The sequence below is a fragment of the Paenisporosarcina sp. genome (genome assembly GCF_057785155.1).
In genome coordinates, this window is the sequence record NZ_JBYNRN010000017.1 from 1 (window position 1) to 57,671 (window position 57,671).

General features: G+C 37.1%; 56 protein-coding genes and 1 other annotated feature. Of the genes, 39 read left to right on the forward strand and 17 right to left on the reverse strand.

Translation table 11 applies throughout. From position 1 onward, the window contains the following. Positions 1-746 (forward strand): ABC transporter substrate-binding protein (locus AC3EA5_RS07090; protein ID WP_488607697.1); only part of this gene is annotated, 746 nt, incomplete at its 5' end. A 734-nt stretch (positions 747-1,480) separates the two neighbouring features. Here the strand turns inward: AC3EA5_RS07090 and trpS are convergent. Both trpS and AC3EA5_RS07100 read right to left on the reverse strand, forming a co-directional pair. Further along, positions 1,481-2,467: a tryptophan--tRNA ligase gene (gene trpS, locus AC3EA5_RS07095; RefSeq protein WP_488607698.1), complete on the reverse strand. Its 987-nt coding sequence runs from the start codon at positions 2,465-2,467 to the stop codon at positions 1,481-1,483. A 45-nt stretch (positions 2,468-2,512) separates the two neighbouring features. Next, positions 2,513-2,735 (reverse strand) — a binding site (T-box leader). 57 nt (positions 2,736-2,792) lie between these two features. Then, entirely contained in the window at positions 2,793-3,146 is a 354-nt protein-coding gene (locus AC3EA5_RS07100; protein ID WP_488607699.1) for a DUF3899 domain-containing protein, read from the reverse strand. Between the two features lie 234 nt (positions 3,147-3,380). Between AC3EA5_RS07100 and AC3EA5_RS07105 the strand changes: the two genes are divergently transcribed. The 11 genes from AC3EA5_RS07105 (at position 3,381) to pepF (ending at position 18,080) form a co-directional block, all read left to right on the forward strand. After that, the gene (locus AC3EA5_RS07105) at positions 3,381-5,090 is read left to right on the forward strand and encodes a peptide ABC transporter substrate-binding protein (RefSeq protein ID WP_488607700.1); all 1,710 of its coding nucleotides are present in this window, start codon (positions 3,381-3,383) and stop codon (positions 5,088-5,090) included. Positions 5,091-5,294: 204 nt separating this feature from the next. Further along, positions 5,295-6,227: an oligopeptide ABC transporter permease gene (opp3b, locus tag AC3EA5_RS07110; RefSeq protein ID WP_488607701.1), complete on the forward strand. Its 933-nt coding sequence runs from the start codon at positions 5,295-5,297 to the stop codon at positions 6,225-6,227. After that, positions 6,227-7,252, forward strand: coding sequence for an oligopeptide ABC transporter permease (opp3C, locus tag AC3EA5_RS07115; protein WP_488607702.1), 1,026 nt, complete (start codon positions 6,227-6,229; stop codon positions 7,250-7,252). Before opp3b ends, opp3C begins: the two co-directional genes overlap by 1 nt. A 16-nt stretch (positions 7,253-7,268) precedes the next feature. Then, entirely contained in the window at positions 7,269-8,324 is a 1,056-nt protein-coding gene (locus AC3EA5_RS07120) for an ABC transporter ATP-binding protein (RefSeq protein ID WP_394188689.1), read from the forward strand. Further along, positions 8,324-9,265, forward strand: coding sequence for an ABC transporter ATP-binding protein (locus tag AC3EA5_RS07125; RefSeq protein WP_488607703.1), 942 nt, complete (start codon positions 8,324-8,326; stop codon positions 9,263-9,265). Before AC3EA5_RS07120 ends, AC3EA5_RS07125 begins: the two co-directional genes overlap by 1 nt. Before the next feature lie 1,378 nt (positions 9,266-10,643). Beyond that, the gene (locus AC3EA5_RS07130) at positions 10,644-11,720 is read left to right on the forward strand and encodes a ThiF family adenylyltransferase (protein ID WP_488607704.1); all 1,077 of its coding nucleotides are present in this window, start codon (positions 10,644-10,646) and stop codon (positions 11,718-11,720) included. A 277-nt stretch (positions 11,721-11,997) separates the two neighbouring features. Continuing rightward, positions 11,998-13,212: a putative glycoside hydrolase gene (locus tag AC3EA5_RS07135; protein ID WP_488607705.1), complete on the forward strand. Its 1,215-nt coding sequence runs from the start codon at positions 11,998-12,000 to the stop codon at positions 13,210-13,212. 410 nt (positions 13,213-13,622) lie between these two features. Further along, complete coding sequence (gene spxA / locus AC3EA5_RS07140; RefSeq protein ID WP_162920212.1) at positions 13,623-14,018, forward strand: transcriptional regulator SpxA; 396 nt, start codon at positions 13,623-13,625, stop codon at positions 14,016-14,018. Positions 14,019-14,278: 260 nt separating this feature from the next. After that, on the forward strand, positions 14,279-14,947 hold the full coding sequence (mecA, locus tag AC3EA5_RS07145) for an adaptor protein MecA (protein ID WP_488607706.1): 669 nt from the start codon (positions 14,279-14,281) through the stop codon (positions 14,945-14,947). A gap of 154 nt (positions 14,948-15,101) precedes the next feature. Continuing rightward, entirely contained in the window at positions 15,102-16,208 is a 1,107-nt protein-coding gene (locus tag AC3EA5_RS07150; RefSeq protein ID WP_488607707.1) for a competence protein CoiA, read from the forward strand. A gap of 54 nt (positions 16,209-16,262) precedes the next feature. Beyond that, positions 16,263-18,080 carry an oligoendopeptidase F gene (gene pepF / locus AC3EA5_RS07155; RefSeq protein WP_488607708.1) on the forward strand — a complete coding sequence of 606 codons (1,818 nt, stop codon included), beginning with the start codon at positions 16,263-16,265 and terminating at the stop codon, positions 18,078-18,080. A gap of 446 nt (positions 18,081-18,526) precedes the next feature. On the opposite strand, the gene AC3EA5_RS07160 is transcribed toward pepF, so the two are convergent. From AC3EA5_RS07160 to AC3EA5_RS07175, 4 genes are all read right to left on the reverse strand, one after another. Continuing rightward, complete coding sequence (locus AC3EA5_RS07160; protein ID WP_488607709.1) at positions 18,527-19,330, reverse strand: ClpXP adapter SpxH family protein; 804 nt, start codon at positions 19,328-19,330, stop codon at positions 18,527-18,529. Beyond that, entirely contained in the window at positions 19,327-19,725 is a 399-nt protein-coding gene (locus AC3EA5_RS07165) for a globin domain-containing protein (RefSeq protein WP_394188683.1), read from the reverse strand. Before AC3EA5_RS07165 ends, AC3EA5_RS07160 begins: the two co-directional genes overlap by 4 nt. A gap of 385 nt (positions 19,726-20,110) precedes the next feature. Next, positions 20,111-20,752 carry a lytic transglycosylase domain-containing protein gene (locus AC3EA5_RS07170; protein ID WP_488607746.1) on the reverse strand — a complete coding sequence of 214 codons (642 nt, stop codon included), beginning with the start codon at positions 20,750-20,752 and terminating at the stop codon, positions 20,111-20,113. A 5-nt stretch (positions 20,753-20,757) separates the two neighbouring features. Beyond that, the gene (locus AC3EA5_RS07175; protein ID WP_488607710.1) at positions 20,758-21,336 is read right to left on the reverse strand and encodes a CYTH domain-containing protein; all 579 of its coding nucleotides are present in this window, start codon (positions 21,334-21,336) and stop codon (positions 20,758-20,760) included. A 106-nt stretch (positions 21,337-21,442) separates the two neighbouring features. Here AC3EA5_RS07175 and AC3EA5_RS07180 point away from each other — a divergent pair, with 106 nt between their 5' ends. The 4 genes from AC3EA5_RS07180 to AC3EA5_RS07195 are packed head-to-tail and all read left to right on the forward strand — an operon-like array spanning position 21,443 to position 24,202. Continuing rightward, entirely contained in the window at positions 21,443-21,829 is a 387-nt protein-coding gene (locus tag AC3EA5_RS07180; RefSeq protein WP_488607711.1) for a UPF0738 family protein, read from the forward strand. 30 nt (positions 21,830-21,859) lie between these two features. Next, positions 21,860-22,537 carry a GTP diphosphokinase gene (gene yjbM, locus AC3EA5_RS07185; RefSeq protein ID WP_394188680.1) on the forward strand — a complete coding sequence of 226 codons (678 nt, stop codon included), beginning with the start codon at positions 21,860-21,862 and terminating at the stop codon, positions 22,535-22,537. Further along, complete coding sequence (locus AC3EA5_RS07190) at positions 22,534-23,331, forward strand: NAD kinase (protein WP_394188679.1); 798 nt, start codon at positions 22,534-22,536, stop codon at positions 23,329-23,331. Before yjbM ends, AC3EA5_RS07190 begins: the two co-directional genes overlap by 4 nt. Continuing rightward, positions 23,324-24,202: an RluA family pseudouridine synthase gene (locus AC3EA5_RS07195; protein WP_488607747.1), complete on the forward strand. Its 879-nt coding sequence runs from the start codon at positions 23,324-23,326 to the stop codon at positions 24,200-24,202. The genes AC3EA5_RS07190 and AC3EA5_RS07195 overlap by 8 nt, the downstream gene beginning before the upstream one ends. Here the strand turns inward: AC3EA5_RS07195 and prpE are convergent. Beyond that, a complete protein-coding gene (gene prpE / locus AC3EA5_RS07200) occupies positions 24,196-24,942 on the reverse strand; it encodes a bis(5'-nucleosyl)-tetraphosphatase PrpE (protein ID WP_488607712.1) in 747 nt (248 codons plus the stop codon). The genes AC3EA5_RS07195 and prpE overlap by 7 nt on opposite strands. A gap of 151 nt (positions 24,943-25,093) precedes the next feature. On the opposite strand from prpE, the gene mgtE reads away from it, so the two are divergent. The 4 genes from mgtE to AC3EA5_RS07220 all read left to right on the forward strand — a co-directional run bounded on the left by mgtE (position 25,094) and on the right by AC3EA5_RS07220 (position 29,349). Continuing rightward, complete coding sequence (gene mgtE / locus AC3EA5_RS07205) at positions 25,094-26,431, forward strand: magnesium transporter (protein WP_488607748.1); 1,338 nt, start codon at positions 25,094-25,096, stop codon at positions 26,429-26,431. Between the two features lie 381 nt (positions 26,432-26,812). Then, entirely contained in the window at positions 26,813-27,583 is a 771-nt protein-coding gene (gene fabI, locus AC3EA5_RS07210; RefSeq protein WP_488607713.1) for an enoyl-ACP reductase FabI, read from the forward strand. Between the two features lie 43 nt (positions 27,584-27,626). Next, complete coding sequence (locus AC3EA5_RS07215) at positions 27,627-28,007, forward strand: hypothetical protein (RefSeq protein ID WP_488607714.1); 381 nt, start codon at positions 27,627-27,629, stop codon at positions 28,005-28,007. A gap of 388 nt (positions 28,008-28,395) precedes the next feature. Beyond that, positions 28,396-29,349: a nuclease-related domain-containing protein gene (locus AC3EA5_RS07220; protein ID WP_488607715.1), complete on the forward strand. Its 954-nt coding sequence runs from the start codon at positions 28,396-28,398 to the stop codon at positions 29,347-29,349. Positions 29,350-29,582: 233 nt separating this feature from the next. On the opposite strand, the gene AC3EA5_RS07225 is transcribed toward AC3EA5_RS07220, so the two are convergent. Together AC3EA5_RS07225 and AC3EA5_RS07230 are read right to left on the reverse strand one after the other, a co-directional pair. Beyond that, positions 29,583-29,771, reverse strand: coding sequence for a hypothetical protein (locus AC3EA5_RS07225; RefSeq protein ID WP_488607716.1), 189 nt, complete (start codon positions 29,769-29,771; stop codon positions 29,583-29,585). A 291-nt stretch (positions 29,772-30,062) separates the two neighbouring features. Next, a complete protein-coding gene (locus AC3EA5_RS07230; RefSeq protein WP_394188675.1) occupies positions 30,063-30,587 on the reverse strand; it encodes a CotY/CotZ family spore coat protein in 525 nt (174 codons plus the stop codon). Between the two features lie 129 nt (positions 30,588-30,716). Here AC3EA5_RS07230 and AC3EA5_RS07235 point away from each other — a divergent pair, with 129 nt between their 5' ends. From AC3EA5_RS07235 to AC3EA5_RS07265, 7 genes are all read left to right on the forward strand, one after another. Further along, the gene (locus AC3EA5_RS07235; protein ID WP_488607717.1) at positions 30,717-31,124 is read left to right on the forward strand and encodes a YhcN/YlaJ family sporulation lipoprotein; all 408 of its coding nucleotides are present in this window, start codon (positions 30,717-30,719) and stop codon (positions 31,122-31,124) included. Further along, a complete protein-coding gene (gene spoVAC, locus AC3EA5_RS07240; RefSeq protein WP_488607718.1) occupies positions 31,124-31,582 on the forward strand; it encodes a stage V sporulation protein AC in 459 nt (152 codons plus the stop codon). Before AC3EA5_RS07235 ends, spoVAC begins: the two co-directional genes overlap by 1 nt. Then, positions 31,579-32,580, forward strand: a complete 1,002-nt coding sequence (locus AC3EA5_RS07245; protein ID WP_488607749.1) for a stage V sporulation protein AD — start codon at positions 31,579-31,581, stop codon at positions 32,578-32,580. Before spoVAC ends, AC3EA5_RS07245 begins: the two co-directional genes overlap by 4 nt. Before the next feature lie 9 nt (positions 32,581-32,589). Further along, positions 32,590-32,952 carry a stage V sporulation protein AE gene (gene spoVAE / locus AC3EA5_RS07250; protein ID WP_394188671.1) on the forward strand — a complete coding sequence of 121 codons (363 nt, stop codon included), beginning with the start codon at positions 32,590-32,592 and terminating at the stop codon, positions 32,950-32,952. A gap of 70 nt (positions 32,953-33,022) precedes the next feature. Next, positions 33,023-33,136, forward strand: a complete 114-nt coding sequence (locus tag AC3EA5_RS07255) for a YjcZ family sporulation protein (protein WP_394188670.1) — start codon at positions 33,023-33,025, stop codon at positions 33,134-33,136. Positions 33,137-33,147: 11 nt separating this feature from the next. Further along, entirely contained in the window at positions 33,148-33,405 is a 258-nt protein-coding gene (locus AC3EA5_RS07260; RefSeq protein ID WP_394188669.1) for a stage VI sporulation protein F, read from the forward strand. 70 nt (positions 33,406-33,475) lie between these two features. Further along, a complete protein-coding gene (locus AC3EA5_RS07265; RefSeq protein ID WP_488607719.1) occupies positions 33,476-33,781 on the forward strand; it encodes a hypothetical protein in 306 nt (101 codons plus the stop codon). 196 nt (positions 33,782-33,977) lie between these two features. On the opposite strand, the gene AC3EA5_RS07270 is transcribed toward AC3EA5_RS07265, so the two are convergent. From AC3EA5_RS07270 to AC3EA5_RS07280, 3 genes are all read right to left on the reverse strand, one after another. After that, a complete protein-coding gene (locus tag AC3EA5_RS07270) occupies positions 33,978-34,409 on the reverse strand; it encodes a GNAT family N-acetyltransferase (protein ID WP_488607720.1) in 432 nt (143 codons plus the stop codon). Continuing rightward, positions 34,410-34,928, reverse strand: coding sequence for a YjcG family protein (locus AC3EA5_RS07275; RefSeq protein WP_488607750.1), 519 nt, complete (start codon positions 34,926-34,928; stop codon positions 34,410-34,412). It lies immediately after the preceding gene. An 81-nt stretch (positions 34,929-35,009) separates the two neighbouring features. Continuing rightward, positions 35,010-35,732, reverse strand: coding sequence for an alpha/beta hydrolase (locus AC3EA5_RS07280; protein WP_394188666.1), 723 nt, complete (start codon positions 35,730-35,732; stop codon positions 35,010-35,012). A 110-nt stretch (positions 35,733-35,842) separates the two neighbouring features. On the opposite strand from AC3EA5_RS07280, the gene AC3EA5_RS07285 reads away from it, so the two are divergent. The 7 genes from AC3EA5_RS07285 (at position 35,843) to AC3EA5_RS07315 (ending at position 41,899) form a co-directional block, all read left to right on the forward strand. Further along, positions 35,843-36,427, forward strand: a complete 585-nt coding sequence (locus AC3EA5_RS07285; RefSeq protein WP_394188665.1) for a phosphatidylglycerophosphatase A family protein — start codon at positions 35,843-35,845, stop codon at positions 36,425-36,427. A gap of 110 nt (positions 36,428-36,537) precedes the next feature. After that, positions 36,538-37,485 carry a TAXI family TRAP transporter solute-binding subunit gene (locus AC3EA5_RS07290; RefSeq protein ID WP_394188664.1) on the forward strand — a complete coding sequence of 316 codons (948 nt, stop codon included), beginning with the start codon at positions 36,538-36,540 and terminating at the stop codon, positions 37,483-37,485. Between the two features lie 133 nt (positions 37,486-37,618). Then, positions 37,619-38,131 carry a DUF1850 domain-containing protein gene (locus AC3EA5_RS07295; RefSeq protein ID WP_488607721.1) on the forward strand — a complete coding sequence of 171 codons (513 nt, stop codon included), beginning with the start codon at positions 37,619-37,621 and terminating at the stop codon, positions 38,129-38,131. Beyond that, positions 38,124-40,154 (forward strand): TRAP transporter permease, encoded by a 2,031-nt coding sequence (locus AC3EA5_RS07300; protein ID WP_488607722.1) that lies wholly within the window; start codon positions 38,124-38,126, stop codon positions 40,152-40,154. Before AC3EA5_RS07295 ends, AC3EA5_RS07300 begins: the two co-directional genes overlap by 8 nt. Positions 40,155-40,308: 154 nt before the next feature. Further along, complete coding sequence (locus AC3EA5_RS07305) at positions 40,309-40,680, forward strand: hypothetical protein (protein WP_394188661.1); 372 nt, start codon at positions 40,309-40,311, stop codon at positions 40,678-40,680. 209 nt (positions 40,681-40,889) lie between these two features. Then, positions 40,890-41,132, forward strand: a complete 243-nt coding sequence (locus AC3EA5_RS07310) for a hypothetical protein (RefSeq protein WP_488607723.1) — start codon at positions 40,890-40,892, stop codon at positions 41,130-41,132. A gap of 641 nt (positions 41,133-41,773) precedes the next feature. Next, a complete protein-coding gene (locus AC3EA5_RS07315; RefSeq protein ID WP_394188659.1) occupies positions 41,774-41,899 on the forward strand; it encodes a hypothetical protein in 126 nt (41 codons plus the stop codon). A gap of 26 nt (positions 41,900-41,925) precedes the next feature. Here the strand turns inward: AC3EA5_RS07315 and AC3EA5_RS07320 are convergent, their stop codons facing one another. Together AC3EA5_RS07320 and AC3EA5_RS07325 are read right to left on the reverse strand one after the other, a co-directional pair. Then, positions 41,926-42,093, reverse strand: coding sequence for a hypothetical protein (locus AC3EA5_RS07320; RefSeq protein WP_488607724.1), 168 nt, complete (start codon positions 42,091-42,093; stop codon positions 41,926-41,928). Between the two features lie 120 nt (positions 42,094-42,213). Beyond that, positions 42,214-42,384 (reverse strand): hypothetical protein, encoded by a 171-nt coding sequence (locus AC3EA5_RS07325; protein ID WP_488607725.1) that lies wholly within the window; start codon positions 42,382-42,384, stop codon positions 42,214-42,216. A gap of 263 nt (positions 42,385-42,647) precedes the next feature. Here AC3EA5_RS07325 and AC3EA5_RS07330 point away from each other — a divergent pair, with 263 nt between their 5' ends. From AC3EA5_RS07330 to AC3EA5_RS07340, 3 genes are all read left to right on the forward strand, one after another. Then, complete coding sequence (locus AC3EA5_RS07330) at positions 42,648-42,842, forward strand: hypothetical protein (protein ID WP_488607726.1); 195 nt, start codon at positions 42,648-42,650, stop codon at positions 42,840-42,842. 152 nt (positions 42,843-42,994) lie between these two features. Then, positions 42,995-43,855, forward strand: coding sequence for an SDR family NAD(P)-dependent oxidoreductase (locus AC3EA5_RS07335; protein ID WP_488607727.1), 861 nt, complete (start codon positions 42,995-42,997; stop codon positions 43,853-43,855). Beyond that, entirely contained in the window at positions 43,842-45,374 is a 1,533-nt protein-coding gene (locus AC3EA5_RS07340; protein ID WP_488607728.1) for an AMP-binding protein, read from the forward strand. Before AC3EA5_RS07335 ends, AC3EA5_RS07340 begins: the two co-directional genes overlap by 14 nt. A 1,578-nt stretch (positions 45,375-46,952) precedes the next feature. Here AC3EA5_RS07340 and AC3EA5_RS07345 read toward each other — a convergent pair. From AC3EA5_RS07345 to AC3EA5_RS07355, 3 genes are all read right to left on the reverse strand, one after another. Then, positions 46,953-47,135: a hypothetical protein gene (locus AC3EA5_RS07345; protein WP_394188652.1), complete on the reverse strand. Its 183-nt coding sequence runs from the start codon at positions 47,133-47,135 to the stop codon at positions 46,953-46,955. Between the two features lie 108 nt (positions 47,136-47,243). Further along, positions 47,244-47,405, reverse strand: a complete 162-nt coding sequence (locus AC3EA5_RS07350) for a hypothetical protein (RefSeq protein ID WP_488607729.1) — start codon at positions 47,403-47,405, stop codon at positions 47,244-47,246. A gap of 1,658 nt (positions 47,406-49,063) precedes the next feature. Further along, positions 49,064-49,888 (reverse strand): MBL fold metallo-hydrolase, encoded by an 825-nt coding sequence (locus AC3EA5_RS07355; RefSeq protein WP_488607751.1) that lies wholly within the window; start codon positions 49,886-49,888, stop codon positions 49,064-49,066. Positions 49,889-51,449: 1,561 nt separating this feature from the next. On the opposite strand from AC3EA5_RS07355, the gene gltB reads away from it, so the two are divergent. Together gltB and AC3EA5_RS07365 are read left to right on the forward strand one after the other, a co-directional pair. Next, positions 51,450-56,036 carry a glutamate synthase large subunit gene (gene gltB, locus AC3EA5_RS07360; protein WP_488607730.1) on the forward strand — a complete coding sequence of 1,529 codons (4,587 nt, stop codon included), beginning with the start codon at positions 51,450-51,452 and terminating at the stop codon, positions 56,034-56,036. Positions 56,037-56,058: 22 nt separating this feature from the next. Further along, positions 56,059-57,546 (forward strand): glutamate synthase subunit beta, encoded by a 1,488-nt coding sequence (locus AC3EA5_RS07365; RefSeq protein ID WP_488607731.1) that lies wholly within the window; start codon positions 56,059-56,061, stop codon positions 57,544-57,546. Positions 57,547-57,671 lie beyond the last annotated feature (125 nt).

A 57,671-nucleotide genomic window follows, 5' to 3' on the forward strand; every position in this document is an offset into this window, starting at 1 on the left:
AACTTCGTCAAGCTATGGGTTATGCAATCGACGTAGAACAAGTTTCTGAAGTGTATTACAACAACTTACGTGAGCGTGCAACTTCACTAATTCCACCAGTATTCGCATCATTCTATGATGATACATTAGAAGGATACACATATGACGTTGATAAAGCGAATGCATTATTAGACGAAGCTGGATACAAAGATGTTGATGGCGACGGACTACGTGAAAACAAAGATGGAAAACCGCTTGAAATTAAATTTGCTACAATGTCAGGTGGAGATATCGCTGAAGATATCGCATCATTCTACTTGCAAAACTGGAAAGATGTTGGTTTAAATGTAACTCTTGCAACAGGTCGTACAATCGAATTCAACAGCTTCTATGATAAAGTTCAAGCTGACGATCCAGAAATCGATATCTTCATGGCTGCATGGGGTACAGGTACTAACCCATCACCATCAGGTCTTTACTCAAAAACTGCACAATATAACTTCAGCCGTTACACTTCTGAGAAGTTAGAAGAGCTTTTAGCTGCTATCGACTCTCCTGAAGCATTCGATTCTGAATACCGTGCAGGTAAATTCCGCGAATGGCAAGAATATATGTCTGAAAATGTTCCGATCATTCCAACTCAATACCGTTTAGAACTTCGTCCAGTTAACCATGCTGTGAAGTACTATGATATTGACTACTCTGGTAACTTTGATTGGAATCAAGTTGAATTAATTTCTGAAGATCCAGTTAAATCTTCTAAATAAATTCTTAATAGAGAATCCCCACAACTTTGCGAAAGCTGAGTTGTGGGGATTTTTGATTGAGTAAAAATAGTGAGTGTAGTTGAGGCAGGTTGTTGATTTCCATTTCTGCGGACGCTTTCCGCGGGCAAGACTTCAGCCGCTTCCCTCGCGATGCTCAGTCCAGGGTCTTCAGTTCTTGCTGATTCCGCTGGAAAGATTCGTACCAAAGAATTTGGTGCGAATTTTTGCGACGAAGCTAGCGCAGCGATACAGGAGCAGATGTTTTACGCCGCATCCATTTCAATCAACTGTAATCAGTGAAAATGAAATTGTTTTTAACAATATTATTTCAAAAATTTATTGAAAGGTCTTCTTGTGAACAAGAATAATAACATTTTGAAAGTGAAAGATTGCCGCTTGAAAGTGAAAGCTCATCTACAAATACACGAATTAAGGATTTCCCATTAGAATTTAAAATCCCCACAACTAAGAGGAGTTGTGGGGATTTCGTATAAACAAAAAACCAATATTGTATGAAGGTATTGAAGCAATCATATGCTAGTACAAAAGGATGCGGTACTTGGCTAAATGGATGGCTTTTGTTGGTTGTTATATTCTCGTCGTGATTAGTTGCTCGCATGTGCTGTTTTATATGAACTACCGATCCCTTGGGTACTCATGGGAAAGTGTCTGGCTATTTATCTTCCAGACACCCGATTTTTTCGTATTCGTTTGTTCTTTTGTACTTTTAGCGATTATCGTTTTCTTCCCAAGCCCATCGCGTTCTCCATTTTTTTAAGAGTTTTCAACGCCATGGCATTTGCTTTTCTTGCACCTTCATCTAATATGTCATCCAATTGTTCTGAAAGTAGAAGAGTTTCGTAACGTTCTTGAATGGGTGTTAGGTGATCAATAACACTCTTAGCAACTGATGCTTTAAAATCTCCATATCCAACACCTTCGTATTGAGCAACTAAATCTTCAATTGACGTTCCTGTTAAAGCTGATTCAATGATTAACAGATTTGATACTCCTGGTTTATTCTCAACATCAAAAGCAACAATACCTTCAGAATCCGTAACTGCACTTTTAATTTTCTTTTCAATTTCTTTAGGCGTATCTAATAAAGTGATGGTTGATTTTTTATTCGGATCCGATTTACTCATTTTCTTTAACGGATCTTGAAGTGATTTAATTCGAGCACCGTTTTTCGGTAAGCGAATCTCTGGAATGGTTAAAATGTCGTTATAGCGTTTGTTAAAACGTTCTGCTAGATCACGTGTTAACTCAACGTGTTGTTTTTGATCGTCCCCAACTGGAACAATATCCGTTTGGTAAAGAAGAATGTCAGCTGCCATAAGAGGAGGGTAGGTTAATAATGAAGCCGATACACCATCTTTTCCTGCACTCTTATCTTTAAACTGAGTCATTCGCTCAAGTTCACCAATATAAGAAATACATTGCATAATCCATCCTGCTTGGGCATGTGCAGGGACTTCAGATTGAATGAATAGCGTTGCTTTTTGCGGGTCAATGCCAACTGCTAAATAAAGAGCCGCAAGAGAACGGATTGATTCTCTGAGCTTTAATCGATCTTGAGGTACAGTAATGGCATGTTGGTCAACAATACAAAATAAGCAATCGTACTCGTCTTGTAATGTTGTGAATTGACGGAATGCACCGATGTAGTTACCTAACGTAACAACACCCGTTGGTTGGACACCTGAAAAAATTTTTTTCATGTTTAAATTCCTCCTTAAATATAAAAAAAAACATCAATCTCCCTAAAAAGGGACGAATGATGTGTGAATCCGTGGTACCACCCAGATTGTCAAAGTTTCTTGACCTCTTTAACTTCGTAACGTGAAGGGGACGTATTCGACTACACTTATACAAGTTCGCCGAATATGCTCTGAAGTCCATTCGATTTGAAGGGAAGACCTGTTTTCACCAACCACAGATTCTCTAAACTGCCCGTTCAAATGTACTACTCTTCGTCTTTGCAATTAACGTATATTTTGATAGTTATTATATTATAGAAGAAACTCCAAAATCAAGTGAAAAAAATTACAAGAAATAAATTGCTAAAGCCACTAACATACAAAGTAAAATGGACCCACCTAGTTGGAAAAATGGGATATAAGGAAAATCTAAAATATCTGATGGCGATCGCATCGATTCCGTTTCTTTTTGATAACGTTTTGGAGTAAATGCTTTTCTCATACTCATTGTAAAGATATCAAAAAATCCATTTGAAACAACATAAATAATTAGTCCAATAAAAACAAGTAATCCTCCAACGAAAAACGATGAATTAATATATGGAGTTAAACCGACCTTTTGGTAGTGCAGAAACATGATTGTCACAATCAATATTTGCAAAACAACAAATATTACGAACTTCTTTTTCAAGTTATACACCTCAATCCTTTTAATATTGTATTAGAATTGATAGAAAAAATCAAAAATTTCCACAAGGAATTAAATATTCACAATTCTTAAAAAACCCTTTTATGCCAAGGGTTCTGTTATCTTTCTGTAATCTTTCTGTTACATAAGTGTAAATAATATTCAAAAAAAGACTGTACAGATTTTTTAGATTATGTATAATAAACATTGTACCAATTTTTCAGAAAATTTAAGGGGGTCAACTTTGTGAAGAAGAGCAAGTTAGTTTGGCTATTAAGCCTAATGTTAGTACTTAGTGTTTTCTTAGCTGCATGTGGCGGCGACGATAACAAGAACGAACCAGCTGCACCATCTGATAAAGGTGAGGACAATGGTTCAGAAGATGTAACTGAAGTAGATGAGGAGCAAATTCTTAATCTTATCGCAACTGCAGAGATTCCAACAATGGATTCTTCACTTGTAACAGATTCAGTAGGATTTGATCTTTTAAACAACGTAGCTGAAGGTTTATACCGTTTGAACCAAGAAAATGTAGCTGTTCCAGCTATGGCTGAAGCAGAACCTACAATTTCTGAAGATGGATTAGTTTACACATTCAAGATCCGTGATGCTAAATGGTCTAACGGCGATGCTGTAACTGCTGGTGATTTCGAGTTCGCATGGAAACGTGCAATGAACCCTGACACTGCTTCTGAGTACGGTCCATACATGATGGCTGGCGTACTTAAAAATGCAACAGAAATTTCTGAAGGTTCAGTTGACTTTAACGAATTAGGTGTTAAAGCTCTTGACGAAAAAACTTTAGAAGTAACTTTAGAAAAACCAGTTCCTTACTTCCTTTCTTTAATGGCTTTCGGAACTTACTTACCACTTAATGAAAAATTCGTTACTGAACAAGGTGACGCTTATGCTACAAACTCAGACGCTTTGATTTCTAATGGACCTTTCACTCTTACTGAGTGGGATGGAACAGGATCTTCTTGGTCATTAGTTAAAAATGATCAATACTGGGATGCAGAAAATGTAAAACTTACTCAAATTAACTACGACGTAGTTAAAGAAACTGCAACTGCTGTTAACCTTTACAAAACTGGTGAAGTTGACCGCACAGGTCTTTCAGGTGAGTTTGCTGCACAATATGCAAATGATCCAGAATTATTAAAAGAAAAAGATTCAGTAGTATTCTACTTCAAATTCAACCAAGAGCGTAATGGTAAGCCATCACCTCTTGCTAACAAAAATATTCGTGAAGCAATCTCTAAATCTTACAACAAAGAAGATTTAGTAAATGTAGTATTAAATAACGGTTCTGTAGCTGCTAACTACTTAGTACCTGCTGAATTCACTTTCGATGAAAACGCTAACGATTTCCGTGATATTAACGGCGACTTAGGTGGCTACAATCCAGAAGAAGCGAAAGCTGCTTGGGAAAAAGGTTTAGCTGAGCTAGGTGTTACTGAATTATCACTTGAATTACTTGGTGGAGACTCAGATCTTTCTAAGAAAATGGACGAGTACTTCAAATCACAAATGGAAGGTACTCTTGAAGGGTTAACTCTTAACCTTAAACAAGTACCATTCGCTGTACGTTTAGACCTTGATACTGCTCAAGATTACGATATTCAAAGTGCTGGATGGGGTCCTGACTTCCAAGATCCATACACATTCATGAACTTGTTCGTGACTGATGGTGGTAACAACATGATGTCTTACTCAAATCCTAAATATGATGAGTTAATCACTGCTGCAGCTGGTGAATTAGCTACTGATGCAGAAGCTCGTTGGAATGCAATGGCTGAAGCTGAGAAAATTCTTATCGCTGAAGATTATGGTATTTCACCTAACTACCAACGTGGTACTATGCAACTTGTAAAACCATACGTAAAAGGTGTTGTATCTCACCAATTCGGTGGAGACTATAGCTACAAGTGGGCTTTCATCGAAGGCAAAGAATAATTTTTTAATCTTTTAAAAATCTCATAGTTAGAGAGTATATGGATTCCAATAGGGCCCATATACTCTCTTTTTAAATGAGTGTGAATTCACAAAAAATTTCCTGTTTTCAAAAATTAATGTTGCAAATAACTAGTTTAATCTGTTTATATAGATAATAGACTTAAAGTATATTTAAAATGTTTTTATTTTTTAGGAGGTGCGAAGATGACAAAGTATATTATTAAACGAGTGTTTTACATGTTTATTACTCTTTTCCTGATTGCGACAGCTACATTTTTCTTAATGAAAACGCTACCAGGTTCCCCTATTAGCTCCGCTGAAAAACTATCCCCTGCGCAACTAGCATTAGTTGAAGCGAAATATGGTTTAGACAAACCCGTTCCAGTTCAGTATGGAATTTATATGCTTAATCTTGTGCAAGGTGATTTGGGGAATTCGTTTACCTTTAAAGGTGCCGATGTAACCGATCTAATTATTAAACGTTTAGGACCATCCATGCAATTGGGTGCTCAAGCGATGTTCTTCGGTGTGACAGTCGGTATCATATTAGGTATGATCGCCGCACTTAAACAGAATAGTTTCTGGGATTATGGAAGTACGATCGTATCCATCCTCGGAATATCCATTCCATCGTTCGTATTTGCTGCGATGTTACAATACTGGTTAGCAGTACGATTTGACCTCTTCCCGGTTGCGTTATGGAATGAAGGGTTTAAATCCAGTGTGTTACCGTCTTTAGCTTTAGCGATGGGTCCGCTAGCAATCTCAGCGCGTTTCATTCGTACAGAAATGATTGAAGTTTTGAGCTCTGATTACATTACTTTAGCTAAGTCTAAGGGAGCTAACGGTTATGAAGTTGCATTCAAGCATGCATTCCGTAATGCTATGATTCCTCTTGTAACTGTAATGGGACCATTAGCTGCTGGATTACTGACTGGTTCACTTGTAATCGAAAAAATCTTTGCGATTCCTGGAATTGGTGAACAATTTGTACGCTCAATTGAGGTAAGTGACTATTCAATCATAATGGGAACTACTTTGTTCTTCTCGGTATTCCTTATTGGTATTATTTTATTAGTAGATATTCTTTACGGTATTATTGATCCACGTATTCGTTTATCAGGAGGAGATAGTTAATGACACAAAATCTTGATAAGCTACCTGAAGGCTCTTTTGAAAGAGTTACGATAGATAAAAGTCAAGCTGAAAGAATTTCAAAACCAAGTTTAAGTTTTTGGCAAGATGCTTGGTTGCGTATCCGAAAAAACAAAGCTGCGATCATTAGTATGGTCATTTTAGTATTCATTATTTTAATGGCGTTTATCGGACCAATGATTAGTCCGCATGATGGGGAAGTACAGACAATTACTCATTCAAATCTGCCTCCAAAGGTACCTGGTTTTGAAAATCTAGGAATATTAGATGGTCATGGACTTCTTGCTGGAGAAGAAGTAGATTTATATGAATTAAAGAATGTTGATCCTGATGTTTATTATTGGATTGGTACAGATGGTTTAGGACGAGACATGTTCTCTCGTGTATGGTCTGGTACTCAAATTTCTTTATTCATCGCGTTTATGGCTGCTTTAATTGATATGGTGATTGGTGTTGCATATGGAGGCATATCTGCTTATTACGGCGGACGTGTTGACGATATAATGCAACGTGTTGTTGAGATTTTAATCGGTATTCCTAACTTAATTATCGTTATTTTAATGATTATGGTTATGGAACCAGGTGTTACTGCGATTATTATTGCCATCAGTTTAACCGGTTGGATTGGGATGTCGCGAATTGTTCGTGGTCAAGTCTTTAGATTTAAAAACCAAGAATTCGTTTTGGCATCTCGCACATTAGGCGCAAGTAACAATCGAATCATACTAAAACATTTACTTCCTAATATTTTAGGAATTATTATCATCAATACAATGTTCACAATACCAGGTGCCATTTTCTTCGAGGCATTCCTAAGTTATATTGGACTAGGTTTACAAGCACCAGCTGCATCATTAGGTACATTAATCAATGATGGTATACAGTTGCTTGAATTCCAGCCACACATCTTGTTCTTCCCAGCATTAGTTTTGAGTGTATTAATGATTGCATTTAACTTACTGGGTGACGGATTACGTGATGCATTTGATCCGAAAATGAAAGACTAATAGGGGGGAAGCGACTATGGAAAAAATCTTAGAAGTAAAAGACCTTCAGCTTTCCTTCCATACTTTTGCAGGTGAAGTTAAAGCCATCCGTGGTGTAAACTTCGACTTGCTAAAAGGGGAAACGTTAGCGATTGTTGGAGAATCGGGTTCAGGTAAATCCGTTACTACAAAAGCAATTATGCGTCTTTTACCAGAATCAAGTTCAGAGTTTAAGAGTGGCGAGATTTTATTTAACGGTAAAGATTTAACAAAACTTTCAGATAAACAAATGCAAAAAATTCGTGGGAAAGACATCTCGATGATTTTCCAAGATCCAATGACTTCTTTAAATCCAACAATGACAATTGGTAGACAAATTACTGAGCCATTGTTAAAACACCAAGGTGTTGGTAAAACAGAAGCTCGTAAAATTGCAATTGACCTACTTCGTATGGTTGGGATGCCTAAACCTGAATTGCGTATTAAGCAATACCCTCACCAATTCTCTGGTGGACAGCGCCAACGTATTGTTATTGCAATTGCGCTTGCATGTAACCCACAAATTTTGATTGCGGATGAGCCTACAACTGCACTTGATGTAACTATCCAAGCTCAAATTTTGGAATTAATGAAAGACTTGCAGAAGAAAATTGATACATCAATTATCTTCATTACACATGATTTAGGTGTAGTTGCAAATGTAGCTGACCGTGTAGCAGTTATGTATGGTGGACGCATTGTAGAAATGGGTACAGTAGATGAAATTTTCTATAACCCACAACATCCTTATACTTGGGGATTATTAAGTTCTATGCCATCACTAGATACAGAGGATGCTAAACTATATGCAATTCCAGGTACACCACCGGACTTGTTAGATCCTCCTAAAGGGGATGCATTTGCTATTCGAAGTGAATATGCGCTAGCAATTGATATCGAACAAGCACCGCCTGTATTCCAAGTGAGCGATACTCATTTCGCATCTACTTGGTTATTGCACCCAGATGCACCACAAGTTGAACCACCAGCAGCTATCATTGAACGTATGAAAAAGTTCCCTGGTAGTCGCTACTATGAAGGAGGTGCGCACTGATGGCTGAAAAATTGCTTGAAATTAAAAATTTAAAACAATATTTCAATCAAGGCAAACCAAACGAAGTGCGTGCGGTTGACGATATTAGTTTTGATATTTACCGCGGTGAAACGCTTGGTTTAGTTGGGGAGTCAGGTTGTGGAAAATCTACAACTGGACGTTCAATTATTCGTCTGTACAATGCAACTGACGGTGAAGTGTTATTCGACGGCGTTGACGTGCATGGTAAAAAATCTAAAAGTGATTTGAAGATTTTTAACCGTAAAATGCAAATGATTTTCCAAGATCCATACGCATCTTTAAATCCACGTATGAAAGTTTTGGATATTATTGCAGAAGGTTTGGATATTCACGGTATTACGAAATCTGCTAAAGAACGTAAAGATCGTGTTCATGAATTATTAGAAACAGTAGGTTTAAATAAAGAGCACGCTAACCGTTATCCACATGAGTTCTCAGGAGGACAACGTCAACGTCTTGGTATTGCTCGTGCATTAGCAGTAGATCCAGAATTCATCATTGCGGATGAGCCGATCTCTGCACTTGACGTGTCAATCCAAGCTCAAGTAGTTAACTTACTTAAAGAATTACAAGAAGAAAAAGGTTTAACGTATTTGTTTATTGCCCATGATTTATCGATGGTTAAATACATTTCAGACCGCATTGGCGTAATGTACTTCGGTAAATTAGTAGAGCTTGCACCAGCTGAAGAGCTTTACAACAATCCGTTACATCCTTATACTCAATCGTTATTATCAGCAATTCCACTTCCAGATCCAAACTATGAGCGTACACGCGTACGTAAATCGTATGATCCAACGTCTCATAACTATACTGACGGAGAAGAAATTGCAATGCGAGAAGTAACGCCTGGACACTTTGTATTCTGTTCAGAACGTGAGTTTGAATCTTTAAAACTAACTTCTGCATCGCGAGTATAAGGTAGGAATTGTTTTCTAACAACTTAAAATCATGAAATTCCTTATTTTAATAAAGTTCTGTTAACCCAAAAATGACTCCGATATTGTTTCGGAGTCATTTTTGTGTGTTTGGCAGCGCATTTCTCTAATGGGTGGAAGTCCCTAACTTGTTGTAATGAATTGTTGACTGGTAGTGCGGGTGGCGTGAGATTTTGTGCAGAGAATCAAAATAATTCTCCATAATAAATGTGGCGCATGAAAAAAGCACGTCATCATCCATATCTTATATACTTGAATTGTCGAGAAACAAGTAAGAATAGAGATGCGTGCAAATGAATTTTAACATGTTTTTGCCGGGTTTTGAAGATGTTCTAGTTAATAAAATGGAAAAGATTGAGGACAGGATCGCTTGTAAGACAGATATTAATCAAAAAGTCATTGTTCATATGCTATGCCCGTCTGTCCATGTAAGATAAGCAATTGCGCTTAAAAATCTCCATGTATTAAACAGAAGCCGCTGAAGTTGATAGCCAAAGAACTGGAACCGAAAGAAAAGTAGGTTTTTAGGGCTGAGTACGAGTTTCTAAAGATGGTCAGTGTAACCCTATTCAACCAGCTAATGAATTCGGAAGGAATGGATACATGAATGAACTTTTTCGAAAAAGCAAGGCTTTCGTGTGGAGAAATATCTGGTAAGAAACGCAAATGGTATAACTAAATGAACAAAGTTTGGTCATCCTTTAATTATCCATGATGTGAAGAGAAACGGGTGTTCTCAAGGAGTGGATAACGTAACGATTAAAGAATATTAAAATGTTTGGAACACAACTTAAGAGTGCTCTAAGAATCTTTAAGAGAAAAACGTTCTGAGCTAAATCATATCGAAAAGTCTATACTGCAAAAGATGATGGAACAAAACGACCATTATTCATTCCAACCGTGTATGACCGAGTTCTACAGGCTGAAGTCAAAAGAAAACTAGATGGAATCCTTGAACAGTGACCTTATGCTATAACACTCACGTACAGACCTTTGAGAGGTGAATGAATTTATTCATGCTTACTCTATTTTTTTGTAAATTTTATTCTTCAATTTCTATTCTACTTGGTATATTCTCATTTTTGTTAGTATCTTCGGATATTATAAATTAGTTAATTGAAGTAAATATATTAAATATAGAGGTTTCAAAAACTATTATTATAATAAAAATATTTTGACTTTTCCATAATTTATGATATTATTAAAGAGTATTCCATTTAAGGGGGTGAAAATATGAAAAAAGTTACTGGAGAGCCTATTAAAATGGCATGGTGTGAGAACGATGTTTATACTGTTCGATAATTAAAAACGAATACTGCCCGCCATTGGTGGGCTTTATTTTTTTGGGAGGAGATTTAGTATGTTATTAAAGTTCAAACCATATGTAAGAGTTCTATTAAATGAAGCAGATTTTAAAGTCATCATTTCTAGGCCTTTGGAAGATGGAGATGTTGGGAATATTTTTGAATTAACATCTTTGGGACGAGATATTATAAAATTACTAATTGAAACAAACTCAATTGAGGATATAAGAGATAAATTGAAAATCACTTCTCAAAGTGAATTAAATGAAATGAGCGAGATTATAGATTTATTACTAGAGGAGAGATACATAGGTGTAGAGAGAGAAAACCTCTCTAAACAATATCGAGATTTAGAAAGTATTTACGGACGAGTTATACCAATATGGGGGGAAATTGAAACGGAAAATCAAAACCGTTATCAAATCCAAAAAAACATAATGAATAAAAAAGTAGGTATAATTGGTTGTGGAACTATTGGAATGGGGATTATTTCAAAGTTGATTACGAGTGGGGTTAGTAAATTTATTATAGTGGATGATGATATTATTTCAAGGACAAATTTGACCCGCCAATCTTCATTTCTTTTAAAGGATATTGGCAAATCCAAAGTTGATGTTGCAAAACAGTATATTTGTGATAGGATAGAAAATCCTCAGGTAACAATTTATAAAAAAAGAATTAATAATTTACAGGATCTGTCTATCTTTAACGACGTAGATATTTTAGTGGTCGCAAGTGATGAATACGGTGTTGATGAACTTGTTCAGGAATATGGAAACAAAACTAAAATTGCATTGTCTTTTTCTGGTGGATACACTGGTAGTACTGGTAAAATTTTCCCGATTGTAATTCCGGGTAAAACACATGATTATAATTGTGCACATGAATACTTATCTAATGTAGTAAGACTAGAAAGAAAAGATTTTAAGGATATAAATAAAAAATTCACTGTAAGTTCTATTAATTCAATTGCAGATTTTATTGTTAGTATTTCTTCTTTTGAAATATTGAAATACTTAACCGGTGTTATGCAACCGTATTTAATCAATAGAATATTATTTTTTAATTTTGCTAATTATACTATTGACGAGATAAATATTGATTCTAAGAATTGCAATTGTATTACCATGTAAGAGTTAATATGCTGGTAAGTTGAATGATTGAATCATATTTAAAATACGGATTACACTTCATACAAGAAAATATAATATGAAAAGCACCGATTCCCGTTATTTTCCGGTCGTGTTGGATGATTGAGGCATGAAAATGGATATAAGAATAATTTGAAAGCACTCTTCCCACTAAGAGGGCTTTTTATATTGCATTAGAATCTATTTAATATGACAAATAGACCATTTTAATTATAGATAAAATTGTTAAAATAGAAGTAGAAAGGGTGTTCATATTAGAATGAAAGCAATGAAATGGTTAGGCATAAGCGCACTGGTAGCAACTAGTCTTTTAACTACATCACAAGCAACTTTTGCAGAAGAAAAAAAGGCGACTTCAGCAGATTTTACCGAACGTACATATGGATTTGTAGCAGTAGATGAGGAAATGGTTTCAGCATCGACACTTTTTACATATGATTCAGGTTTAACTTTTACATACCCAGATGCCATTCGCGGTGTTTATGTAACGGGACATAGTGCAGGCGGGGCACGATTCAATGATTTATTAAAATTAATGGATACTACTGATTTAAATGCCATGGTAATCGACATTAAAGACGATTTTGGTGATCTAACATATGTTCCAGCAGAAGATTCACCTTTAGCAGCATTGAATATTGGCAATAAATACATGAAAAACCCTCGTGAAGTATTAGAAGTATTAGAGGAAAAACAAATTTACCCAATTGCACGTGTTGTTGTTTTTAAAGATACTGCATTAGCAGAAGCTAAACCAGAACTTTCATTTGTTGAAGGATCTAGCGTTTGGAAGAATGGTAGAAAAGAAGCTTTTGTTAATCCATTCATGAAAGAAGTGTGGGATTATAATGTTCAAATTGCGATTGAAGCAGCTAAAATGGGGTTCCAAGAAATCCAATTTGATTATGTACGCTTCCCAGAAGGTTTTGAAACACGTTCAGACGTTTTGAAATACGGTAAAGGTGATTACGCGACATCGAAGGAAGATGATGTACAACAACGTGTAAATGCAGTTACGGACTTTGTAGCGTATGCACGTGAGCAATTAAAGCCGTATGGTGTCAAAGTATCGGTTGATATCTTTGGATACTCTGCCACACTACCTGAAGCGCCCGGTATTGGACAAAACTTTAGCAAAATTTCTTCAAATGTCGATGTCATTTCATCCATGATTTATCCAAGTCACTGGACGTCTTATTTCGGTATTAAAAAACCTGATTTAGAACCGTATCGTCTTGTACAAGAATATGCAAAAGCTGAGAATGCAACGTTAGCAAAACTTGAAAACCCTCCAATATCTCGACCTTGGATACAAGATTTCACTGCTTCTTATTTAGGGGCTGGTAATTATTTGAGATATGGCAAAGCTGAAGTAGAAGCTCAAATTAAAGCATTAAATGAAGCTGGCATTAATGAATATTTACTTTGGAATGCTGGCAATCGTTATACGCCTGGCGTTGACTATACTCCATAATGTGAAAAAGATTCCTTTTCAGAATATGAAATGGAATCTTTTTTATGTAGAAATGAAACCTTTTGAGGTGCTCGTACGTATTATTAGTAGAGAAGAATAAGTTGTATTTTCATTTTCAAATTCTAATTGAGAATGAAAAAAAGTTAAAATTTTACGTTTATTACGGAGTCACTGCGGGTATATTAATAGTGTAAGATTTAATAAGATATATGCGAACACAGTCTTTATCTACATATTATTGCAGAATTGTGACGGATATTTAAATTACTTGACTTTTTGTTGAGAATCTATATTCAATTGGTCAAAAATGGTGTATAATAATTTTTAGCAACCTATATTAAATTCATTCTAATTAAACCTAGATTAAACTTATAGTTTTTGTTACACATTTGAAAGGAAGTGTTCCTATGATGGTTACATTGTTTACTTCACCTAGCTGTACATCATGTCGTAAAGCGAAAGCATGGTTAGAAGAACATGACATTCCTTATACTGAGCGCAACATCTTTTCTGAACCGCTAAGTATTAGCGAAATCAAAGAAATTTTACGTATGACTGAAGACGGGACAGATGAAATTATCTCAACTCGTTCTAAAATATTCCAAAAACTAAATGTTGATGTGGAAAGTTTACCACTACAACGTCTATATGAATTAATTCAAGAACATCCGGGGTTATTAAGACGTCCAATCATCCTTGATGAAAAGCGTCTACAAGTTGGGTATAACGAAGATGAAATTCGTCGTTTTTTACCTCGAAAAGTTCGAGCTTATCAATTACTTGAAGCTCAACGCATGGTTAACTAAATTCGACTGAAAAATGACTGATCAATCCCTTCGTAAATTTATGAAGGTGAGTTGACGGTCATTTTCTGTTATATCCCTTGCTTTCCTTGGTTTTGTCTACTACAATGCTAATACATTGTAAAATATGATGAGTGAAAGCATATCCTTTTCATTTTCGCAAAGCCCATCATACAATAGAGATAGACACTGTTCATTATGGCTTGAAGTGTTGCTAGAAAAAGGGGCTTTCCCTTGAATGTAATTGAAGGGAGATGTGTAAAATGGATATCGAACGCATAAATGAAAACACAGTAAAATTCTACATTTCATACATCGACATCGAAAAAAGAGGCTTCAGCCGTGATGAAATTTGGTTTAATCGCGATAAAAGTGAAGAACTTTTTTGGGAAATGATGGATGAAATTAATGATGAATCTGATTTTGAAATAGAAGGTCCTTTATGGATACAAGTCCATGCTATGGATAAAGGTCTTGAAGTGACAGTTACTCGTGCTCAGATAAACAAGGACGGGAAACGTGTAGAGTCACCATACGATGTGGATGATAAAGGTCATTTTTTCTCGAATATGAGTGAAAGTTCTACAGATGAACCATCGTTTGATGAGTATGGAGATATATTTGCTGCCGACGAAGGAATCGTAGGCGAATATACATTCTATGTTAAAGATTTTGAAGATTTAATTCCGTTAGCTAAACGTGTAAAACTTCCTGAAGCTGTTAACAGTTCATTGTTTGTATTAGATAATCACTACTATTTAAATATTGGTGTGAATGAAGAAGAGATGAATGAAAAAGAAATGATTAATCTCGTCAGTATTCTTTCTGAATATGTTTCATTATCAACAGTTACGATACACAGATTACAGGAATACGGCAAAGAAATAATGGCCGATCATGTATTTGAACAAGTTAATCAGCACTTTAATTAATCCTCCCAGTTTGGGAGGATTTTCTTTCGTTAGCCATTAAAGGAAAATTTTCATTTGATTTACTTTCTGAAAATTCGTATAATTATTTTCAGGAGGTGTTTATATATTAACTGCACTTAATGACAAAAAAGAAATCTTTACAATCACCACTCATGTGCCGACTGAAACCCTAATTCAGTTACGTAAAACGATGACATTCTTCTGTCCCCAATGCGAAAACCCCGTTCGTTTAAAAATTGGACAAGTCATGATTCCCCATTTCGCGCATATTGTATTAAGCGACTGTCTTACTTCCTTTTCAGAAAGAGAATCTCCCATTCATTTAAAAGGCAAATTGCAATTAGCTGAGTTCTTTGAAGAAAAGAGTTTGGAAATCTTCGTAGAAAGCTATTTGCCTGAAATTTGCCAAAGACCCGATGTACTTGTTAAAAGCACACACCAATCATACGCTATTGAATTCCAATGCTGTACAATTCCCATTGAAGTTCGAGATTTAAGATCTAGAGGCTATTTGAAATTAAATATAGAACCCGTATGGATACTTCGTTCATTTGAATATCCTGAGGTTCCTCCAAACGGAATCGTCATTATTCAACTAACTCATTTCCGGCAAGCCTTTATTCAGTACGATGATTTTGGAGATGCGAGTATTATCGCGTATGATCCGAACGCTGAACAATTTATTTACTATTCACATCTCATTCATTTACAAGGGACTCGTTTTATTGCCAAAATAGGAATGCTACCGAGGCGTTTGCAGAGCTTTCCATTTAGGCAATTTAAACCTTTAACAAGTGTAGAAGGAAAGGTGTATTGGGACATTTTCCAACGGTATCGAAAGCGCTTTTTAACGAACGCTGTATTAATAAGTAAGAAAGGTGTGAAGGATCCTTTTTTAAGAATTTGTTATGTTAATCAATTACAACCTATTGAATTACCACTTTTTGTTGGCGTTCCTTTAGGAACAGACAAGCATTTAAATGGCAGACATGCTGAATGGCAACTCGCATTTATTCATATGTGCATGGAACAGCAAATTCAATTTCATGATATTTCAAATGAACAAATTGAGGTCTTTTTGCTGCAGAACTTGAGAGAAAATAATTATAAGTTGGCAAGAGAACTATGCTTGTCTTATATTCATATCTTGAAACAATTAGGTTTAAGAGTAGATTCATCACTTCTTAAACAAAAAATTCCTGAGGAGAGATTATTGGAAATCTTTCTCCAGCTTATAGTTGCAAAACGTACTGAATATTGAGAAAATAAAGAAGTTGTTTCATTAGTTGAACGCTGAAATAGGGGGAAAATAATAATGTCTACTAATACAAAGAACAAAATATTAACACGTGAAGAAGTTCCAGTTGAATTAACATGGAAACTCGAAGATATTTTTGCAACGGATACAGATTGGGAAAATGAATTTAACGAAGTAAGCACTCTTGCAGAGAAGGCTTCATCGTTCCAAGGGACTCTATCTAATGGTGCAGAAGCTTTATTCCAAGCATTTACCTACCAAGATGAAATATTAGAACGTATTAACCGTTTATATGCGTATTCACATATGCGTGGAGACCAAGATACAGCTAATAGCCATTATCAAGCGATGGATAGCCGAATTAAAAAGTTGTATGTAAAAGTGTCAACTGGGTTATCGTTTATGACACCTGAAATTTTGTCATTGGATGAAGCTGAATTGACTAAATACTTAGATGAGCATGAAGGCTTACAATTATATAAACAAGTATTAAAAGAAATTAACGAAATGCGACCGCATGTTTTACCAGCAGAGCAGGAAGCTTTACTAGCTCAAATGGCAGAAGTAGTGAATTCTTCTTCAGAAACATTCTCAATGTTAAATAATGCTGACTTACAATTCCCAACAATAAAAGATGAAAACGGGGAAGACGTAGAGTTAACGCACGGCCGCTTCAGTCGCTTCTTAGAAAGCGATAACCGACAAGTGCGTAAAGATGCTTTCCACGCTATGTACGAGACATTCGGTAAGTTCCGCAACACTTTCTCGACGACACTAACAGGAAATATTAAGCGAGATAATGTGAATGCGAGAATTCGTAACTTCTCATCTGCTCGTCATGCAGCGATGGCTAACAATCATATTCCTGAGAACGTCTACGATAATTTAGTGAACACGGTGAATAAAAATCTTCATTTGTTACAACGTTATGTGTCATTGCGTAAGAAAGTTTTAGAATTAGATGAGCTTCATATGTACGATTTGTATACACCACTTGTGAAAGAGTCGAAAATGGAAGTACCTTACGAGGAAGCGAAAGATATTATGCTGAAAAGCTTCGCACCACTTGGTGAGGAATATGTATCAATTGCAACAAAAGGACTGGAAAATCGTTGGGTAGATGTTCTTGAGAATAAAGGGAAGCGCTCTGGTGCTTACTCATCAGGAGCATATGGAACAAATCCATATGTCTTAATGAATTGGCAAGATAATGTGAATAACTTATTCACGTTAGCTCATGAATTTGGACATAGCTTGCACAGTTATTACTCACGTGAGAATCAACCATTTGTTTATGGTGACTACTCGATTTTCGTAGCAGAAGTAGCTTCTACATGTAATGAAGCCTTGCTGAATGACCACATGTTGAAAACAATTGATGATCCACAAAAACGTATTTATTTACTAAATTACTGGTTAGAAGGGTTCCGTGGAACGGTATTCCGTCAAACCATGTTTGCTGAATTCGAACACTTAATCCATAAGCTTGATCAAGATGGTGTTGCTTTAAATGCTGATAAGTACACCGAAGTTTATTATGAATTAAATAAAAAGTATTTCGGTGAAGACATGGTTGTAGATGAAGAAATCGGCTTAGAGTGGGCTCGTATTCCTCACTTCTACTACAATTACTACGTGTATCAATATGCGACTGGATACAGTGCTGCTGTAGCGTTAAGCAATCAAATCTTGTCTGAAGGTCAACCTGCAGTTGATCGATACATCAATGAGTTCTTGAAAGCTGGTTGTTCAGATACGCCAATCGAAGTATTGAAAAAAGCTGGCGTAGATATGACATCATCAAGTCCAATCGAAGAAGCATGTAAAGTGTTTGAGCAAAAACTAAATGAATTAGAAAAGCTTTTATTAGGCTAAAACCTCTTAAAAATAAAACCTTCATCCATTAACGGGTGAAGGTTTTATTATATAAAAATAACAATTGCTTTCTGGAAAAGGTATAGATTTACTTGAAAACGTTTACAGTATGGCGATTCTGTGAAAAAGTTTGTGAAGGATTGATTTATTCGTTATGTCATGATATTGTTTAGAGGTGAAATACATCACATACGAACATACACCCCTTTGTTTGAACGTGAACATTTCTCCCATCCCCTTTGTGTTAGGAACCGTCACTCTGTAATAGGAGTAGGCGGTTCTTTTTGTTGTCTGTTTATAGATGCTTTGATTTCATATACCTAGATATGTGCTGACACTGATGTCACTTGGAATAGGTAGAGTCTTACGGAGTGCAATGGACTAATGGTTAAAGAAATAAAAAAAGCACAGTATGTCTTTTGTAATGACATACCATGCTTTGAATTTTATGATTTTTTATATTGCTTAAGTCTCCATTGAACGTTATTTGCAACTGGGATCCGTTCAAGTTCTTGCAAAAGCATCCGCTTTTTAAGTTCGCGTTCTGCTGCATAACTTGTTACACCGTAAATCGCTGCAATTTCATTTGTTGAGAGTGTATTATACCTTTTAAATAAATCCTCTAATGCAGGCGGTTCTTGTGGTACAATCTTTTCTTCTAACATTTCTTCCAAAATACTCTCGTATACTTGATAATCGTAAACACCACAAACTTTTAATCCTTCATCCTCGATTCGTTCATTAAAAAACACAAGGCTCGGGACTTCAGAAACATCCATTTCACGACTAATATACAAATCACATTGAAGTGCTCGAGAAGCTTCTTTCGATTTAATATCTGATTCAAATTCAGCTACATCTAAATTAGCTTTCTCCGCGATATCCATTAACACTTGATAAGTCGCGACATTTTTAGTATCTAAAAATACTTGTTCTTGCAATTGTTGTAGAAAACGGACACCTGCTCGTTTACCTTGCAATTCTGCTGCTTTCACAGCAACAGAAGGTAGTGCTGGATGAGAAAAACCATCCTCCTCCACATGTGAACATCTGCTATTTAATGAAGAAAGTTGAGTACTTAAAACAATTCTAAGTGTAAAATATTGCTCATAATCCACTTGAAGTTTTCTTAAAATCGGCTGTAGATTCCAACAGGATGAGCACATTGGATCTAAGAATGCATACAACTCAATTGGCTTAGTCGAACTCGTAGAAACATACGCGGTAGGCGGAATCTGCAAGTTTGTCACTCGATTTCCTCCTCTTGATTAGGACGGTTCGTCATATGATGAGCCGTTAATACAAGCCTGTGGTAAAAATCATCTCGAATTTTTCCTTCAAGACCGACTTCATCCATCGCAATACTCATACACTCAAGCCAAGCTTGTGCTCGATCTGGTGTAATTGGAAAAGGCATATGTCTAGCACGCATCATAGGATGTCCGTGCTCTTGTGAATAAAGGTTTGGTCCACCTAAATATTGTGTTAAAAACTGTTTTTGCTTACGAGCAGTTTCGGTTAAGTCATCAGGAAAGATAGGCTTAAGTTTTGGGTGTGCCGCGACTTTCTCGTAAAATGCATCAACTAGTTGCGACAATTTTTCCGGACCAATTTCCTCGTAAGGAATAATAGGCTTTCGGGTCATCTTGAGAACTCCTTTGCTTTCGCTGTAATCCTATTCTATCAACGTTCCCTTATTTACTCAAACAAATCGATTTTACGAAGATTGCCAATTTGGAAAGATATTAGGGGGGAAGGGTTTTGGTGTAGCTTCAGCAGTAGCAGAAGCCTCCTTCTTGAAAAGTCTTTTCGTCTTAACAATTTGGCGCAACTCGTGAATATTGTGGCGATTGGGCAACGGAATACAGCGTTTCAAGGTGATAATTTGGCGTTAAGCCTAAATAATCTGGCGTTATTCTCAGTTTTATTGGCGTTAGAGCTTAAATGGGCAAGCATCTGCAGCAGCAGAAGCCTCCTTCTAAAAAAATTCTCCATACAAAAAACCATGACGCAAACGCGTCATGGTCATATTAGGCTTGATAGTAGCCAAGTACTTTTTGGACATAGTTTTGTGTTTCTTTAAATGGTGGGATGCCACCATATTTTTTTACGTTTCCTGGACCTGCGTTGTAGGCTGCTAGGGCTACGTCGATATCGCCGTTAAATTGATCGAGCATTTGGCGTAAGTATTTGGATCCGCCCATGACGTTTTCGGTAGGGTCAAATCGATTGCCTACTCCAAGATAGTTAGCTGTGCCAGGCATAAGTTGCATTAATCCAGATGCTCCTGCATGACTGACTGCGTTTGGATTGAAGTTCGATTCCTGTTTAATAACGGATTCGATTAGTTTTTCTGGCAAGTTATATTTTTCTGCGGCTTTGCGGATAATGTCGGCAATGTCGCCAGTTTGCGTTGTGGATTTATTAACAGTTGAAGTTATCGGTGTCAGTTGCTGCATCATGTTAGAACCACTAAATCCACTACTTAATTGACCGAGTAAATTTTGAGAAACGGAAGTGACTTGAGATGCAGGTGATTGTTCGTTCATCATTTCTTGCATCATTTCGGTGAACATAGAGGATTGACCACCTTGTTCAGCGAATGTTTGGACAGCTCCAAACGATTGTAGTGCATTAATTTCCATTAACATTTTGATCGATTGGAAGTTCAAACTCATCAGCCTTTCTGCCGCAACGCTTCTTTCATAAACCGGGCAATCTTTTTGTCGGTTTGTCGAGTAGGGATATTGTGTTTTTTTAGTAAATCATAAAAATGTGTGCGTCCCGCTTCTAAATCTTCTACTTCGTATTCTACTTCAAAATCTTCCAATTGCATATAGTAAGAATGGTCGAAAACGAGTAAACCACCTTCATATGGAACCTCCGCGCGTGCGGTTCTCAGTGATCCAAAAGCGTTTACTTGATTTGGAAGTTGGGAAAAAGCTTGGTAGAGATGGGTATCGATAAAGCCTTGCGATAGAATTTGATCTCGTTTTTCATTGGAAATCAGTTCGGTTATTTCTAACATCGTGTGGGGGTTGTCCCCTGGTGATTTTAATGTTAATTCATTACGATCACCTACCACGCGGAGTCGAAAACCTTTTTTTGCTTCTTTTAATTGAAAATCGTCTGTGTCGAAGTACGTATTTGTTTGTGAATGAAAATCGGTGTCGCTTAATGAGAATGCATCACGCAATGAATTAAATTCTTCTTCGGTTAATAAATTTTTAAATTCGATTTCTGTTTGACTGCTCATTGTATCAACCACCTTTACTTTATTATCCTTGAAAATTTGCAAACTGCAAGCTGGGCAAAGCTGTGATAAAATATGAGTAAGTATTGTTTGAAAGGAAGAAGTTACTTTGCGTAAAACTTATAATGTTGATAGTGGTGTACAAAATGGTACAGAAATCCGTTTTTTACTACAAGAATTGCCTGAAGAACTTGAGGTGAATGCTGGAGGTCAATTAATTACGGATTCGGACGAAATGGCATTCGTGTATTTAATGGATTCCGCAGAAGGTTATACATATGTGTTATTCCCTAAAACGGTTTGGCCACTTTTAGCGATTTCGTTAACGAGTGAACAAGAACCTGTCTTGGCTTGGGGTGCCAAAGATATTCGTTTAACTAACTTTAGAGAAGAACTAGAAATGCTTATTTTCAATATTGAAGGAAATCATAACTACGGTGAAGAATTTTCAAGTGCCGTTGAAGATCTATTTAAAGAGCATTTAGCAGAACAATAAATGCTTTGTTGATGATGAGGGGGACGGGTCATGGGGCAGTGGGAGCGTTTTTTAGAACCATATAAGCAAGCAGTAGACGAACTTAAGGTGAAACTAAAAGGTATGAGAATGCAATTCGAAATAGAGAATACCAATTCACCCATTGAATTTGTAACGGGGCGCGTCAAACCGCTGGCAAGTATATATGACAAGACCCTTGAAAAAGGGATTTCTTTTGAACCATCTTCGCAACTTGCACATGAACTTCCGGATATTGCGGGACTTCGTATGATGTGTCAGTTTGTCGATGACATTGAAACTGTGGTTGAGCTTTTACGGAGCCGACATGATTTGAAAATTATCGAGGAACGCGATTACATTTCACAGGAAAAACCGAGTGGTTATCGCTCGTATCATATGATTATCGAATACCCAGTACAAACGATTCACGGGGAACGAACGATTTTAGCTGAAATTCAAATTCGTACGTTAGCCATGAATTTTTGGGCATCCATCGAGCACTCATTAAATTATAAATACAAGGGTGTATTTCCTGAGGAAATAAAGAATCGTCTGCAAAGTGCTGCTGAAGCGGCTTTTCGATTAGATGAGGAAATGTCTTTAATTCGCAATGAAATTCAAGAAGCTCAAAAATATTTCAGCGATTACAAGGAAACTGGACCTGCTGATTTCCCGAAAACGAGTGGAGGGAGGACGAAACGCTTATGAAATTTTTCATTCAATCACGCAATGATGACTTATCAAATGAATTGATGGATAGAGCCAAAACGTATTTGTCGGATTTTGGTTTGGAATGGAATGAAGAATCTCCTGACATCGTTCTGTCCATTGGTGGAGATGGCACGCTCCTTCATGCTTTTCATCGCTATCGTGAACAGTTAGCGACGGTTGCTTTCGTAGGTATTCATACGGGGCATTTAGGATTTTACGCGGACTGGAAGCCGGCTGAAATCGAGAAGTTGGTCATTTCAATTGCTAAAAAAGAATTTGAAGTGATTCAATATCCGCTTTTGGAAGCAACGATTCATTATCGCAATGATGACCAAACAAAGTACTTAGCTTTAAATGAAAGCACGATTAAATCGCCAGATGTCACGCTTGTAATGGATGTTGAACTCAATGGCACTCATTTTGAGCGATTCCGTGGAGACGGTTTGTGTATGTCAACACCGTCAGGCAGTACAGCCTACAATAAAGCCTTAGGTGGAGCTGTCATTCACCCGTCGTTAGATGCGATGCAATTGACGGAGATGGCATCCATTAACAACCGAGTGTTTCGTACGGTAGGTGCACCTCTCGTCTTACCTGCACACCATACTTGCGTATTGAAACCAGTAAAAGCACCCGATTTCATGGTCACGGTGGATCATGTTCAGCTTTTACATAAAGATGTCAAATCGATTGAGTATCGTGTGGCAAAAGAAAAAGTGCGTTTCGCCCGTTTTAGACCGTTTCCGTTTTGGACGCGCGTTCACGACTCGTTCATTGACAGCGATGTCTAATCAATTTCAATTACCATTCATTTCGACTAAAGAACAAATACTGCGAGAGGCTTTAGCCGAATGGGATATTTCAAAACGAACACTAACCGCCATCAAATATGAGGGTGGATCATTACTTGTAAATGGACAGGAAAAAACGGTCAGACATATTCTCCAAAAAGGGGATATGGTGACCGTTATTTTTCCGCCTGAAAAGGTCAGTGACGGCCTTTTATTACAAGCAGGGGAACTCGATATTGTGTACGAAGATGACGTGCTATTAGTTGTGAATAAACCCGCTGGACTCGTAACCATTCCTTCGAAAGAACATCCGACAGGGAGTTTAGCGAACATCATCGCATACTATTATGACCAGAACCACATTTCGTCGACTGTTCATATTTTAACTCGTCTAGATCGTGATACGTCAGGTCTAATATGTCTTGTGAAAAATAGGCATATCCATCATTTAATGACCTCTAATCATTTATTGAAAAAAACGTATGAAGCATTTGTTGAAGGTATTGTAGAGATAGATCAGCAATCAATTATTGCGCCAATTAGACGAAAAGGAACGAGTATTATTGAGCGTGAAGTACAAGAGGATGGACATTATGCGCATACGGACGTAACCGTAATGAAGCGTTTCGAGCGATTCACGCATGTTAGCTGCTTATTGCACACAGGCAGAACCCACCAAATTCGCGTGCACTTAGCTCATATTAAGCATCCATTAGTCGGAGATGAACTTTACGGAGGGTCAGTCAAGGATCTGACGCGCTCCGCTCTTCACTGTTCAAGTCTAACCATCAAACATCCTTTAACAAAAGAAGTGATGAAGTTGAAAGCACCGTTGCCAAAAGACATGGACGATTTTTTAGCACTTCAATAATCCCCATAATCGTGGAACTTTTCAGCGATGTACGGCTGTTTAGAAGGGACGGAGACCGTCTCCATCTCGGGATAGCGGAGTGCTGTTAATTTCCCGCCAAATACACAGCCTGTATCAATATTAATCGTCGCGTTTTTCTTGCGAGGTTCTTTTACAGGTGTGTGACCATAGACGATTAAAGCATCTCCATGATACGCTTTAGCCCAGTCTTTTCGAACAGGTCTTCCATCAGGATGTTTTTCTCCACTAATATCTCCGTATAAAACAAAAGTGATGATGTTTTTTTGAATAGGTTGACCAATCATATCTTCGCGAATTCCGGCATGAGCAATGATGAGTTTTTCATTATCTAGTCGATGGTAAAAAGGGAGCTTCTCATAAAACGCGATGAATCGTTTGCGGAATATCTCTTGTTTTGACTTAGTCAATTGTTTGAATTCGGCCACTGTCGTTTCTAAACCATGTGTAATTTGAACATTCGAACCCTTTAAGTAGCGATAGAATTTATTGCAGTGATTTCCCGGGCAATAAAATAACTTTTTTGCATCGTCCATATTGAACAACAATTGCCATACTGCGAGTGACTCTGGACCTCGATCAGCTGCATCGCCTACAAATGCTAAATTTCGACCATCTGGATGAATAAATGTTCCATTTTTTTGTTCATATCCAAGTACTTCAAGTAATTCGAGAAGTTCTTCATAACATCCATGAATATCACCAATGATGTCATATGGCATGTTTTTCACCTCATCACATGAATTAAGTTGCTATGTGTACAGTGTAACCCATAAAATAACTACATATGAATGAAAGTCATTGTCTTTATGTAAGCAATGAAAGGAGGACACGATCATGGCAGAGCAACCATACAACCGAGAAGAAAACGAAATGGACGACGAAAAGTTATTAGCCATACTGATCAATCGTGATTTTGACACATTCCGTGAAGAATTCCTTTCTTTGCACCCGTATGATCAAGCACAATTTTTTGAAAAAATCGATCCTGAAATGAGACAAATCATATTTGAGTACTTGTCGCCTAAAGAAATGGCTGAAATTTTTCAGTCCATCGAATTGGATGATGATGAATACGAACCTTTCCTAAAGGAAATGGAAAACACGTATGCTGCAGATATGTTATCGGAAATGTACGCCGATAACGCAGTAGATGTTCTAAACGAACTTGGCAAAGACCAAGTGGCAAGCTATTTGACGATCATGGATAACGAGTCTGCTCAAGAAATCAAGGACTTGCTGCACTATGAAGAATATACAGCCGGCTCCATCATGACAACAGAATATGTGGTCATTCCTGAAAACTCAACCGCCCGTTCGGCGATGACGATATTGAGAAATGCAGCACCAGAAGCCGAAACCATTTACTACATTTTCGTTGTGAATGAAGAAAATAAACTCACTGGTGTCGTGTCACTTCGTGACTTAATTATTTGCGATGAAGATACGTTAATCCGTTCGATTATGAATGAACGTGTAGTGAGCGTGTCCGTAAGTGAAGACCAAGAAGAAGTGGCTCGAATGATTAAAGATTATAATTTCCTTGCTGTACCAGTTGTTGATTTCCAAAATCACTTGCTTGGGATTATTACAGTCGATGATATTTTGGATGTATTAGAAGAAGAAGCAAATGATGATTACTCGAAACTTGCTGCCGTATCCGAAATGGATACGTTCGATAAAGGTCCATTAACTGCTGCGAAGAAGCGTCTTCCATGGCTTATAATTCTTTTATTCCTAGGAATGATTACCGCGAATTTAATGGGAATCTTTGAAAAAACGCTCGATCAAGTCGCTATTTTAGCTGTCTTTATTCCATTAATTGCAGGGATGGCAGGTAATAGTGGTACACAAGCGCTGGCAGTAGCTGTTCGCGGGATTGCGACAGGTGATATTGAAGAACAGAGTAAGATGAAACTCTTAATTCGTGAAGCGGGAACGGGCCTGATTACTGGTTTAGTTTGTGGAGTTGTTGTAGTGGCAATCGTTTATTTTTGGCAGCACCAATTATTGCTCGGATTATTAGTCGGAGCAGCGATTTTCGGTTCGATATTTGTTGCGACTTTGGCAGGATCTTTTGTGCCTTTATTAATCCACCGCATGAATATCGATCCAGCTGTTGCATCAGGTCCATTTATTACAACACTTAACGATATTATCAGTATTTTGATCTATCTCGGGTTAGCAAGCATGTTCTTAACTCAGCTTTGATGAAAATGCATTTTAATAAAGTTTGTACAAATAAAAACGTTGATTTCCACTGCGGTGGACGCTTTCCGGGGGGCACGTCTTTAGCCGCTTCCCTCGCGGTGCTCAGTCCAGGGTCTAAAGCTCGCGCTGTTCCCCTCGGAGTCGCCACCTCCATTCCAATCAATTATAATGGTTGTAATTATCACTATGAAATTTGCATTTTTCCACATACAAGAGACTTCCAGAATCGTCCGTGGAAAAAGAAATAGGCGACCACTAAATAACAAAAAATAATTTTCATATAAACACCATACTGAGAAAAGTGCAATTGCACTTTTCTTTTTTGTGAGGTAATATTAGTACCAGGTATTAATAATTAGTTATAACTTAGGGGGAACATAGATGTCTTTATCCTTACAAGGAAAAACGTATGTCATTATGGGTGTTGCAAATAAACGAAGTATTGCGTGGGGAATTGCTCAATCACTTGATAAAGCTGGCGCAAATTTAATTTTCACATATGCAGGTGAACGATTTGAAAAACCTGTTCGTGATTTAGTTGGAACACTTGAAGGGAAACATGAACTTGTTTTACCATGTGACATTACGATTGATGAAGATGTCGAAAACTGTTTTTCTACGATTGAAAAAGAAGTTGGGAAAATTGATGGCTTGGCACATTGTATCGCCTTCGCTAAATCTGAAGAATTAGCTGGGAATTTCTCTGACACGTCAAGAGAAGGGTTTTTATTAGCCCATAACATTAGCTCATTTTCATTAACAGTTGTTGCGAAAGCTGCGAAACCTTTAATGACTGAAGGCGGAAGCATTGTAACGTTAACTTACCTTGGTGGGGAAAAAGTCGTGCCTAACTACAACATTATGGGTGTTGCAAAAGCATCACTTGATATGTCAGTTCGTTATTTAGCTGCTGACCTTGGTCAATACAATATCCGTGTAAACGCTATTTCAGCAGGACCAATTCGTACATTGTCTGCAAAAGGTGTAAGCGACTTTAATAGCATATTAAAAACAATCGAAGAGCGTTCACCATTGCGTCGCAATACAACTCCTGAAGAAGTTGGCGACACAGCGTTATTCTTATTTAGCAACTTATCACGCGGTATAACTGGCGAAACCATCCACTGCGACAGCGGATATCACATTCTGTAAACGGTCTGCATAAACTAACTCAAAAAAGGACGTGACTGTATCATTGGAAACTGATCCTCTCCTTTTTGTTAGTGGACCTCCAGTATATCGACATCACAAGAAAACCAAAAAATGGATCGAAGAAAGTACATCCATCTTTCCAGAACGTCAATTAGAAGTAGAAGTGAAAGTAGAATCTGAAGTGAAGACTGAATCGACCATGTGGAAGAGACTAAATTACTTCACTTCGCCATTTGCTCAACACGTTTACCGACCTTTAACTTTTCAAATGAAATACGGTGAGACTCTTCAAGGCCTCGTCGACAAGCTTGATGACGAAAGTGCCACACTTCGACTCGTCGATGGCACCATCATCTCCATAGATATGGACGACATTCAAGAAATTAACTGGCGAGGAAAACCTTTTCCAGTGCGGTTTAGATGATTCGTTGGAAGAAGATACCCAGAGATGGGTGTCTTTTTTTGTTTGGGGTAATGGTGATATTTTGTGTTACATAGCGATTTTATGCTTAACGCCATATTAATTATGGATAACGCCATATTACGTGGTTAAAACGACAAAATCAGTAACTGGAACGACAAATTAATGTCGGGTTGCGACAAATTATCGACCGGTAACGGCAAAAAGTTACTAGTTAAATCGAAAGATTATTTTTCATATTATTTAATAAATAAACATGCTTTATAGTAACAATTTATTGGAAAATAGATCGAAATTCATTTTTGCCCAGAAGTATTGCGGAAAATGAGATTTTCCTGTATATGGTAATGTAAGTGATTTCATGCTACATTCTTTTAAAAGGGGAAAATCAGTGATTATAAAAAAGCGATCTCTACAAATGAATTACTTGAGTCATGCAGCTGTAATAAAAAGAATCGACCCGTTGAATCCTAAGTTTCAACAAATACATAATAATTTCATGAGAGCTAAATCAGGTGTTTGGGGAGAAGAAAGTATCGATTATTATCTCTCGAATTATCATCACCCATATCCCCATTTAATTTTGCAAGATGTTCATTTGTTCGCAAATTCCTATTTTCAGATTGATAATTTATTTATAACGCAATTTTTTATTTTGGTAATTGAAGTAAAGAATATCAAGGGAAATATCGAATTGACACAGAAACCTTTTGATCTGATTCGAACAAATGACCTTGGAGAACAGATGTCACTAGACAGTCCAGAAGAACAGCTAGAAAAAAATATGATTTGGCTAAATGATTGGCTTGGGAATAAAGGATGGACTATTCCGGTAAAAGGGATTATCGTTTTTACGAATATGGATTCACAAATTAAGGTTAATGAAACTACATATAGCGTTGTTAAAGGAAAACATTTGCCTACTTGGATTAGAAAGATGGAACACACGAAGGAATACTTAACTGTAGATCAGATGAATGAGTTAGCAGAAGAAATAAATACAAACCATAAAAATTACAAACATAAATCGATTTTAGAAAGATATCAGTTGACGAAGGATGAAATTATCACAGGCGTGCAATGTCCAGAGTGTTTTGAATTTGGAATGAAAAAACATCGCAGACATTGGTCATGTTCAAATAATCATCAATCAGTCGATGCACATTTAAAGACTTTGGATGACTATTTTTATATTTTCGGAATGAGTATTACGAATAAAGAATGTAGACGATTTTTACAAATTGAGAATGTACATGTCTCGAAAAGATTATTGACTTCAATGGATTTACATATTAGTGGAAAAACAAAAAGACGTGAATATGTCAAAACATATAGGGGAAATTAAATAATGATTAAAAAACATTTCAGTAGATATGAAATGTTTTTTTATTTGTTTTATAGTCTGCTTCTGTCTCTGCAGAAGCCTCCAAATATCGTCAAACGCCAAATAATCATCAAGTAACGCCAAATTAATGGTAAGTTGCGCCATATTATCACTCCGTACCGCCATATTCCGCTCACCAAACGCCAAATTGTCAAAGGTTAACGCCAAATTATTAAGTAGCTAACCAAAATCTTTCAAGAAGGAAGCTTCTGCCTCTGCAGAAGTCTCCAAATAGCGTCTAACGCCAAATAATCATCAGGTAACGCCAAATTAATGGTAAGTAGCGCCATATTATCACTCCTTACCGCCATATTCCACTCACCAAACGCCATAATATCAAAGGTTAACGCCAAATTATTCAGTAGTAAACCAAGATCTTTCAAGAAGGAAGCTTCTGCCTCTGCAGAAGCCTCCAAATATCGTCTAACGCCAAATAATCATCAGGTAACGCCAAAATAAAGGTGTGTTGCGCCATATTATCACTCCGTATCGCCATATTCCGCTCACCAAACGCCATATTATCAAAGGTTACCGCCAAATTATTCAGCAGCTAACCAAGATCTTTCGAGAAGGAAGCTTCTGCTACGGCAGAAGCATCATATTTAAAATCAGAAGAGCCCAATCTCATAATAGAGATTGGGCTTATTAGACACTGCAAGCTTGAAGTACTTATTTTATTCGCATACCCCTAAAAATACGTCTGCTACACACTCAATGCCGCAGAAGCAATTTAAGTCAACTGTGATACAGCTATCAGAAGGTCGGAAATTACGAACCTTACAAATTTGGCTGAGTTTCAGTTTAGTACCGCATTCATCTAGAAGATTTACTTCGTGGTTATGTCGATCAAGTGGCTCTAGTACTCGAAGAGTTGCACAGCAACCATCAAATACGTCCTCGACACGGAAAAATACGGAGAAGCAATCACAGTCATGATAATCGTTATCGCGGAAGAATGCTTTAAAAGGTGTACCTTCTTTCGTCAAAAGCATGAATACGCGAGTATCAGCTTGGTGACGTGAAGGACTTACAAGACCACCTAGTGGTTCTAAAAAGCAATTCGTAGGGCAAACCGGACAATCATTTTCGACTACAGCATCTTGAATGTCTTTAATCGCGCGTACGACGTCACAAATGCAGCGACCTGTGGTGATTCCAGCTACGGTAGATGTTGATTCCAAGTTACGTCCACATCCCATTTTGTTTTCACCTCGCTTTCTTTCAAAGTCTTTATAATTTATGTCGATGTTGATAAAGAAACAGGGCTATTCGACCTTTATTACATAAACTTTCTTTTTCAACTCATACTAAGAAAAAAGGTGATTAACATGAAAAAAATAGGCTGGTTGATTTTAGCTGTGTCGCTGCTCTTAAGCGGATGTTCAGATGATCCACAGATTGATTTGCTTCATGCCAAGCAGGATGAACAAGAGTTAGAAACTTTACGGTTCATATTAGAAGACGAGGAGAAAATGAGTGAATCTGTTGGGGTGTTTTTCGATCATCAAGTCATTGTGGCTGTTCAAGTGCACCCGCTATCTAAATTTAGAAAAGAAAAAATCGAGAAGCGAATTTCTGATGAATTGAAGAAAAAATTTCCGGATCACGAGATCTTTGTTTCGAGTGATTTAAAAATCATGTGGGAATTAAAAGACTTAGTCGACCAGAACCCATCTGAAGAAACGTTGAAAAAAACGTTGGCCGACATCCAGTCATTAGCTAAGGAGGCAACATAATGGATGCGAAGTCATATCAACCGATTGTAGACCAAATTGCACCAAAACGTCCTGTCTTGAGAAATTGTATGACAGCCTTTTTAACAGGCGGTATTATTTGTGCTATCGGTCAGCTCATTTCGTATGTGTATATGTACTTTTTCGATTTTACCGAACGGACAGCAAGCAACCCAACTGTCGCTACATTGGTGTTTATTGCCATGTTATTAACAGGTTTCGGACTTTATAAAAAAATAGGTCAATTTGGCGGTGCAGGATCTGCAGTTCCGGTTACAGGGTTTGGGAATGCAGTGATTTCAGCAGCGATTGAACATAAGTCGGAAGGATTTATTTTAGGCGTTGGTGGCAATATGTTTAAATTAGCTGGCGCTGTTATTGTGTATGGCGTATTTTCTGCCTTTGTCGTTGCTTTGATTAAGACGATTTTAGTGTCGATGGGAGTGCTAGAGTGGTCATGAAATCACGCCTTCTAACTTTTCAATCAAGACCAACGATTCTTTCAACTGCTGTTACGGCAGGTCCTCTGGAAAAACAAAGTGTATTCCATTCTTCTTTTGATGTCATTTATGATGACGAACGGACACATTTAAAGACAAATGAACAAGGAAATGCACAATTAATAGAAGATACATGTTTACTTGCCGTTCGAAAAGCGGGACTGGAAATAGCGGATATCGATGTTTTACTTAGTGGAGATTTAGTAAACCAGATGACGCCGACTAATTTTGCAGCGAGGGAACTTGCTGTCCCTTTTATGGGGATGTTTTCTGCTTGTGCGACTTCCGTTTCCTCTTTAATAACTGGAAGTGTTTTAATCGAATCTAACCTTGTAGAAAACGTATTATTTGGATCTTCGAGTCAGCATAATGCGGTTGAACGTCAATTCCGCTATCCAATTGAATATGGTGCACAAAAGCCTCCAACAGGTCAATGGACGGTTACGGCAGGTGGGTTCGGTGTTTTGTCTCACTCAAAAAGCAATCTTCCGTATGTTCATTCAGCAACAATAGGACAAGTCGTTGACTGTGAATGCACAGACCCGCTAGATATGGGAAGTGCGATGGCACCTGCAGCATTTGATACAATTCAAACTCATTTAAATGAAAACGGAAATGACGTGCCTTATGATCTCATTATGACAGGGGATTTAGGGAAAACGGGCTTTGCAATTTTACAAGAACTTTTGAAAAAAAGTGGACTTAATTCTTATCCAGTCAAAGTATACCGTGATGCAGGAGCTGAATTTTATGGTAATAAATCAGAGTTCCGTTCAGGTGCAAGTGGAGCTGGATGTTCTGCTTCCGTGTATTTTGGTCCGATTTATAGTGATTTATTAGCCAAAAAATTAAAAAAAGTACTGTTAGTTGCAACAGGAGCTTTGCTGTCGCCGCTCTCTTTCCAACAAGGAGAGACGATTCCATGCATTGCACATGCTGTTGAACTTTGCATAGATTGAGGTGTAGGGATGATACTTTCAACCATTATCGCGTTTGTAGTTGGTGGACTTGTTTGTGTAGTAGGTCAATTGTTATTTGACGTAGCAAAGTTAACACCTGCACATACGTTAAGCCTGTTAGTTGTTGTAGGATCCGTTCTGGATGGGTTTGGATTATACGAACCGTTTATCGATTTTGCTGGTGCAGGGGCAACGGTTCCCATCATGTCTTTTGGTAACTCATTAACCCATGGTGCATTACAAGAGGCGGAGAAGCATGGCATAATCGGTGTTTTAACAGGAATGTTCGAAGTAACAAGTTCAGGAATTAGTGCCGCTATTCTTTTTGGGGTCATTGGTGCACTACTATTTAAGTCAAAAGGAAACATCTAATAAGGAATTTGCCCTCCTCATTCCTATTTGTTCGCATATTCTAGGTCGAATAGGAAAGGGGGGAAATAACATGTACGGATGCTGTAATCCTTATGATGACTACAAGTCTAATAACGGGTCTACGTTTGTTTTAATCGTCGTACTTTTCATCCTATTAATCATAGTTGGTAAAAGTTTTTGTTAGGAGGGAATCGTATGCATGATTCATTTTTTAAGAAAATCGAACAAAAAACGGGCGTTTCAATGGATGAAGTTTTCACTTTAGCCAACGCTATTCAGTTCGCTGACTTTTCAGATGAAAAACAGGTAAAGAAAATTGTCCGCAAAGTTTCTAAACTAGCGGGAAAACCACTAACTAAAGAGTTTGAACAACAGATTGTTGAGTCTGTTATTCAAAAAGGAAACAAAATTGATTTGAATGAAATCTCTTCAATGATAAACAAAAATAATTAATTTTGGTTTTGACGGACATAAAAGCGGGTAAAGTATCGTATAACATGGTAACAGAAGGAGGATGACGACGATGGGTTACATCTTACCAATTCAACCAATTCAATCTCAACAATACGCAAATAGATTGCAAATGAGCAATTATGACTTTGCTCATATTAATGCCGTTCAACCAATTAAAATGAAATCGATATTTGAAGATCAATTGGAAGAGCGTTCAAAACAACTTGAAGAGGAAGATGAATCAATATCTGTCTCATCGCATTCTTTCCGACAAGCTGTACCATATAAGGGATTCATTCAACCGAACCCTGTCAATCTATCTCCTGAAATCGCTAAAGTTAGCGGTAAAGGAAATCAAATTAACGCATATATTTAGTCGCTCATAACGTTTTCTCATTTTAATGAGAAAGCGTTTTTTTTTTTTTGAAGATTGTAGAAAACATATTAAGTTGACTACTAATGACAAACAAAGTTGTCACCAGTTTCATGAAAACAAACACAAACACTTGATTTCCTGGAACTTAAAAGAAGCGCACACATTCAAACTCAAAATGTGTGCGCTTCTTATTTGGTTAATTTAATACTTTCTCCATCGTTCGATGAGGAATACCAGCATCTAAAAATTCAGGTGAAGTAATTTTATAATTTAACTTTTCATAAAATGGAATGGCATAGGATTGTGCATTCAATTTTACAGTTGAAAGTCCAGCTTGTAATGCATATTCTTCCATCTTCTCCATCATCAAGTTTCCAAGATGTTTTCCTCGATAGTCTGGTAAGATGCAAACCCGTTCTACTTTGGCAATGCCAGTTTCAGGTTCACGTATGCGACCTGCTCCAATAGGTTGAGAACCATCATAAGCTATAAAATGAGTGGCATAAGAATCATGTTCATCAAGTTCTAGATGGACAGGAACATTTTGTTCTTCCACGAATACGAGTTGTCTTACGTGAAAAGCATCATTACGTTCTTGTTCGGTTTCTACTCTTTTTGATGAAATCAATTAATTTCCAGCTCCAGACAAACGGAATGTTTCATATACCGTCCAAGAACCATCTTCTAATTGATACAACAAATGTAAACGGTCAATGATTTCTTCATGATCTACACCAACCATTTTTAATTGACCAAAAATGTCATCGTGTTCACCTGATGCCATTTTTTGAGCAATGGTAATATGCGGAACAAAAGCATATTCAGCTTGAGCTCCTAAAACATCTGAGTGCAAATCTTTATGAAGTTCAAGAAGTTCTGGAGTAGGTTCTACTTTAAAGTAAATGGCGTTTGTAACTGGTGAGAACGAACTCACACGGGACGTCTGTAAAGAAAAGGGTTTATGACGTTTTACAACTTCTCCGATTTGAGTTGATAGTGTTTCAATTTCTTCATCACTCGCTTCAAATACGCCTTTGACAGTCATATGTGGTGTGATAAGTGAATAATGTGGGTCATAACGTTTACGGTATGAGTTAGCTAAATCTTGTAGTTTTTTCGATGGGAATGCAACGACTCCGTATTTCATCATCAAAAACCTCCTTCTTAGTTGAATGAATACATACTTATATTATAGCAAAGATTTCGGAATTGGCATTCAATTAACTTATTAGTGACCAAAATTCATTTGAAGTGCACGTTTCATATCCGGTTGCCAATGTTTCCAAGTATGGTCTCCGTTAAATTCGTCATAGAAGACTGAAAAACCTCTTTCTACCATCAATGAATTCAAAACACGATTCGGTTTTAGGAAGTTTTCCACTTCTCCACGAGTCGTTTTCACTTCATCTTCCTTTAAGCCGATGATGTGATAAACCGAGAAAGCATGAGGGGCACGAGCATGTTCAACCTTTTCTAAAACCGCTTCATTTACTAATGGTGAATGAAGAATGACTTTCCCAAAAATATTTGGATATTTGACTGCCGCTAATAAAGAAACAGTTGCAGCTAAAGAGTCTCCAATTAAAGCTCGTCCCATACCAATTTGGTAAGTTGGATATGTGGCATCTAAATAGGGAACGAGTTCATGAGCTAAAAATCGTAAATAAGCATCATGCTGTTCGCCGTCTGGATGATATTTTTTTAGACGATCTTCGACGCTCTTATAAGGAACGCCAACGACAATAATATTTTCGATTTCGTTATTTTCAAGTAATTCATCAGCTACACGAGGAATTCGTCCTAATTGAAAATAGTCTTTGCCGTCTGAGGCAATTAAAACTGTATATTTATAAAGAGGTGAATAGTTAGAGGGTATGTAAATAAGTAGTTGCATATCTTCTTGTAAAGCTTCACTAAATAGTGTGATATCTTGGATTGTTCCTTTTGACATATGACGAAATCCTCCTAGGTATTAACGGTATAGAAATTGTAACATAATGCAGTCGGAAGGTATAATAATGAGTAGGGAAATGAATGTTCTAGAGAAATGGAGATGAAAAGATGGATCAATTACAACCAAGAGTGCATTCGAATGCAGTATATGAAGCTACGAAGGAAGCATTATTAAGACGTGGTGTCACGATTCAGGAAATAGCAAATATCGTTTTTGAGATGCAAATAGCTTATAACATTGGACTAACGATTGAGCATTGTATCGAATCGGTTGAAAGTGTCTTGAAGAAACGAGAAATGCAACATGCCATTTTAGTTGGTGTAGAGTTAGATGAACTGGCTGAGAAAAAAATGTTATCTGCTCCACTACAACAAATCGTTGAAGCCGATGAAGGATTATTTGGAGTAGATGAAACAATCGCCCTCGGATCTGTATTTACATATGGAAGTATAGCCGTCACTACGTTCGGGCATTTGGATAAAAATAAAATTGGTATTATCAAAAAGTTGGATACAAAAATCGGTAATGGAATCCATACATTTTTAGATGATCTGGTAGCGAGTGTAGCTGCTTGTGCTTCTTCTCGTATTGCACATCGAACGCGAGATTTAGAAGAACATAATGAAACATTTGCGGATATTACACCAGAAGAAACTGCACCTGAGACAAAAGTTGAGGGTACAACAACTTAATTTAATGGTAATAAATGTCTTCTGGCTTATCGAACTATTACCTATTATGAGATAATTCATGCTAGAATATAAATTGGAAGACGAATCATATTTAAGGGGGACAACCATTTATGAAGAAGAAAAAAGTAGGAATTCTTGCAGCATTAGGGTTATCTGCGACTCTATTATTAGGAGCATGTAATTCAGGCGGAGATTACAAGTTTATCAGTATCGTTACAGGCGGTACGACTGGTACTTATTATTCACTTGGTGGAACACTGGCAAACATTATTTCTGAAGAAGCTGGTGTGGAAACAACTGCTGAAGTTTCTCAAGCATCTGCAGCTAACATGACAGCGCTTAAAGATGGAAAAGCTGAAATTGCTTTCGTACAAACAGATATCGCTTACTATGCAACTGCTGGCGAATTAATGTTTGAAGGCGATGCAATTGATTCAATCGCAGCTATCGGTGCTCTTTACCCAGAAACAATTCAGTTGGTTACAACTGCTGATACTGGCATTGCATCTTATGAAGATCTTAAAGGTAAAAAAGTATCTGTAGGTGCTCCTGGTTCAGGAACATTCGCTAATGCTGAACAACTTTTAGAAATTCACGGTATGACGATGGATGATATTGATGCTCAAAACTTGGACTTTGGTGAATCTCAAGAAAGTTTGCAATCAGGTCAAATTGATGCTGCTTTCATTACTTCTGGAACGCCAACTGGTGCAGTTGAAAGCTTAAACGCAACGACTGAAGTTGTCATTGTTCCTGTTGAAGATTCAAAAGCTGATGAACTAATTGAAAAGTATCCTTATTACGCTAAAGAAACAATTCCTGCTGGAACATATGGTATGGCTGGTGAAGTACCAACTGTTTCTGTTCTTGCTATGTTAGCTGTAACTAAGGATCTTCCTGAAGATCTAGTTTATGATATTACTAAAGCAATTTACGAAAATACGGATCAAATTCAACATCCTAAAGGTGCATTTATCAAAGCTGAAACAGCGTTAGATGGGATCGATATCGATGTACATCCAGGTGCTCAAAAGTACTTTGATGAAGTAAATAAATAAGATTCAAATAAGACGATGAAGCAATTGCTTCATCGTTCTTTCTTCTAGAAAGTATTTGAACAAGAAGAAAATGTCTCACTCATGTCCTAAAATTGGACAAGGTGGGTTTTTCTCATGAAATGAGGTTATTCCAATGAAAAAGAGCAAATTAATAATTGGAGTAATTATTTTCTTGACTACCCTATTCATTTTGCTGGTTCCATATCGTTGGAGCTTTGTATTCTTCGAGCAACGGACAACAAATCCTGTTGCCTATCTTCCTCTAAATGATGAGAAGACCTTTCACATTCGCTATACCCATTCAATTCATTTATCAGATGTCTTCGAAACGTATAAAATAACAAATGACCATCAAATCCAAATTTTCTCTCTTGAATATGAGGATTTTGCAATCGGAATGCCCTCAGGTGCTGGTGAAGGAGAGAAATTTTTTGAATTAGATGGGAAGTATTACATAACCAACATGTCACAAGAATTTCCATCTATTAGTATGTTGGTAGGGGATATTAATAAAGACCTTGCTTTTAAGTACGATAACAACGAATATAATTTAAAGGACTACTTAATAAGAGGTGAGTCGTATACATTCCAAGTTGCGCGCTTATCCCTATTGGACCAACTGAGAGGAGCGAGGATTCGTGAGTGATAAAACAAAACATCCAGAAAAAGATGAACAGTTCGAACAGTTAACTGACGAACAACAACGTGAAATATTAGAGAAGTATGATCCGGAATCGAATACACGAGATTTAAAAGGCATTATGTTGAAAGTTGTATTCTTTGGATTACTAGCTTTTTCTTTATTCCAAGTGTACACAGCCATTTTTGGCCAATACACAGCCTATATTCAGCGGTCCATCCATTTAGGCTTTGCCTTATCATTAATTTTCTTGCTGTTCCCGGCAATTAAAAAAGGCGATCGAAGCAAACGAAACCGGATTCCTTTTTATGATTACATTTTATCGATTTTATCCATTGGAGTCGGTTTATACTGGCCAATTATGTACAACGACTTAGTATTCCGAGTAGGTAATGTAACTACAACAGATTTAATTGTCGGTGTATTAGCGATTTTGCTTGTTTTAGAAGCAACTCGAAGAGCGGTTGGTCTACCAATCACGATTATCTCTTCTGTATTTATTCTTTACACGTTCTTTGGTCGTTATTTCCCAGGTTTCTTGGCTCACCGTGGTCAAGATTTAGAAAGTGTTGTTCAACTGATGTTCTTTACAACGGATGGTATTCTAGGTACTCCGTTAAGCGTATCTGCAACGTTCATATTCGTATTCTTGTTATTTGGAGCGTTTTTAGTAAAGACCGGTGTGGGTCAATATTTTAATGATTTAGCCGTTGCTTTTGCAGGACATTTAATTGGTGGACCTGCTAAAGTAGCCATTTTCTCCAGTGCATTGCAAGGAACAATCTCAGGAAGTTCTGTAGCGAACGTAGTTACATCAGGATCATATACGATTCCAATGATGAAAAAACTTGGCTATAAAAAAGAATTTGCCGGTGGGGTAGAAGCAGCTGCTTCTACTGGTGGTCAAATTATGCCTCCAATCATGGGTGCAGCAGCATTCTTAATGGTTGAATTCATTGGTGGGATTGAATATTGGGATATTGCAAAAGCAGCAGCAATCCCTGCATTGCTTTATTTCACAGGAATTTGGATTATGACTCACTTTGAAGCCAAACGAGTTGGATTAAGAGGGTTAAAACCAGAAGAAATGCCAAACCGCAAAGAAGTCTTAAAGAAAATTTATTTACTGCTTCCGATAGTGGGAATTATCGTTATGTTATTTAACAATATTCCTACGATGCAAGCAGCCTTGTACGGTATTTTATTAACGATAATTGTAAGTTCATTCAATAAAGAAACACGTCTTGGATTTAAAGATATTATCGAAGCATTAGTAGATGGAGCCCGCACAGCACTTGCTGTTGCAGCCGCAACTGCAGCTGCAGGTATTATCGTAGGTGTTGTCGTAAAAACAGGACTAGGATTAAGTTTAGCTAATGGACTTGTTTCTGCATCTGGAGGAAACGTATTGCTAACGCTATTCTTTACGATGTTAGCTGCGATTGTTTTAGGTATGGGATCACCAACTACAGCTAACTACGTGATTACGTCGACCATAGCAGCGCCAGCCATTATTACATTATTAATGCTGGATTCACCTGAAGGTGCCGTGGTACCTATCGCTGTTGCATTGTCAGCTCATTTATTCGTATTCTATTTTGGTATTATTGCCGATATTACACCACCAGTTGCATTAGCAGCATTTGCAGCATCGGGTGTTTCTGGCGGCGATCCAATCAAAACAGGTGTAACTTCTGCAAAACTCGCGATTGCCGCATTCATTATTCCATATATGTTTGTCCTTTCTCCTGAGTTGTTAATGATTGATACGACCATTCCACAATTGATATGGGTATTAATCACAGCTATATCAGGTATGATTGCAATTGGTGCTGGAATGATTGGTTATTGGTACCGTGATGTGAAGTGGTATGAGCGTATATGGGCGGTTATCGCTGGACTATTGCTTATTTACCCTGAAGGTATTTCAGACACAATTGGTTTAATTATGTTTGTATCAATATTTGCATTACAATATTTCACACGTGATAAAAGTCATGACAAAGTAAAAGCTGCACCAGTATCTTAAAAAGAGAAACCGAATGTAACGGCTAAGTTGCCGATGCATTCGGTTTTTTTCTGAAATAATTTTATTTAGCTACTCAAAATAGTTTTCAAATATGATATGATTTAATTATCAAGTTATCATATTATTACCATTATTAGGTAAAAGGAGATTAAGAATGAATCTACAAGAATTAGCTACGAAAATTAATGCATGTGTAGAAGATGTTGACTTAGTTGCAGCTCGTAAGTATATGGAAGAAAACAAAGAGCTGCTGAAAGATAATAAAAGTTTATTAAAAAGAAATGCCCGAGAATTGTTCGATTTTCTGTTAAATGCTTCTGAATCTAATTCAAAGCCCTTATCTAGAGAAGAGGTAGCAGCAACCAATGCCATCAACCTATACGCTACTAGGTTTGATATTAGAGGCTTAAAGATTGCTGTAAAAAACCATAGTGAGTTGCTTCTTCGAGAGGACATTACTCCTTATTTAAATAAAGACGCGAGAATATTACTAGAAGGCATGGGAGCAATACAAAAAAGTAATTAATACATAATGAACAATTCCTCTCTAGAACAATTAGAGGAATTGTTTTTTTGTACTAAAAAAATGGCTACAGGTTTTTGGATATCAGTCTAAGAAAAAACATAGTTTGCACAATTATTTTTGTGCAGGATATGTTTTTCTAATTGCGTTGGAATGAATAAGAAACACTACGAATACAATAGTACAAAGCTAGTAGGAAAGGAGGGAAAGCGTTGTTTGAAGTTTACAATATCGCCATTATTCCATTGATTCTTGGATTAGTCGAATTGTTTAAACGTGCGGGAGTATCGAATAGATTCTCACCATTTGTAGCTGTCATTTTAGGCGTGTTAGCTGGAATCTTTTATATCACGACAGATATTAAACAAGGGATCATTATCGGACTTATGTTAGGTTTATCTGCAAGTGGATTATATAGTGGATCTAAAAATTTTATGCAAGGAAGCGGGAAATAATCACCTATTATTAGCAATTATTTCTCTATGAGTAAAGAATAAAGGTGGTCGGGTATTTCTTTCGTTTCTCCGCAGGAGACTTTAGAAATAGCCGACCACTTTCCTATTATAAATTCGATATACGCTTATTAAATCTAAATTTTGATGTACAAATTGGTTTTCAATACATATTAAAAAATTTTCAGGTGAAGTAATTAATTCATTTGGATATATCTTATTTGAGAAAAATTTCATGTCGGAAATTATTTACCTTTTCGAATCAAATTCGAAAGAATATATAAGCATTGATTAATTTATATAAGAGCTATTTTTATTTTAGCGGAAGCTGGCGACTCCAGTGGGATTAGCGTGTCTAGGTGAGACCCCGCAGTGAGCATAGCGAATGAGGAGACTCACAGACCGCCCCGCGGAAAGCGTCCAGCTGTAGCGAACCAGGAGAATGTAGCTTATATATTAATTACTGCATTTTTTATGATTTTTGAAATTGATTCATCAGTTTCAAGCATGTAGATTCACGGCAAAATACCCCAAATGAATTGTTCATGTATTTTATTATGAAAAAATGCTCATTCTAGTGTTGTGGACAACCACTTAGGGAATAAGTTAAATGGTAAAGGATTTTATTCAAAGGGGATATGAAGATGAATGACCGATTATTAGAAAGCTTAGGAGAATATTTTGTTTATCACAGCGTTTTAGAACGATGCGGATTAACGTTTGAACAATTTATTGATAAATGGGAAAAAGGAATGTGGCAAGGATTTTAAAATCCCTTGCCAGATTTTTTTTTAATTTAAAACCCGCCGCGTTCATCTACATGGTGATTGTTTTGACCGTCCTTCACATGTAGTTCTTTCTTTTTCTCGTCAGACAAACCGTTCCCAATAGGTTGAGCGTTATTTACTTCATGAATGTTGGTTTGAGTGTGTTTTTCTTTAGACTCATTCGTTTTCTTTTCCATTTCATCTCATCCTTTCAATTATGAATTAAACCATTAATGGTATGTACAACTACCATACTTTCATACACTTTAGATTTAAAAATACCGCTTTGCCTGGAGGCGAAGCGGTTCTGACTTTCACTATTCTTCTTTTTCGTTCTCATGGTTTTGATTCGCATGAAGTTGATTTTGTTCCATTTTTAAACGATCTTGCTCGTTTTCTTGACCTTGATTATTCTGATTGTTTTGTTGCTGATACATCCGTTGATGTTTGTTTTGTTGATTATCATTGTCTTGACCTTTTTGACCCATAATAATTCCTCCTCATTATAAATGGAATTGCTAATGACTATTTTCCCTTTTGACAAAAAATAAAACATTTTTCCAACCAACTGGTATTTTCTGTTTAATTGATGAATTTAATAGTAAGCAGTTTGAACCAATAAATTTTTTCGAAAATGCATACTTTTTTAGAGTTAGGGGTATGTAATAAATAGCCACATCGATTTAACAACTAATGCTAAGTCTTCTTCCTTTTTTACCAGGAATTAAGAAGACTTAACGGGAGGTGTTAAATGAGAAAAGTTCAAGGACTTAAAAGCCTTATGGTCTACCTTGACTCTGTTGACTATCCACAATCTGAAGAACAGCTAAGTGCACTAATACAGAATGGAGCTATACCGCATACTATTCCTATTCGAAATATGATTATTTTTGACTTAGCTCATATCGATTGGTGGGTCGCAGAAAGGCGACAAAATAGTAAATAAAAGAAGCCCTGCTCATTTGAGTGGGGCTTTCTTGAGGTTAAGTTAAGGAAACTTTTACTTTGGAAACTGGATATTTATGCTAGTATATTCATAGTTTCATAATTTTTAATTTTTTAATTAAATAAAATATTTCATGAAAAGTAGGTATCCACTTGTATATATATAGTCTCTTAGAAAGATTTTTATTTACACCTACCTATCTTAATAAAGCGAAGTTATTAGCTGAACTTCATGGTAAAACCGTGTTAATCACTGGTGCAAGTTCAGGCATTGGCGAACAATTAGCGTACGATTTAGCCGATGCACATTGTCATTTGATTTTAGTGGCACGAAGAGAAGAAAAGTTAGTAACAATAAAAAATGAAATTGAAAAATCCGTAGCTAAAGTAAGTGTATATCATGCAGATCTTCGAAATGCGGAACAGCTTAATGGCATATTATCATTTCTTCACCAACTACCTGACGGGATCGATATAATCGTAAGCAATGCAGGATTGTCCATTAAGAGGTCCATTCAAGATTCGTTAGAACGATCCCATGATTTTAACCGAACCATGGCTATTAATTATTTTGCGCCGGTACAATTGTTGTTATCATTAATTCCGATCTTAAAAAAGAAACAGGGACACATCATTAATGTTTCGACTGTAAATGCCTTATTAACGCCAGTTCCTTTTTGGGCAGCTTATCAAGCTTCAAAATCAGCATTTGATGTGTGGTTCCGTTCAGCTGAACCTGAATTAAACGCAATGGGAATCTCAACAACATCTATTTATTTGCCATTAGTCAAAACTCCGATGATTGAGCCAACAGCTGCATATAAAAAAGCACCGGCTATGTCCTCGAAGCATGTCGCCAAAATTATTAGCAAATCCTTTTATAGAAAAAGGAAAAGATACCAACCGTGGTGGCTTATATTTGGTCAAATCGGTTCTCTGTTTTTCAGAAGGGCTTTTGAATTTTTCGTGACACAGAATTTAAGAAAAAGAGGAAATTACCATGAGGATCATTAAACTTCTTCATGTTCTATCTGAAATTAAATTACTCTCACCAGTAGGCGTATTCAGATTACTGTCTGCTTTTTATAAGAGTGGCATTAATCTTATGACTTTATTGAATTTTGCTGGTCGTACATATGGAAACCGAATCGCATTGGTGGATGCCAACGAGACATTGACTTATAAAGAACTTTTATTGGAGTCGGAAAACCTAGCAGTTGCTTTAAAGGAAAACATGCATATAGGCAGTGGTCAAAAAGTAGGATTCCTCTGTCACAATCATGCTTCATTCATTAAATCGATGTTTGCAGTGTCTCGTTTAGGAGCAGATTTGTATTTACTTAACACTGAAATTAGTAGTAGTCAGTTAAGAGGTTTTTTGTCGCAACAAAAGTTAGATGTTTTAATTTTTGATGTTGAACTGACTGCATTAGTTGAGGAAGCAGGTTTTAACAACACGAAAATTTTAAGTACCCACAGTCAATTTCCAGCTATTACTCAGATTCGAAACCATGGTAGCAAAAAAATTCCAAGGACAACAATGAGTAAAATCGTCCTTCAAACGGGTGGAACTACCGGGATATCGAAAGAAGCTGCACATAAACCTTCTATCTTTAACTATCTAAATCCTTTTTTAGCGTTGTTCAATAAATTTAATATGTTAGAACGTCAGACAGCTTATATAGCGACGCCGATTTATCATGGATATGGACTTGGAGTTCTTCTTTTATTCCTAGCATTGGGTAAAAAAATCGTGGTCAGTAAAGGATTCGATTCAAAACGAGCATGTGAAATCGTTCGTACCCATCAAGTAGAAGTGGTAACGGTGGTTCCATTGATGTTACAAAAGATGTTGAATCATTCTGTTGAATGCTTACAGTCACTGAAATGTATCGCTTCAGGCGGCGCAAAGCTTAGTTCGAAACTAATTGAAGAAACACAAAACAAATTAGGTGATGTGTTATTTAATTTATATGGAACTTCAGAAACGGGTTTAAATGTGATTGCCACGCCACATGATTTACGCTATTCTTCAACGACAATTGGCAAAAAAATTAAGGGTGTCCAATTAAAGGTGATAAGTAAAAACATGAAGGAGGTAAGGGGAGGAGAGATCGGCCACTTCTGTATAACGAATGATTGGTCAATCAGAAATAAAAAGAATAGATGGATTCAAACAGGGGATGTAGGATTCTGTGACGAGGAGGGCTACTATTTTTTACTAGGAAGAACAGATGATATGGTCGTTTCAGGTGGAGAGAATGTCTACCCTATTGAAGTGGAGCAGGTATTAATCACACATCATGCAATTGAAGATGTCGCTGTCATTGGAGTGATGGATGAACAATTCGGCCAAAGACTAAAAGCATTCATTCTGCCAATAAAAAACGCGACGATAACAAATGAGGAAATTACAACATGGTTAGGTAGCAGAGTAGCTCGATTCCAAATACCAAAAGAAATTTTAATGGTTCAGGAAATGCCCTATACTTCGCTTGGAAAGATTGATAAGAAATTATTGAAACTAAAATAGAGCGATACAACTAACCTGTCTTGCCTTTATTGCATGTCTTATTTGAAATAAAGAATAGATAAAACAATGAGTCCCATAATAGCTATTAATAATAGAATAAATGTATGCTTAGATTTAGGCTCCGGTTGATACATGCGATATCTTACCTTACGTGAGATCATTGAATACACTCCCATCAAATTCTAATGAAATTATTCCGATTTGTTTAGGAAGATAGGGAGGCAAAATTCTCATTTTGCACACCATTTACCTAATAATAAGAAAAAGCCGATCACCGAAGTGAACGACTTTTTTGGAAGAACCCTTCGTTCCTTAAGGGTTCTCGTGGGTTTGGCACCCAATAATTCCGACTGGGTTCGAACAAACAACCTTCCACCCTAACTAGGTTTTGGCGTATATAACAATCGACATAATTGGATGTCAAAACTAAATGACGAAAACGTTGAATCACGTTTGCTATCGTAGTATAGCATGGGAGTAGATACGAAGCAATGAGATATCTTACAAATGCGATATAAAAATAATACAATACCGAATAAATTGGTTTTAGCAAAGAGATAGGAAAAAATAACCCTGAAACACAAGATGTTGGAAGTGAAGATTAGAACTGACATACAGAATTCATATGGGTATTTCTTTAATGGCTTAGGCTTTATCACACAGGATGGGATCTCTTCCTCTTTTGCCGAAATAATCGAATTCTTTTTCATTTTGCTGTCGATTATTTTTACGATTCATTAATTTGGAGAAATCTTATACTTCAGCAAGATTTTATAACAGATTTTATAGCCTTTTTCTATTTATTAATCTCGCAATATATTTTGCGTTCTTTGAAAATTCTTTGTCTTAAAGCACTTTTTCTTTAAGACAAAGAAGTAAGCATTTATTATTCTTTTATACATGGTCCAGAAGTCCAGCAAGGGTTATCTGCGGCGAAAGCAGCTGATGGAGCAATTGCTAAAAGTGCTATGCAAAAAGCTGACAAAATAATTTTCTTCATAATATACACCTCCTTTTCCTAATATTGTTAATTATTGTATCACGTATGAGGAAATAGTGAAAGTCTATTAATAATAAATTATCCATTAATGTATAAATTTATATTTTTAATATATAAATGTAATAATTGTATGAACTTTTCTCGATTCTTATCTTTAGTAATTAATCCAAGTGTAAGACTACGAGACTAAATAGGGTCTAATCAACTTTACTTATTATTTTTCTGAGTTTTTACTTTTCTAATAAGGCATTTATGTTGGATTTTTCGGTTTTTTAATTGTTTAATAAAACTCGAAAAATTTATTGTACTGACACATTATTAAAATAAAGATAAGCGCAAGCTCTATTTTATGTAATATTTTGGAGTTGAAAATAAAGTTATTTAAAAAAGGAATGTATTGATTTTAGTAGTAAAAATTTTGCATGGTTAAATGATCGTTTCGAAGTTTCTTAGCAATTAAATGTTCCTAAATAAAAAAAGGTATCATCTAGACTAAAGATGATACCTTTTGGAAATGTGCTGTATAATATTAAAAATGTACTAGATAGGGTCTTCCATTATCGACGTATAAAATGCAATCAATGCATTCCATTCCATTCTCCTTGGTTTTTGGATGCTTTTTCTTTTTTGGCCTTTTCTTTTTTTGCTCGATTTGCATTGGCACTGCCAAATTCTTTAGAGAATTCAGAATCTGTTTTGCTGGAGTCAAAACCTTGTTTATTCTTTTGGTCTGCGTCATTTTTCTTAGTCCGTTTCGCCATATTTATCACTCCTTTTTTTTATTATGAGAAGTGTAGGGCGAACTATACATGTTAGCTTTTTGAATCTAATTATCATTTTTTTATTAGTGAAACAAAAACTCTGTAGGATTAATTCAATTTCGTATTTGTTTTATATTCTTGATCAAAAACCAAAGTTACAGCTTCAGTTAGGAAATGAATATCATCTAGTATTTGTTCTCTTATATTATGATTATCGCATTTGTAATAATCGTCGACTAATTTAGTTAATTCATAAGAAATAAGGTTCATAGGAATATTCTCCTTTTTTTAACTCCTAACAATATACATACCCATTTTAATGTTAAATAGTCCTTTTTTAAAAAATAATTCAAAAGAGCTGAACTACTTTATTGTAGAAGGTATGGTAAATAAAGAAAAAGCATCATCTCCGAAGAGATGATGCTTTTTAGAGAAACCCTTGTTTATAAAGGTTTCTTACGGGTTCTAGACCCAAAGAACCCGACTGGGCTCGAACCAGCTACCTCCACCCTGTCAATTTTGTAACCCTAAAATAACCTGGATAAAAGTAGATCATTTAGGTTAAATAAGTCTGATTTAATAAGGTTTTAATGACTGAGTTAATCAATTGAGTTAAATAAGATAAGTACAGAAAATTAATTATGCGGACAAATTGCGGACAAAAAAGTATTCAGGTGGTCTGTATTACTTTTTTGAATGGTACAGTATATAACAGGTCAGTTTAAAAATCCCAACTCATAATCCTTTAAATTGAAAAAACACCATCTCAAAAGAGATGGTTTTTTTTGGAAGAACCCTTCGTTCCTTAAGGATTCTCGTGGGTTTGGCACGCAATAAATTCGACTGATTTCAAAACAATAACTTCAAACTGACAATCTAAATTATTGGATGTCAAAACTATAATACGTTCGGAAACTTATAATTCACTACTGCTATCCTAATAAAGCATAAAGTAATACAAAACAATGTGTAATTATACTCTATAGAATTTAAAGTGTGAGCTAGTGAATTTCAAAACGATAGCCATTTCCAAATACAATGATTAGGTAGCAATAAGCAGGAGAAACCTTGTTGTTAAAAATTTTCAAAGTCTCACCATCTTATTAACTGGTTATCATCACATCTAATCTAAGTTTTACTTTACCTCTAAGTTCTTAGAGATAAAAAAACATTTAAGAGAGTTGTTGTTTAGCATTATATAGGTTGCAATTTTTAAAATTATTCACATTATATTCGAGCCATTTTTCTTTTTCACTCTCTACTGATCGATTTTGCTATTCAAACCAAACAAATGCACATTCACTACAATTACTTTCGACACCAATATTATTGTTCATATCTCTTCGTGTAAATAAGGTTTCTTTCCTACAGTTGTAGCAATAAATTACTTTATCATCACTCTTTATCATAATTTTTTCCCCTCCAATATAAATATTTATTGTCTATAACTTGGTTATTTATTCTTTAACCAAATAGTTTCAATAAATAAATTGGACTGTTAATAACTTTTAGATGTAGTATTCGACAAATAAAGCTGTACTACCCACTCTATTTCTCAAATTAACTCCGAATGCATACACATTTAATTCATAATATACTGCAGCTTAAATTTACCTCAAAAAAAATGCAATCTTTTTAAACACGATTATTGTTACATATCCATAAGTATTCAACATTCGACACCTAAATAATATAAGGGTTAATTGGGTATTTATGTTAAAGTGAATTAGGGTATGTGAATGCGTTCACTTAAACTAACTGAGCAGTTTAGTTGAAGAAGAGAAGATGAGTTTTTATATAGCATTTGAACAATAATACGAAGCATTTATACTAAGAAACGCTCATACATTATCGACTAATTAAAAGCCACCTCATTTCGAATAAATGAGATGGCTACTGTTTATATTTGATTAATGTATTCTATCGAATTATTGTGAATGAATAATTTGGTCATTCACAAATGCTTTTATGAAAAATAATTCATTATCATTAGGGTCCCTTTTGTTTTCTGCCTTAAAGGACACTATCGCATTTTCTAGTGAGGTGGACTTTACAACTTGACTTGCTGTTGTTAACTCTTCCAAATATATATTCATTTCATTTGAATCACAGATAGATTCATGACCAAGTAGAAACATATCTGCATCATATTTTTGAATGTCTTTAATCATAGGCAATAACAATGATTGCTTGTAGTGAAATAAAGAATTTGTGGTTGTACCATATGCACAATCACCTAAAAATACAACTTTCTCATCAGGAATATAAATGATTGTAGAGTCATCTGTATGAGTACTTTTGATACATTCGAGAATGCAAACTTTATTACCTAAATCAATAGTTAATGTATCTTCAAAGATTACATCTGGAGATTTTAGCTTAAAACTGACTCTGTTTGGCATATCAGTTTGTATAATCTTCATACACATAGCACTAATCTGATTAGTGGTCACATACTTTTGTAATGAACTATCGTCATAGGACAAACTTTGCCATTCTTTTATCATTTCGTTTGTTTGACTATTAACTATTACAATTGCATCAAATTCATTCATTCCTAGAAAATGATCCCAATGTGCATGGGTAATAACAACATATTTAACTGGTGGTACATTTAACTTCTCGATTTCTAGTAAAAAGTCCTTAGCATGCTGAGGAGAATTACCAGAATCTATTATTAGACTATATCGGTCACCACATACCAGTCCTAATGTTGGTCGTTCTCTATCATCTTGATTAGATAAATAATAAATAGTATCACTTAATTTATTTTAAGATTTTCTCAATTATTTTTTCACCATTGGACTTGTACCTCCTTGTTTCACCAAGGTAAATTATAACATAATCCGAACTATAATTTAATAAAATTCTGAATATTAATTATATTTACATCAGTTAATTATAGTTCTTAGTTCGAACATACTCTTTATAATAGAAGAGAAGGTGCTTGTTCAACTAACGAGTGCTTGTGCGGCCGAGCCTAGGTCGTATCATATAACGGGTGGGATTCCCGTCGAGTAAGAACTAGCCATTCACTCGTAGCGAGTCTTGGAGGGCTAATGGTAACAGTAGCCTTTAAGCGTAGACAGTTAGGTGGCGGGCCGAAAGCCAAATGGTTGAAGGGATTGAGCTCCAAAATGTTAGTAAACGAGAGGGCTGATGCCTTACCTGCGGCAGAAAGCTACATTTTATCCTTCGCCAAAGGCAAGAAGGATAAAACCTCTCTGGGGTCAGAGACCTTGGCACGTCACACATTGGTATGATACGGCAACTCGGGAGACCCTACCGGTCTTTTCTTTTTTTTTAGAAGAGTATGGTTTACAAGCGATAATAAGCAAGGAAACCAAATGCCGTTGTAGGGAGTCGGATAGCAGCGTAGTACCAATGAAGTTGGGTAATGCCGATGGAGGAAAGGCTGCTACCAAGTGATCACCCTCACTAGGGACACATTTACTACACACAGCGGTAGAGATAATAAATGTAAACTAAACTATTGAGGATAGCAGAATCAGTGTGAATGATGATTTGGAGGAGCCGTGTGCGTAAATAGCGCAAGCACGGTTCTGTGAGGGGGAGGAACACAATCTACCGTAAGGTAGAGAGGTTCCCTTCTACTCGACTAGTTCAACATTGTCCTATAAGTAAAAGGCGTGGAGCAATATGTCTCCAAGCCTTTTTTGTGCTAACTTACTTTGTAAGATATTTACGAATCAAAATGAGTTAAATGCTATAAGCAAGTTTTATTAGATGTTTGTACTTCAAAAAAAAATCCGTTAATATCTTCCCCCTAATTATACATTTTTAGTGAATTTCTACTTCCTATAGGTGAAGGATTGAAGTGGAAGACGGCGACTCCTGCGGGAATAGCAGATGTTTTCTGCACCGAAAGCGAAGCGGCAGGTGCATGAGCTGAAGGCCTCGCAGTGCGAAGCGACGAGGAGACTGAAGACATGCCCGCGGAACGCGTCCGTCTAAAACGGAAATCAGCCACTTCTTATTAATAGAGAAATGATTAAGAGAAAACAATGGAAATTCGAAGCATATCGAAATAAGACATTGCATAAACTGTGAGTATTTATTATTGATCCTCGTATGGATGGCTTAACTTAATCCTTGTTTTCATGAGCATTTTCAACGTTTTTTATTTAAAAGAGATTCCTTAATTAATCAACGTTGATAGCGTTTTCATTCATTAAAATTAATAAAAATGCACATTATTTGTTGTCAGAATTTTATGTGAACGGTGATTTTGTGATATACTTGTTCGATATCTATAGAGAAATCTTTCAAAGATAAAGAGAGAGGGGCGATGTCATGATAAAGACTGGATATCCAGTTCCGCAAGGATTGTATGACCCAGAGCAAGAACATGAGGCATGTGGAATTGGCATGATTGCAAACATTAATGGCAGAAAAACACATAGTATCGTTCAACATGCAGTAACCATCCTCTGTAATATGGAACATCGCGGAGGTCAATCCGCAGATACAAGTACAGGAGATGGAGCGGGTATTTTAACGCAAATTCCTCATCGCTTCTTCCAAAAACAATGTGAAAAAGAAGATATTATTTTACCAAGAGAAGGCGAATATGCGGTCGGCATGGTGTTTCTACCAAAAGATCACGAGATTCGTATGAAGAGTAAAGAAATTTTCGAGCGAATTATTGCCGAAGAAGGTCAAGCATTTCTTGGATGGCGACCAGTGCCCATCAATGATTCGTTTGTTGGAAAAGTAGCAACGAAAACAAAACCTACGATTAGACAAGTATTCATACAAATGTCTTCAGATTGCCAAGATCAACTGGCGTTTGAACGAAAATTATATATTATCCGTAAACGCATTGAGCGCGAAATGGCCGCGTTTAAAGGATACGAAGACGTATACATCTGCAGTTTATCAACCCAAACCATTGTCTATAAAGGCATGCTTATCCCCGAACAACTAGATTCCTTTTTCATCGACTTAAATCATCCAGATTTCAAATCTGCATTAGCACTCGTACATTCTCGATTCAGCACCAATACCTTCCCAAGTTGGAAGCGCGCACATCCAAACCGTTACACCATTCATAATGGAGAATTTAATACATTACGTGGCAATGTGAATTGGATGCGAGCACGTGAACAAATGACAGAATCGGAATTTTTCAATCAAGAAGATTTACAAAAGGTTTTGCCGGTCATTGATGCGGATGGTAGTGATTCTTCCATGTTTGATAATTGTTTTGAATTCCTACACTTGTCGGGGCGTTCAATCGCTCATACAGCGATGATGATGGTACCCGAACCTTGGGCAAATGATCAGACAATTATTGAAGAAAAACGTGATTTTTATGAGTACCACAGTACATTGATGGAGCCTTGGGATGGACCAGCTGCATTGGTGTTTACAAATGGGAAACAAATCGCTGCCACACTTGACCGCAATGGTTTAAGACCCGCGCGTTATTACGTTACGAAAAGTGGCATGATTGTCCTAGGTTCAGAAGTTGGGGCATTGGATATTTTCGCGGACGATATTGAATACAAGGAACGATTAGCACCAGGAAAAATTCTTTTAGTCGACCTAGAAAAAGGGACGATTATTCCAGACGAAGAAGTTAAACTGCAAATTGCTTCAGAGCAGCCCTATAAAGAGTGGCTGAAGAATATGACCAATCTCGAAGACTTACCTGAAGCGAGTGAACAGTCACATGTTTACGTTGGCGAACCATTATTACAACAACAACTTGCTTTTGGTTATACACGGGAAGAACTAACGAAGATTATCAAACCTTTAGTGCTTGAAGGGAAAGACCCAGTCGGATCGATGGGGTACGATTCTCCGTTAGCCGTTTTATCGAAAAAACCTCAATTGCTATACAACTATTTTAAACAACTGTTTGCGCAAGTTACGAATCCACCCATTGATGCAATTCGAGAAAAAATTATTACGATGGTCGATACAACAATCGGAGCGGAAGGTAATTTGGTTAACCCGAATGCAGAAAGCTGTCGCCACATTCGACTGAAGACACCGATCTTAACGAATCGACAATTAGAATCTTTGCGCCAACAGCAAGTAGAAGGCTTTAAAACTGCCACATTTTCGATTCTTTTTTCTGCCAATAAAGAACCGGGCCAGCTTGAGCACGCATTAGAAGAACTCTTTGTAAAAGCGGACCAAGCGGTAAATGAAGGAACCACTTTGCTGATTTTATCGGACAGAGGGGTGTCTGAACATCAAGTAGCTATACCTGCATTACTAGCAGTTTCGGGCTTGCATCATCACTTGATTCGCCAAGGAACACGCACAAAAGTAAGTATATTGCTTGAATCAGGTGAACCAAGGGAAGTTCATCATTTTGCAGCTCTTCTAGGTTTTGGTGCGGAAGGAATAAACCCGTATTTAGCTTTTGACTCGATTCGTGAGTTAATGGTGAAAGGCGAGCTTTCAATGCCTTCACTCGAACAAGCAGAAAATAACTATATCCATTCCGTTACGGATGGCATTATTAAGGTGCTTTCGAAAATGGGGATTTCCACCATTCAAAGTTATCGTGGTGCACAAATTTTTGAAGCCGTGGGCATTCATAGAGATGTCATTGATAAATATTTCACGAGAACCTCTTCTCGCCTAGGCGGAATTGGTATGGACTTAATCGAAAAAGAAGCACTTCTTCGTCATGAAGTGGCATTTCAAGAAAACCGTGGTGGCAATAAAACCTTGGATGCTGGTGATGAGTTCCAATATCGTGCAAACGGGGAGGACCATCAATACAATCCAAGTACCATTCATACACTTCAACACGCTTGTCGCACGAATAATTATGAGGTCTTCAAGAAATACACAAGCATGTTGACGGATGAAAAGGTAAACCTTCAATCGTTGCGTGGTTTATTGAAATTTAAAGAACGTCCTTCAGTTCCAATTGAAGAAGTTGAGTCTATTGAAGCGATTTGTGCGCGTTTTAAAACTGGTGCAATGTCATACGGATCGATTTCAAAAGAAGCCCATGAAGCGTTAGCGATTGCCATGAATCGAGTAGGTGGACGTAGTAATACCGGTGAAGGCGGCGAAGACATCGACCGTTTCACACCTGATGAGAATGGTGATTCTAGACGAAGTTCGATTAAACAAGTGGCTTCTGGTCGCTTTGGTGTGACGAGTCATTATTTAGTAAATGCAGACGAGATTCAAATCAAAGTTGCACAAGGGGCAAAACCGGGTGAAGGTGGTCATCTGCCAGGGAAAAAAGTGTACCCATGGATTGCAGAAGTTCGTGGCTCAACGCCTGGAGTGGAATTAATTTCACCGCCCCCTCATCATGATATTTATTCAATTGAAGATTTAGCAGAACTGATTCATAACCTGAAAAATGCGAATCCAAGAGCTCGAATTAGTGTGAAACTAGTGTCGGCAGTAGGTGTAGGAACGATTGCTGCTGGGGTAGCCAAAGGACGAGCGGACTTAGTGTTAATCAGTGGATATGATGGTGGTACTGGCGCGGCTCCACGCACCAGTTTGAAGCATACTGGCTTGCCGTGGGAAATTGGTTTAGCAGAGACGCACCAAACGTTGTTATTAAATGGACTGCGTGACCGAATCGTCATTGAGACAGATGGCAAAATGATGACAGGACGAGATGTCGTATTAGCGACACTACTAGGTGCAGAAGAATATGGATTCTCCACCGCACCACTTGTAGTTTTAGGCTGCGTTATGATGCGCGTGTGTCATATGGATACTTGTCCAGTTGGCGTCGCAACTCAAAACCCTGAACTCCGTAAAAAGTTCACAGGGAATGCAGAGCATGTTGCGAACTTCATGCGTTTTATTGCCATGGAAACAAGAGAACTGATGGCGCAACTTGGTTTTAGAACGATTGACGAAATGGTTGGACGTACAGATGCACTTGAAGTGAATCAAGCAATTGATCACTGGAAAGCAAAAGATATCGATTTGTCTGCGTTGCTATATTCACCTAATTTACCTGCGAAGGTAGGACGTTATCATACTGTTGACCAAGATCACGGATTAGAGAAAACACTCGATTTCCAGGAATTGATTCCAAATTGTCGAAAGGCGATTGAAAATCAAGAACCTGTTGAATTTACAACCGCCATTCGCAATATAAATCGTGTAACTGGCACAATGCTTGGAAGTGAAATTACGAGACGCTACGGTGAAAAAGGATTACCTGAAGATACGATTCGATTGACGTTAAAAGGTTCAGCGGGTCAAAGCTTTGGTGCTTTTATTCCAAAAGGAATGACACTCAAGTTAGTTGGAGATTCAAATGACTTTGTTGGAAAAGGGTTATCCGGTGGGAAAATCATTGTTCACCCAGACCCAGTTGTAACTTTTGCGCCTGAGAAAAACATCATTATTGGGAATGTCGCGTTTTACGGTGCATCAGCTGGTGAAGCCTATATTCAAGGGATCGCTGGAGAACGTTTCTGTGTACGTAATAGTGGAGCAAATGTTGTCGTAGAAGGTGTAGGGGATCATGGGTGTGAATACATGACAGGTGGAAAAGTGGTCGTGTTAGGAACAACCGGTCGAAACTTTGCTGCAGGGATGTCAGGCGGTATCGCCTATGTGTTTGACGAAGATGGAACCTTCCACACAAGATGCAACACAGAGCTCGTTCATCTTCAAACGATGGAACACGAGAGTGAATTGCAAGATGTTTACAACATGCTAGAAAAGCACGTCGAGTACACAAATAGTGCGCATGGAAAACGGATTTTAGCTTACTGGGAGAAATACTCACCACAGTTTGTCAAAGTCATTCCAAAAGCGTATTTGAAAATAAATTCACGAATTCAAGCCCTTCAAGATGAAGGATTAAGCGTATTTGATGCACAAATGACTGCGTTTGATGAAAGTAACAAGGAAGCAGCTGGCGTAAAGTAGGTTAGCGGAAAGGAGGAGTGACATGGGAAAACCAACAGGATTTATGGAGTATGCACGACAAACACAGCCTGAAAGAACACCAATGGAGAGACTAAAGGATTGGCTAGATTATACGCTGCCTATGTCTGATACAGAAGTGCGAGAACAAGGCGCACGATGCATGGACTGTGGCGTCCCAACATGCCATACCGGAATGGAAATCAACCGAGTAACCACAGGGTGTCCAGTGAATCACTTAATTCCCGAATGGAATGATCTTGTGTATCAAGGGCAATGGAAAGAAGCACTGAAGCGGGAGCATGAAAAAAACAACTTCCCGGAATTCACGGGTGCCGCTTGTCCTGCACCTTGTGAAGGGGCTTGCGTGTTAGGCATCAATGAACCACCTGTAGCCATTCGGACAGTCGAACGCGCTATTATTGAAAAAGGATTTGAAGAAGGGTGGGTCATTGCAGAGCCTCCTGAAAAACGTACGGGTAAGAAAGTGGCAGTAATCGGATCAGGTCCTGCCGGTTTAGCAGCTGCAGCCCAGTTGAATAAAGCCGGTCATTGGGTCACGGTATTTGAACGCAATGACCGAGTAGGTGGACTACTTACTTACGGTATTCCAGAAATGAAAATCCCATACGAGATGGTGCAACGTCGTGTGAATCTTCTAGAACAAGAAGGAATCAAATTCGTCACTAACACAGAGGTCGGGAAGGACTACTCTGTTGAACAACTTCATCAAGAATTTGATGCGTCGATTTTATGTGGTGGTGCAACAGTTCATCGAGATGTTGCTGTTGAAGGTAGAGAGTTGAATGGCGTCCATTATGCGATGGACTTCCTTCATTCAAATACGAAAAGTTATCTAGATTCCAATCATCAAGATGGACAGTTCTTATCTGCAGAAGGAAAAGATGTCATCGTCATCGGTGGCGGTGACACAGGAACCGATTGTTTAGCGACTGCAGTCCGTCATAACTGTCGCAGTCTTACTCAATTTGATATTTACGATCAAAAGGGATCGATTCGTGATGACGTTGGCAACCCATGGCCACAATATCCGGTCATTCACCGAATCGAATACGGCCAAAAGGAAGCGGCGAGTAAATTTGGCGAAGACCCAAGAGCGTATGCTGTGCAAACAACGCGATTTGTTGGAGACGAACTTGGTCATGTGAAAGAAGTTCATACCGTAAACGTGAAGTTAAGAATTGACGAAGAAGGAAATCGAATTCGTGAAGAAATTCCAGGAACAGAAAAAATCTGGCCAGCCGATTTAGTGTTGCTCGCAATCGGATTCAGTGGACCTGAACAAGGACTTCTGCAACAATTAAACATCGAAACGAATTCCAATTCTACAGTGAAAGCAGAATACGGCAAATACGTAACCAACGTCGAAGGTGTCTTTTCAGCTGGAGACATGCGTCGCGGTCAAAGTTTAATTGTTTGGGCAATCAATGAAGGACGCGAAGTCGCAAGAGAATGTGATCGCTATTTGATGGGTGCTACAGTGTTGCCTTGATAGTAGGGTGAATAATGGCAGTGAGACGGTGGTCTCACTGCTTTTTGTGTTGAGGGAAAATCGTCTAACGCCAGAAAAAAGAGTCCAAACGCCAAATTAATCGACGGGAACGCCAAATTATTATC

Coding starts and splice junctions, on each gene's coding strand:
- trpS (WP_488607698.1), bottom strand. CDS start 2,467: ATGAAAAAAATTTTTTCAGGTGTCCAACCAACGGGTGTTGTTACGTTA.
- opp3b (WP_488607701.1), top strand. CDS start 5,295: ATGACAAAGTATATTATTAAACGAGTGTTTTACATGTTTATTACTCTT.
- opp3C (WP_488607702.1), top strand. CDS start 6,227: ATGACACAAAATCTTGATAAGCTACCTGAAGGCTCTTTTGAAAGAGTT.
- AC3EA5_RS07120 (WP_394188689.1), top strand. CDS start 7,269: ATGGAAAAAATCTTAGAAGTAAAAGACCTTCAGCTTTCCTTCCATACT.
- AC3EA5_RS07125 (WP_488607703.1), top strand. CDS start 8,324: ATGGCTGAAAAATTGCTTGAAATTAAAAATTTAAAACAATATTTCAAT.
- AC3EA5_RS07130 (WP_488607704.1), top strand. CDS start 10,644: ATGTTATTAAAGTTCAAACCATATGTAAGAGTTCTATTAAATGAAGCA.
- AC3EA5_RS07135 (WP_488607705.1), top strand. CDS start 11,998: ATGAAAGCAATGAAATGGTTAGGCATAAGCGCACTGGTAGCAACTAGT.
- spxA (WP_162920212.1), top strand. CDS start 13,623: ATGGTTACATTGTTTACTTCACCTAGCTGTACATCATGTCGTAAAGCG.
- mecA (WP_488607706.1), top strand. CDS start 14,279: ATGGATATCGAACGCATAAATGAAAACACAGTAAAATTCTACATTTCA.
- pepF (WP_488607708.1), top strand. CDS start 16,263: ATGTCTACTAATACAAAGAACAAAATATTAACACGTGAAGAAGTTCCA.
- AC3EA5_RS07165 (WP_394188683.1), bottom strand. CDS start 19,725: ATGACCCGAAAGCCTATTATTCCTTACGAGGAAATTGGTCCGGAAAAA.
- AC3EA5_RS07175 (WP_488607710.1), bottom strand. CDS start 21,336: ATGAGCAGTCAAACAGAAATCGAATTTAAAAATTTATTAACCGAAGAA.
- yjbM (WP_394188680.1), top strand. CDS start 21,860: ATGGGGCAGTGGGAGCGTTTTTTAGAACCATATAAGCAAGCAGTAGAC.
- AC3EA5_RS07190 (WP_394188679.1), top strand. CDS start 22,534: ATGAAATTTTTCATTCAATCACGCAATGATGACTTATCAAATGAATTG.
- AC3EA5_RS07195 (WP_488607747.1), top strand. CDS start 23,324: ATGTCTAATCAATTTCAATTACCATTCATTTCGACTAAAGAACAAATA.
- prpE (WP_488607712.1), bottom strand. CDS start 24,942: ATGCCATATGACATCATTGGTGATATTCATGGATGTTATGAAGAACTT.
- mgtE (WP_488607748.1), top strand. CDS start 25,094: ATGGACGACGAAAAGTTATTAGCCATACTGATCAATCGTGATTTTGAC.
- fabI (WP_488607713.1), top strand. CDS start 26,813: ATGTCTTTATCCTTACAAGGAAAAACGTATGTCATTATGGGTGTTGCA.
- AC3EA5_RS07230 (WP_394188675.1), bottom strand. CDS start 30,587: ATGGGATGTGGACGTAACTTGGAATCAACATCTACCGTAGCTGGAATC.
- AC3EA5_RS07235 (WP_488607717.1), top strand. CDS start 30,717: ATGAAAAAAATAGGCTGGTTGATTTTAGCTGTGTCGCTGCTCTTAAGC.
- spoVAC (WP_488607718.1), top strand. CDS start 31,124: ATGGATGCGAAGTCATATCAACCGATTGTAGACCAAATTGCACCAAAA.
- AC3EA5_RS07245 (WP_488607749.1), top strand. CDS start 31,579: ATGAAATCACGCCTTCTAACTTTTCAATCAAGACCAACGATTCTTTCA.
- spoVAE (WP_394188671.1), top strand. CDS start 32,590: ATGATACTTTCAACCATTATCGCGTTTGTAGTTGGTGGACTTGTTTGT.
- AC3EA5_RS07255 (WP_394188670.1), top strand. CDS start 33,023: ATGTACGGATGCTGTAATCCTTATGATGACTACAAGTCTAATAACGGG.
- AC3EA5_RS07260 (WP_394188669.1), top strand. CDS start 33,148: ATGCATGATTCATTTTTTAAGAAAATCGAACAAAAAACGGGCGTTTCA.
- AC3EA5_RS07265 (WP_488607719.1), top strand. CDS start 33,476: ATGGGTTACATCTTACCAATTCAACCAATTCAATCTCAACAATACGCA.
- AC3EA5_RS07275 (WP_488607750.1), bottom strand. CDS start 34,928: ATGAAATACGGAGTCGTTGCATTCCCATCGAAAAAACTACAAGATTTA.
- AC3EA5_RS07280 (WP_394188666.1), bottom strand. CDS start 35,732: ATGTCAAAAGGAACAATCCAAGATATCACACTATTTAGTGAAGCTTTA.
- AC3EA5_RS07285 (WP_394188665.1), top strand. CDS start 35,843: ATGGATCAATTACAACCAAGAGTGCATTCGAATGCAGTATATGAAGCT.
- AC3EA5_RS07290 (WP_394188664.1), top strand. CDS start 36,538: ATGAAGAAGAAAAAAGTAGGAATTCTTGCAGCATTAGGGTTATCTGCG.
- AC3EA5_RS07295 (WP_488607721.1), top strand. CDS start 37,619: ATGAAAAAGAGCAAATTAATAATTGGAGTAATTATTTTCTTGACTACC.
- AC3EA5_RS07305 (WP_394188661.1), top strand. CDS start 40,309: ATGAATCTACAAGAATTAGCTACGAAAATTAATGCATGTGTAGAAGAT.
- AC3EA5_RS07315 (WP_394188659.1), top strand. CDS start 41,774: ATGAATGACCGATTATTAGAAAGCTTAGGAGAATATTTTGTTTATCAC.
- AC3EA5_RS07320 (WP_488607724.1), bottom strand. CDS start 42,093: ATGGAAAAGAAAACGAATGAGTCTAAAGAAAAACACACTCAAACCAAC.
- AC3EA5_RS07325 (WP_488607725.1), bottom strand. CDS start 42,384: ATGGGTCAAAAAGGTCAAGACAATGATAATCAACAAAACAAACATCAA.
- AC3EA5_RS07330 (WP_488607726.1), top strand. CDS start 42,648: ATGAGAAAAGTTCAAGGACTTAAAAGCCTTATGGTCTACCTTGACTCT.
- AC3EA5_RS07340 (WP_488607728.1), top strand. CDS start 43,842: ATGAGGATCATTAAACTTCTTCATGTTCTATCTGAAATTAAATTACTC.
- AC3EA5_RS07345 (WP_394188652.1), bottom strand. CDS start 47,135: ATGGCGAAACGGACTAAGAAAAATGACGCAGACCAAAAGAATAAACAA.
- AC3EA5_RS07350 (WP_488607729.1), bottom strand. CDS start 47,405: ATGAACCTTATTTCTTATGAATTAACTAAATTAGTCGACGATTATTAC.
- gltB (WP_488607730.1), top strand. CDS start 51,450: ATGATAAAGACTGGATATCCAGTTCCGCAAGGATTGTATGACCCAGAG.
- AC3EA5_RS07365 (WP_488607731.1), top strand. CDS start 56,059: ATGGGAAAACCAACAGGATTTATGGAGTATGCACGACAAACACAGCCT.